Source organism: Serratia sp. N21D137, from assembly GCF_047530005.1.
GTDB lineage: Bacteria > Pseudomonadota > Gammaproteobacteria > Enterobacterales > Enterobacteriaceae > Chania > Chania fonticola_B.
Window position 1 is genome coordinate 173,014 of sequence record NZ_JBLJAJ010000005.1, and the last position, 56,938, is coordinate 229,951.

A 56,938-nucleotide genomic window follows, 5' to 3' on the forward strand; every position below is an offset into this window, starting at 1 on the left:
CATTGGCCGCTGGGAACACTTTAGTGTCAAACATCCGGTACAGCAGGTAAGCATCTAGCAGCATCGCCGCCGCTACGCCGCAAAACATCGGCAGGATCAATTGCGGTTGTCCCATGACATAAGGCACGGCAATCGGCATCAGCAGGCTATTGGCCGCCCCGAAGGTGGCTGAGGAAATTACCGTTTGGGCCAGATTCTGAGTGTGTATCGAACGATAGCGTTGGAACATGCGCAGCGGGATCCGGGCCAGCAGCATGGCGATCAACGCACCAATAATCGAAGTATTAGGCGTCACGCCCAAGGTGGTGATCAACTGTACGCCAATTATCGCCCCGACGACGGATAACAGCACCATCACCAGTAACGTACCGATATCTTTCAATGGATTACTCGTTATATCTGGTTTCATAAATCCACCCTGTGAATATCCCTGCTAAATGGCAAAAATAATATTTCGGACACAGATTGCCGATAGAGTTCCATTATTCGAAACTCTACGCGGTGAAATAAATTATTTAGTGCCTGCCTTGGCCGCATTAATGGTAGAACGACTCTCTCTACCATTAACTCATCAGCGAGATGCCCTGGTGTTGGCGCGCTAATCAAGCCGGTTTACGGTGATCTATTTGATCTGTTGCCAATAGTCATCACCGAGTTTTTCTGCCAGTTGCCGGGAAACCGTCATTAATGCCTCAAGCACCTGGGGAGAATAAGGCTGCTCCTCGGTCTGGGAGGGGAAAGAGAGACATAACCCCACCGTCTCACTACGGTGTTTATTCCTCACCGAGGTTGCTAACGAACTGATACCCGGCAGCGTTTCGTTACGGGCCAATGACCAGCCCTGCTGCCGGATGGTTGCCAGCTTTTGCAGCAACGCCTCCAGCGTTTTGGGAGAGTTTGCCGAGGAGACTTCGTAGCCGGTTGCGAAACGCTCACGCACCTGCTCATCACTTTCCCGCGCCAGTATCGCGCGCCCCACAGAGGTTTCTGCCGCTGGCGAACTGGCCCCCACCGGTGTCACCACCTGTAGGAAATGGCGGCCAGGCAGCGTACGCATCACCCAATTCTCCCGCCCCTCCAACACCGATATATAGCCGGTACAGAAGGTTAACTGATTAAGCTGCATCATCGCCGCCGTGGCACTTTCCACCAGCGGAGTGGAAAGATAATGGCTGGCCACCCCAAGCAGCAGATAGCCAATATGATACTGACGGCTTTGCGGATCCCGCTCTAACAGCCCCTGGCTTTCCATCGTTTGTAGCAGGCGTGATACGGTGCTTTTTGGCAGCCTCAACCTTTCGACGACATCAGTAAAAGAAATTCCTCCTTGGCCATGCGTTATCTGCCGTTGAGAAAACAGTTTTAATACCGCGGCAGCATTTTCCAAGGTCGTCATAATTTGCCTTGTTCCACTATATGGAACTCAGTTCCCAGTCGATATTTAGAAACCTAAAACCCACACCTCTTATCGTCAAGAAGTTTATTTTTATTACACGGTGAAATCACAGCGAATGATGCTTTAATATTGAAAATACTGCACAGATCGCCAAGTTATTTTTCGAGTGAGTTGGTTTATATCCGTCTTACAGCGTTAATATCAGCATAAGATACCAATATTCACCCAGTCATCAGTGCGGGGGATGCCGCTATTAAAAGATTGCGCAAGATATAAATCGCGAGAAGTCTCGAACAGAATGATGAGGATGGACCCAAAGGCGGGGAAAAACCGGTCATGGATAGCACAACGCTGTAGAAAAAATGAAGCCGGTTTATACCGGCCACTTGTTGTTACACCGCTGGCTATTCGCCCAGGCTTTCATCTTCGTAACGCCGCTTGGCGTCTAACGCTTCCCGTTCGGTTTCGTGCTCGCTGATCAGCGTATCAGGTTTGGGGTGATCGGCCCGTAGCTCATACCAACGAACCTGCTTGCCCACTTCGCCCTTGTCTACGACCTTGATACGCGCCGTTCTCGGGTAGGGAGGTTTACTCGGCATAGTGCTCTCCAATGTGATGACCTGCGGTTAAGTATAGACAACCACACGGAAATGCCAGTTATCGGCGCGACCCCAAATCCCGATCCTGGTGTTCACCGGCCAGCAACTGCGTCAATTCAACACAGGACTGGATCTGGCCATCACGCACGGTGAAATGAGCCAACACCCTGATCTGGCTCTGGCTGCCATCACGTTTTTCAATATTCACCCAATGATGGGTGAAGACATTTTCCCCATCAGCGGCGATGGCGAGGATCTGAAGCTGCATGCTGCAAGTGATCTGTTTAAGCAAGGCCATATGCTGGATAAACTGCGGGTAATCTAGCGTATGACCATCCACCGTCTGGTGATAGTGGCGGCTGAACAGATTGGCAATCAGCTCGGGCTGGTGTTCAGGGTTAGCTACAATTTGCTGTAAAGCCGTAAGGACAAGGGTTTGGTGGATCATGCTGTTTTCTCCGGTGTGATAACGCCCGAAGAGCATAAAGGCAATCAGCAATGGCATAATAACCGTATCAAGCTATTCAATAACGCTAATCGGCCAATCTGATGAAACTGCACAGCGAACGTTTGTTGCACACTAAAAAACACCTGACGCCCTGGCATCAGCATCAACAGGGGCAGGTCTATCTGTTAAGCCACGGCATGATGATGTTGGAAACCGCGGGGCGGCAGTGGGCAATGACCGCCGGTAACCTTGGCTGGCTGCCGCCCCACTGTCCTCATCAGGCACTGGCCTGCGGCAAAGTGATCGGCTGGATCCTCTATTTACCCAAGAGCTGCTGCAATACACTGGCGGCAACGCCACGCTTGACCGCTGCCAACGCCTTAAGCTCGGCGCTGGTTGAACGCATTGCACAGTTTTCCGCGCCGCTTGAGATGGCGCAACAGCGTTTGGTGCAGGTTCTGCTTGATGAGATGCGAAGCGAGGAGGCCGAGCCGCTGCAATTACCGCTGCCGCAAGATGCCCGGTTGCTGAAGATTGCCTATGGCTTATTGAACGATCCCGCCAATGTTCGCCAACAAAGTGAATGGGCTGCATGGGCGGGCTTAAGCCCCCGCACCCTTAGCCGACGCTTTATGCAGGAAACCGGCATGAGTTTTTCCCGCTGGCGTCAGCAAGCCAGGGTGATCCGTTCGTTGGAGGCGCTATCGGCCGGTATGCCTGTTGCTAACGTCGCCAACGAATGTGGCTATGATAACGTCAGCGCCTATATTGCCGCCTTCCGTCAGCGATTTGGCATAACGCCAGGGCTTTATTTTACTTAGCGGCATACAGTTAAGCGGGCGCAGCATGCGGCGCCCCCTACAGCACATAGCGATTTGGTTGGGGTTGGTCAGTGGGATCGTGGCACAAGGTGTGGCCTGGGTAAGTTACTTCACCGCCTCGCCTTGCAAGACCGCCAAGATTTGCTCGACTACTTGCTGGGGATTAGCGGTGCCATCCATAACATGGTGCGCGGCCTCCTGATAGAGAGCCTCACGTACCGCCAGCACTTCCAGCATTTCTTCGGCGATGGGACGGCCAGTGAGCGTTGGGCGCTGCCCCTCTTCCGGAAACTCTGCCAGCCGTTGCGCCAATACGCTGGCTGGGGCACGCAGGTAGATCACCGTGCCATGCTGGCGCATAAAACGCCGGTTCTCTTCGGCCAGGATCGCCCCGCCGCCAGTGGCAACTATGGTTGACGGTTGGGTCACCGCTTGCAGGGTCTGAGTCTCGCGCTGACGAAAACCCTGCCAACCCACCTGTGCGACCATTTCCGCTACGTTCATTTGCGTGGTTTGCTGCATAAACAGATCGGTATCGATAAACCGATAGCCCAGCGCCTGCGCCAATGCACTGCCGACCGTGGTTTTACCTGCTCCACGAGCTCCTACCATAAAAATGGCTTGTGTCATTACGGGTTGTCCCTTTTGCGGTGACTGAATGCATTAGATTGCCTGCGAACCTGCCCGCAGGTCGATCGAGCGTTGGCGTTGTAACTGCATCATACCGCCCTGAATCTGTATTTCAATCTTTACGATAGTGTAAATTCCATAGCACAGCGGCTATTGGCAGCAAACCCATGCTTTACCTCCTGCGCCAGAAGATGCTGTAGATACGCATCCAACCGTGCAACAGGAATGGTGCGAAAGCCAAGGCGCTGGTAATAAGGTGCATTCCATGCCACTTGTACGAAAGTCGTTAGCGTTAACCGTTGGATGCCTTGGTGCAAGGCCAGCCCAGCAATCTCTTCGACTAGGCGCTTGCCCACGCCTTGCCGCTGCCAATCGGCCGCGACCGAAAGCTCGGCGATATGCCAGCTGTGCGCAAAAGGCTGAACCGCGATAAAACCGGCGATCTGCTCAGTTGGACTAGCCATCACCCACTCCCGCTGCTGAGCAATAAAATCGACGTGCTGCTGCGGGCTCATCACCTCGCCTTCGGCAATAAACTGTAACTCTGGCTGCTGGCGAAACAGTTGGGCGGCGGAACGTTCAACCACGACCAACTGCGGGATATCCTGCGGTTGTGCCAAGCGTAGCTTCAGGTTCATGTCTGGCTCCTGGTTAGCGGCCGGCTATTTAAACAGATTTTGCCGCAGGCAGAAATCACCAATAGCGCCATATGATAATGACTCTCATTTAAATATTCAATCAACAGCGAAGATACGGCATCCTCTTCCCTGAACAACCTCAGCAGATAAAAAGCCAAAAGCAGTCGCCACACGGCGGCCTTGCAGGCTAAATTGGTATCTCAACACCGGGGGATAAATATGGCTCAACAGATTGTTACGCTGACAGACTACCCACACTTTGCCGATGTCTGTGCCGCTTGGGCATTCGGCCAATGGGGTTCACAACGAGGTGGCACGTTAGAACGTACCCGCCAACGCTTTGCTTTGTGCAGCAAACCCAGCGAGGACTTCCTGACGCTGCTGCTGATTGATGGCGAACGCCCACTGGGGATGGCCAGCCTGTGGCCAAGTGACGACCATCATCGCATGGATCTCTCCCCCTGGTTGGCCGGTGTCTTCGTGCACCCAGATCATCGGCGGCAGGGTATTGCCCAGCGCCTGGAGCAGGCGATCGTCAGCGCGGCGCAACAACGCGGCCATCTCGTTCTGCATCTGATCACCGATCACAGCGAGGCGTTGTACGCCGGTTGGGGCTGGCAGACTATTGAGCGCCGCCAGCAATATGGCGACGAAGTGGTGGTAATGGAAAAACGATTGTGACCGGTAATCAAGTGTCACCAGGCATCATAAAATAAAAACCAAAAAGGCTGCGATAATAATCAACCAACACAGTATTGGACAGATTATTATCCGCAGCCGTCTATACCCGTCGCCTTTCAAGCTGCAGCGTTGTTACCTGCACTTACACACCCCAGTCACTTACTAAACGTAAGCTCCTGGGGATGAGTAAGTTTGTCGCCTAGCTGCAGCTTGAAATTCATAGGGTAATTTATATTGGCCGAGCTAACTGACCACTTCACTATTTATCGTGACTTAATTAACGATAAACTTCTGCAGTACCGCGCCAAGCGCTGGAATCCCCTGGATTATCCAGGCCAATGATTCGATAGTGCGTTGCGCCGTCTTCAGTCGCTTTTTGTTTCAACGCATGGATAGCGTCATCCGGTGAGCCGCTGATACCGGAAACTGACACCACGCCGATGCTCTGCATGCTGCTGGCTTGAGCGCTATCAACCTGTTTGGCGCCCATGGTTGCGGCCATGGTGGAGAATGAAGCGGTGGCGATCAGTGCTGCTGCGATGCATGGTAATAGTTTCATGATTGACTCCGTTATTTTCATTTGAACTCGTTCTCAGTGAGGTTAATTATGAGTTAACCATTGAAAACAGACGTCATCCAATGTAAAGAAGCTCAATCATTGTGAGCAAAATAAGGAGAAAGTGAGAGTGGGTATTTCCTGATAGCGCATAACTTTATTTATAGCGCAAATTTTACGCTCTATTTGAAAAAATTAATAATTATATTTAGTCAACTGAGGTAACCCGGTTTATTTTAAAGCAATTTTCCTTCTCTCTGCCCACGCTTAACGGATAATTGGGCCAAACCTGGCCCAATGATCCGGCAGGCATTCCTCTATCGACTTGCTACGCCCGTTCAGCGCAATGGCTCTGGCAGGGTTAACACCCACAGTTCGCTCAAGGACTCTGGCTGTGCCAATGGCCGCAATTCAATCGTCGTGTTTACCGGTTTACCTGCCAAACTCAGCTTCCCTTGCTGTTCCAGCTGATAATCGCCAATCTTCTTCCCTTCAGGCTCGGCGTCGACCAGCTTGGCCTGCAAACCAAAATCATTGTCGTTAATCACCGCCAGTGTGCGGTTATCGATCAGCGCCAATCCTTCCACCTTCTCCTGCTGCCAACCCAGTTTACGCAGATCGACCACTTCACGTTTCTGAGCCAGCTTCACTCCGCGCTTGGCCAATTCGCTGGCATCAGCAAATTCTAACGCCTTACCCTGGCCGTCGAACGACGTCAGATCGCTGGCCTGGCTGAGATCAACCAGATAGATCTTGTTCATCATCTGTTTGTCTTTGTCACTGCCCTGTTCGATCAGCAGGATGTGTTGATTATCGACCGCCACGATATCGCCAATCTTGGCATCTTTGGCTTTCTGGTAACGGGTGATATCGATCGGATAACCATACATGGCCGTTTTGCCACTGGCAGGGTCAAAGCTGACCAAACGGGTAAACTGCGCCTGGTTTTTGCTCTTGCCATCGATATCCAGCGTGCTCTGCACCGCGGCCAGGATCCGCCCATCCGGCAACCGGGTTACGCCTTCAAAACCCCGGTTCGGTTGACGCCATTTAATGATGTTAGGCAGACCGCTGGCAACCGCCTGCTCACCCGCTAATGGCGTTGGGCCATATTTCGCCAGGATCTTACCCTGGCCATCGATATGGATTAGGAAGGGGCCATATTCATCACACAGCCAATAGCCTCCCTTGCCGTCTGGCGTGATCCCTTCGGTATCCAACCCGCGTTTGTCACTCGGCAGCGGCTTGAGCGTATCCGTCAATGCCACTTCATTCGTTGAGCCAATCAGGTTGCCAGGCAACGGCAAGCCGCTAATAGGGCCTTTATCATCGTGCAGAGGACGGGCTTGGGTGGCAACGGCCTTACCGCCACCAATACGGATTTCCATCAATAAGGGAACAAAAGCCGGATTGGCAAAAATCTTGGCCTCCTGTTTGCCGACTGCTGACGCATCGGCGTTCGGGCCACGATCGGTCACGGTAGTCAGCAGTAGATCCCCCCCTTCCTGGCCATTAAATACCAGCCCGGAACCAATCCCTACCGGTAGCCCATTGGGAAACTGGCTGGCAAAAGCGCCGGAATAGCCCACGCGATCGCCATCAGGAAAGCTGACGTTGTAACGAGCAACGCCAATATCGGCAGCATGGGACAACAGCGGTAATACAGAGGCCAACAACACGCCAAGCGGTTTGATTCTCATAGCATTAACTCTTTGTAAGGGAAAGTAACAGCCTGAGAGCCTAACCACCGATGGTGACACTTTTATGACGACAGAGGTTAAATTAGCAGATAACAAATAGAAATAAACAATCAGCCCTTCATTATTGAGTGATAAAAACCAATTGAAAAATAAGAATTTACCCATGCGAAAAATAAAACACGGAATTAATCCTATATAAAATAGGAAAATTACCCATAAGCAAGATAAAAAAACAGCAAAAAATATGATAATTTCTTAAAATACTCGCTTTCACATAGACAAAATAAAAAGATAGGGCTTTAATACCGGCCGTCATCGAAGGTGTGCGCGAAAATTTATGCTATAGGCCACTACAATATTAAAAAGGTGCTCTATAGTTTTAGTGCTAACGCCCGTTAGTTTTTTCCCCAGCAGGATGGAGTTTATGTCAAAGCGACTTTTTGCCGAATTTTTCGGTACTTTTTGGTTGGTGTTCGGTGGTTGTGGTAGCGCAGTGCTGGCCGCAGCGTTTCCTCAATTAGGTATTGGTTTTGCTGGTGTGGCTTTAGCGTTCGGCCTTACCGTGGTCACCATGGCCTACGCTGTCGGCCATATTTCTGGTGGGCACTTTAACCCAGCGGTCACAATGGGATTATTTGCAGGCGGCCGTTTCCCTGCCAAAGATGTTATTCCCTATGTGGTTGCTCAGGTAATTGGTGGTATTGCTGCCGCCGCAGTACTTTATTTTATTGCCAGCGGAAAAGCCGAGTTTGATGCAACTGCCAGCGGTTTAGCCTCTAATGGCTACGGTGAGCATTCACCGGGTGGCTATTCTTTACAGGCCGCCATCGTTATTGAATTAGTACTGACCGCATTCTTCCTGATCGTTATCCATGGTGCGACCGATAAACGCGCACCGGCAGGCTTTGCGCCCTTGGCCATCGGCCTGGCGTTGACGCTGATCCACCTGATCAGTATTCCTGTTACCAATACCTCAGTTAACCCGGCACGTAGTACCGCCGTGGCAATCTTCCAGGGTACCTGGGCGTTGCAACAACTGTGGGTATTCTGGCTGGTACCGCTGATCGGCGGTGTTATCGGTGGTTTGATCTACCGTTGCCTGTTAGAAGACAAGAAGTAAGCGTGGATTTTCAGGGCAGCCCACAACGGCTGCCCTGAAATTTTAACCTTTCACCGCTTCAAACATCATGATGTCACTGGTAAATGTGCCGTCGGCCTGAATCGCAAAGTGTTGGCGAACATCTTCTGCTACCCCCTGCTGTAACGCACGGATCGCCGTGACAAAATGCTCAGGCGTCCGCATCCGCGCCACCCAACTGCTGAACTCCAGATCCAAACGATCGGTCGTGACTTCCCGCACCAACAACCCAGACTCGGTCAACATGCTTAGCCACTCACCTGGTGCATAGTTGCGCACGTGTGAAGTATCCCGCAGCACTTCGACCGTTTGCAGATAGATATCCAATAACGGATGCCCCGGGGAGACCACATCCATAAAGATGGCTCGCCCGCCTGGTTTCAATACCCGTTTAACTTCACGCAGTGCCCGACCCACATCGTGCCAATGGTGTGCCGAGTAGCGGCTGATCACCACGTCAAAGCTGGCGTCATCAAAGGGTAACGACTCCGCTACGCCCTGCTGCAGCTGAATATTCTCCAATCCCTTTTCCTGCGCCGCGTTGCCAACCACCGTCAGCATCTGCGCCGACAGATCGTACGCCACCACCTGCCCGACATGGGCCGCAGCGGTAAAGCTGGCGTGCCCTGCCCCGCACCCCAGATCGAGCAAGCGGGCATCGGTACTCCCTGCCAACTGCTTGGCCAGGCGTTGCAGGTCTTTCCCTTGCGCATGTACCGCACTGGTCAGGTAGGCATTGGCCTGTTCGCCAAACTGGCGGTCGACCGCATTTTTATGGCTGTTGCTGATGCTCATAGCTGCTCCCATTATTATCTGGCTTACGCCGGTGCCGAGATGGCTGGTAATGACTATAATCAAGCAGCTATACGGGTACAATATGAGCAGTTATCCTAGTATAAACAGGTACCACCCTAATGGAATCAGACGCAATATCCAGCCAGAAAGCCCTAGGTGCCTTTTTGCGTGCGCACCGCGAGCGGATCACGCCAGAAATGCTGGGCCTGCCCACCGCAACACGCCGCCGCACCAGTGGTTTGCGCCGTGAAGAGCTGGCACAAATCAGCGGCATTAGCGCCACTTGGTATACCTGGATAGAACAGGGGCGCGAGGTGTCAATTTCCCCCTATACGCTGGCACGCATCGCCACGGCGTTACGGCTGGGCCATGCCGAGCGGCACTACCTGTTCACCCTGGCACATATCACCGATCCTGAAAAAGAACAGCCGCAGGAGACGGTTAATGCCGCCGTGCTGCAAAGCGTGCATCAAATAACCGTGCCCTGTTATCTGCTCGATCTCACCTGGAATATGGTGGCCTGGAACCCACAGGTGGAGGAGCTGTTCTGCGATTGGCTTAAGCAGGCAAAAACCCCCAACCTGCTGCACTTCATGTTTTTTCACCCTCAGGCGAAGGTGCTGGTCAGTGACTGGGAAAATCGGGCTCGACGAGTGGTGGCCGAATTTCGTGCCGAAACCAGCCATCATCAGGGAACGGAAGAGATACGCGCCTTTGTGCGCAATATGACCCACAACAGCGAAGCTTTTCACCATTGGTGGAAGCAGCAGGACGTGATGGCCCGTGAAGGTGGTGAACGTACCTTCAGCCACCCACAGCAGGGGGAGCGGCATTTTCAGCAGGTCACGTTCTACCCGGCGGAGCACAGCGGGTTGAAGTTGGTTATGTTAATGCCGTTATGCTAGCCCGCTAAAAAATTATTGCGCCTGGCAAACGGCGTTAGCGGGTTTGGTCACTGTCAATCTTCGCCAGAACCTGGCGGTAGGCTTTGACTTTCTGACGTTTTTTCAGCCAGGTAGTGGTTGAAACAACAAAAATGGCACCGGACATGGCCAATACGCCGGTAGGATGACCATAAAACGCCATCAGAGCAAAGTAAGCGGCTGAAACAATTGCCACCCATTTCGCCGAATTGCCGACGGCATTTTTTTCTAGACTCAACCGACGGAGAGCTTCTTCTTCACTGATTCCCATACGCGCTCCTTGTGAAATTAACACTCCATTATATGTGGAGATCCCGCTGAATTTTCAATCGGTTTCTCAGTAAAGATGCGTAAATTTCAATACGTTGTTCGCAGCAGGAACGTTCGCGGTCGGGAAATTTGAGTATGACGCCCGGCACGGAGAGCATTTTCTGTACCGGGACATCAATTTTACAGATTGCTGCCTGAGGTAGTCAGCGGCATCGCGCCAAACTGACCGCTGTTGAAATCACGGAAAGCCTGTTGGATCTCCGCCTCGTTATTCATCACGAAGGGGCCGTAACCGACGATGGGCTCATCGATAGGCTCACCACTCAGCACCAGCAAGCTGACGTCACCATTTGCCTCAAGGGTGATGGAGTCGCCAGCGCGATCCAGCAGCACCATTTGCGTTTCCCGCACAATCTGCTCGCCGTTAACCAGAATCGCCCCATGCAGCATAACCACGGCCAGCGTATGCCTTTCTTCCACCTGCAAGGTGGTGGTATGCCCGGCGTTCAGCTTCATATCCCACACGTTGATCGGGCTGAAGGTACGCGCTGGGCCAGCATGACCGCCGTAGTTCCCGGCAATCACCCTGACCTGCCCGGCGTTATCCGCCAGAGGCACGACAGGAATATCCTGGTTGAGCAAAGTCTGGTAACCCGGCGCCGCCATTTTGTCTTTGGCTGGCAGGTTGACCCAAAGTTGTACCATTTCTATGGTGCCCCCTTTCTGCGAAAAGTCTTTGGAATGAAACTCTTCGTGCAAGATGCCTGACGCTGCCGTCATCCACTGCACATCGCCAGGGCCGATCACCCCACCGCTGCCAGTGGAATCGCGATGCTCTACTTCGCCCTGATAGACAATGGTGACCGTTTCAAACCCGCGATGGGGATGCTGCCCCACGCCACGTCGGCCACTGTGCGAACGGAATTTGGTTGGCGCAGCGTGATCCAGCAGCAGGAACGGGCTCATCTCTGCGCCCAGCTCGTTATATGAGAACAGGGAATTCACCAGAAAACCGTTGCCGACCCAGTGAGCTTCCGGGCTGTTATAAACACCAAGGATCTTTTTCATCTTAAACTCCTGTTGCAGGCCTCGCGGCCTAACGTTGATGACAGAAGTTTAGTCCAAGGCGATTTGCCGCAGTAGTCGGCAAGATATACACTCAGTGTTCTATCAATAGAACGATAAGGGCACCGATGCAGACAGACCTGAACGATCTGTATTTCTTCGCCAGCGTGGTAGACCATCAGGGATTTGCCCCGGCAGGGCGTGCGCTGGGCATTCCCAAATCGAAGCTCAGCCGCCGCGTGGCGCAGTTGGAAGAACGGCTCGGCGTACGCCTGATCCAGCGTTCAACCCGGCGTTTCTCGGTGACCGATTTGGGGCAAAGCTATTATGTGCACTGCAAGGCGATGCTGGTTGAGGCCGAAGCGGCACAGCAGGCGATCGAACAAACCCGGGCGGAGCCTTGCGGCACGGTACGCATGTCTTGCCCGGTGGCGATGTTGCATACGCGTATCGGTAGCATGGTGGCCAGGTTTATGGCGGATTATCCACGGGTGACGGTACATCTGGAGGCGACCAACCGCCGGGTCGATGTGGTGGGTGAAGGGTTGGATCTGGCGGTTCGCGTCAGGCCACCGCCGTTAGAAGACAGCGACCTGGTATTGAAAATCCTGGCTCAGCGCAGCTGGTGCATCGCAGCCAGCCCGGCATTGGTACGCACCATCGGCGCTATCGATTCACCTGCTGGGTTACAGCACTACCCAACGCTCGATCTCGGCCCGGCGAGAACGCAGCATCAATGGCAACTCAGCGGCCCAGAGGGGCAAACGTTTCAGTGGGAGCATCAGCCCAGACTGGTCACCGACGATATGCTGATGCTGCGTACCGCGGCGATTGCTGGGGCCGGTATCGTTCAACTGCCGACCATGATGATGCACGACGAGATCCTGCGGGGCGATCTGGTGCAGCTGTTGCCCGGCTGGCAACCTCAGGGCGGCGTGATCCACATTGTCTATCCCTCACGCCGTGGCATGCTGCCAGCGGTACGGCTGCTGATAGATTTTCTGGCTCAGCAGTTTGCCACCCTGGAGGAAGCGTGATCAGGCGGTGATTTCGATCGCGTTGCCGTCTGGATCGCGAATGATGGCCTCATAAAAGCCATCACCGGTCCAGCGCGGTGCCGCCTGCAAAATCCCCTCTTGGCTGGCCCGCTGTGCCAGTTCATCCACCAACGCCTCGCTTCCGAGCGACAGTGCAATATGGGCCCAGCCAACGCGTTCCTCCCCTTTCCCCCCCGGCAACAGGCCAGGCACGCACATGATCTCCAGCGCGGGGCCATCCGCCAGTTGAACAAAACGCGAGGTAAAGCCTGGGCGATTCTTGCTCACATACTCCTCCCCTGCTACGCCATTGAAATAGCGCTGCCAGAAGCCGACCTGAGCCTCAATATCCTCTGTCCATAGGGCAACATGGGCGATTTTCATCCTCATTCTCCATCATCTGCGGAAATATACAGCACGCTACCGCCACTGAGAGTGACCTGCTGCTCGAGCTGCGCATGGCCGCCACGGGCAATCACCAGATAATCGACCTGGTTGGCAGGCATGAGCGTATAAGGCGCATAGGTATTGAACTTGTCGCGGGTACACAGCACCGCGACGTTGCCAGCGCGTGCCAGCATTTGCTTCTTGAACTGCGCCTCCTGATAACGCAGCGCGGTAAAGCCACTGTCGGGATCGTAAGCACAAACGCCGGTGAAGGCGATGTCGAAACGAAACGCGGCAATCTCGGCCAATGCCTTGGCATCGACGCTGCCGCCGATTTCTGCATCTAGCTCACCGCCTATCAAAATAGTACGTATCCCAGGGCGTTCCAGCAGGCGGCTGGCCACGCTTAGCGCATTGGTCACCACGGTGAGTTGCCGATCGCGGGGCAGCAGATCGGCCAGATAAAGATAGGTACTGCCCGCATCAAGAAAGATCACCTGCCCGGTCTGGATCAGAGGCAAGGCTGCCTGGGCCAGCCGATGTTTTTCATCGCCACTAATCTCAACCCGCTCGGCCATATAGCCACCGGCAGGCGTGAGCGCCAACGCCCCACCATAGATCCGTTTGCACAGGTTTTGCGCCGCCAGTTGGCGCAGATCGCGGCGGATGGTGGCCTCGGTGGTATGCAGTTGCGCCGCCATTTCAATCGCCAGCACTCGCCCCTGCTGTTGCAAGGTGGCGAGAATGGCTTGGTGGCGCTCATTGGGCAGCAGTTTTGACATTCTGAAGGTCCGGCAAAGTAACAACGAGCATAAATGTATACAAACGAACACAAACGTACAATCGTTTTCTATAAAAAGCGCTTTTGGCGATTTTCGCCGCCAGGATGTTGGCTATACTGGAAAAGTTACGTTAACGCAGATGTAACGCTCTGATTAATCACCCATTGAAAGGCAAGTTGCGGCTTGAAAGGAAAAACAATGCTATTGAGAGTTGCAAGCTGGCTGTTTCAACTGCCGGGAAGGCTATTGGCACCGATCTTCCGCAATCGACTGACCCTGTTGATCTTCTTTATGCTGGTTGCAGCTGGGGTTTTGCTGGCTAAACGCCACTTGAGTGAAGGGGAACAGGAGGAGAGTTTTACCCTTGCCGCCCCCCAAAATTACGTGATCCAACGGGAAGCCCCATTACGGGAGGCACGCCAACACTGCGTTGGGCCGTTGCCAGATAATCAGGGCAGCCCATGGCTCGCTTCGGCAGGTTATCTCCATGAGCCAGATTGGCAAGCAGGCAGCAAATTGCAGACGTTGACGCTGGATAATCAGCACAATGAATTTGCCGTGTTGGTCAAACTGGAGAACACCACCAAGCAACTGCTGGCCGAGGTGTTCCTCCCGGCCGCCAGCAGCTTCAATATCAAGCTGGAGCCCAACGGCCGCTATGTGATGAAGGTGAAAAACATCCACAGCGGTTGTAGCTTCCGTAAGGCCCTCTCGGTGGCAGATCGGCCCGATGGCAGACTGCCATTAACCTTTTCAGAGGAGGGGCCAAACCAATATCATCCAATCAGTGATAGGGAGTTCTAGCACGGTTATCGGGTTACTTTTTCGCTGGATGGTCGCGGCGGAACAGCTCCCAGCTGTCAATCTCTTGCCCATCAGGCAAAGTGCAGGTGGAATACTGCCCCTGAGCATTCTGTTTGGGGTTAAGCTTGCCGCCAATCTGGCTGCAATACACATCTGCCGGATTCGCCATACCAATCACCTTTGGCGGCGCAGGCGCATCATCATTGGTTTTCGCCGTACACCCCTGTAACAAAGCTACACTAGCGAAAAGAGAAAGTATCAGCATCTTGCTCATTGAGATTATCTTCACCGTGAGTTGAGTAGGAGCATCGCTGACCCCAGGGGATCAGGAAATAAAGGACATACCCTGCTTGAGCACCAGATCGCAGGCTTTCTGCTTCACCTTCTCGGTGATTTGCGAGGTGCCAAGGCTATTGAGATCCAGCGTGTTGCCCTTGCCGGTAAGCAACAGGCCACCCAGACCTTGCTGATAATCTTCACTGTTGGCATTGGCCGTGCTGGTGATGCCCAGTTTATTCAGCAGTTGGTCTTTCACCGCTTCGGTGCCGTTCGCCGATAGAACGTTATTCTGCACGCAGTACTGCAAGATCCCTGCGGCGTTGGTCATGCTGGAGGAGCTCAATGCTTTATCACCGCCGTTGAGTAATCCACTCAGCGAAGACAGCGACATGCCACCGCTGCTGGTGCTGCCACCCGATTTGCTCAGTTCTGTGGCGGCACTGCCAAGGGAGTCCATCAACCCGGCGGCCTGGGCACTGCCCGTAGCCATTACCGTGGTCAAGCTCAGGGCCAACAATAAGCGATGTTTGGTATTCATAACGGCAAGACTCCTGTTTAACTGCAAAATGATGGCGTAATTAACACCACGCTTAGCTCGGACGCCGTGCCAACCGACAAGTTCCGTTTATTCGGACTGCCGCGCATTTTTCAGAACATCGGCAAGTCATCACAACTGCCAGCGTAACCAAGCGAAGAACACGTTACCGTTGTTGTAAGTACCCGGAATATAGGTGGCCTGGAAGGTCAGTTGCTTATAGCCGATCGAGGCCAACGGCAGCGGCGCGGGGATCGGGATATATTTCCAGTTGTCACGAGCGGTCACGCTGGCGGTAAATCCCAGCCCCAGACGGAAGTCCTCCCCTTCAATCGGTCGCCAGATCTTCTCATAGGCATAACCGCCGATCGGCTCCCACTTGTTGAAGGAGTCCTTGAACGCCATCAGGTAGATCGCGTGCCAATCACCATCGGCATCAAACCGTGAGATGCCATAGCCAGCCCCCCAAGGGCGCTCGTTATACTCGTCGGTCTTTTCCTTGTCGTAGGTCCAGCGGTTGTGCCAAGTGATCGCCGGGAGATAGAGCTCCTTATTGGGCGAATTGTTCCAGGTTTCCGCCACGTTGCCGGTAAAGCGCCCCCACCAGCCTGGATCTTCTGCGTGCGCGGCATTGCTATTTTCCGCACTAACCTCGGCGTAGGAAGGCAGTGCAGGAAATATCAACGCCAACCCCCCGGCTAACAAGATCCTTTTAACCACCATTTCACAACTCCTGTAAAAATAAAACCGGGGATTCTTACCGATCGTCCTATCCTGAGCAAGCCGTATCTTACTGGTCCGATGCTTTTATCGCCCCTCGTTGAGAGAAGGTTAAGTTTGGTGCGCGATGGCGTGCTAGCGGCATACGTGCTCAAGTTATGCGCCTGGATACGCGTTGTCTGTCAGAAAACTCCGGTTATCCTGCTTGCACCTCAACGACTTATGGAGGAACCTTAGCTTTTATTTGCCGGGGGGATAAGTATGGTTATTGGTCCATTTATTAATGGTGCAGCAATATTGGCCGGTGGCATTGCAGGGGCAATGTTGGGCCATAGACTACCGGAGCGGGTGCGCCTGGCATTGCCAATGACCTTTGGTATTACCTCCATGGGGATGGGCATAGTGCTGATTGGCAAGGTAGCTCATATGCCGGTGATGGTATTGGCGCTGGTGCTGGGAGCGCTGCTTGGCGAGCTTTGCTACATCGAACGAGGCATCAGCCGCATCGCAGGCTGGGCCCGTAATCTGATGTCTCCCAAAGGCGCTGTCAGAGAGGACCAGAAAGAGTTTCTGGAGGCATATGTCGCCATTATCGTGCTGTTTTGTGCCAGCGGCACCGGCATCTTTGGCTCGATGCACGAAGGGATGACCGGGGATGCCAGCGTGCTGATTGCCAAATCTTTCCTTGATCTGTTCACCGCGCTGATTTTTGCTTCCACGCTTGGCCTGGCCGTAGCGCTGATCGCCGTCCCGCAGTTGGTCATCCAGTTAGCGCTGGCGTTTGGTGCCGTGTTCATTTTGCCGCTGACCACACCGGCAATGCAGGCCGATTTCTCTGCCGTTGGCGGATTAATGATGTTGGCCACCGGCTTGCGCATCTGCGGCATCAAGCTGTTCCCGGTAGCCAATATGCTGCCAGCATTGGTGTTGGCGATGCCGATTTCGGCAGCCTGGATTATGTTCTTCTGAGCGCCACTCTCCCACTCTAAATTATCTTCCTCCTGGCGTAGCGAAAAATTGACGCCCAGCCAGGAGAGAAGTGAAGATGGCGGAAAGTACCTATCTGGCGTTCCCCTTCTGCCCTTGCCGCGATTTTCAGCGGCCATCAATGCAAGAAAAGTACCGCCCCCTGCGAAAACCGTTCTTGCTACCCCTTTGGGGTCGTAAACTCCTTGATACAATAAGCAATCCTTCCCCAAACCCGCTCAACTTGAACAAGCCACCACTTTCACCAACTGTTAATGCTGACGCCCTACAAGCGACTCGCATTTTCAACGATTAACCGCGCGACATCGCCAGCCGTTCCCTGCTGCGCACGGTTAAATAACAATAAATTGACGTGAATGTGGAGCAATCAATGAGGATCACCATAGGTTCATTCATCCTGCAACAGCTGCGTGCCCTGAAAGTGGATCGCATCTACGGCGTGCCCGGCGATTACAACCTGGCGCTGCTGGAAACCATCGAGCATGACCAAGAGTGCGAATTCATTGGCAACTGTAACGAGCTTAACGCCGCTTACGCCGCCGATGGCTATGCCCGTATCAAAGGCGCCGGGGCGTTGATCACCACCTATGGCGTGGGCGATCTGGCGGCCCTTTCCGGCATTGCCGGAGCCTATGCGGAATCAGCTCCGGTGATTTGCATTGCAGGTACACCACCGCTGCACGCCATGCAGGGCAATGCGCTGCTGCACCACTCTCTGGCAGACGGCAATTTTGATAACGTGATGAACTGTTTCCGGCAGTTTACCGTGGCGCAGGCGCTCATCACCCCGGAAAATGCCGCAACGGAGATCCCGCGGGTCATTGCCTGCGCTTGGCAACGTAAGAAGCCGGTTTACCTGCAGCTACCTTCAGACATTTGTGAAGTGGAAATTGAGGTTGCCGATAACCCCGCCCCATATCGTTTGCCAAGCAGCGATGCCAGCCATCTTCAGCTTGCCAGCGCAGCCCTGCTCGCACGGATTAGCCGTGCTAAACGGCCAATCATCCTGATCGATCAGATGGTCGAACGATATCACCTTCAAACGCAGGTGTTAGCGTTGGCGGATAAATTCGCCATCCCGCTAACCAATATGCCCACGGCAAAATGTGCGATCTCAGAGAACACGCCGGGCTGGCAAGGCGGCTACAACGGCGATCTGTCTCGCCCCGAGTTGTTTGAGCTGATGGCCGAGTCAGATTGCATCCTCAGCTTTGGCGTACGCCTGGTGGATTCCACCACCGGTTATTTCAGCCAGCAGATCCCAGAGCAGTCAGTGGTGGATATTCAGCCTTTTTCGCTGAAGCTGGATAATCTGTCCTATCCGGCGGTAACGGCAAGCGAGCTGCTGCAAGCGCTATTGGAGAAAGTTCCTGCCACCAGCCTGCCGCCGCTGAAGCCACTATCCCGGCCGCAACAAAAACTGGCGCAGCCAAGCAGCGAACCGCTCGATCAGGACTATTTCTGGCAGCGGATACAGCGCTTTATTCAGGCGGATGACGTGCTGGTCGTTGAAAATGGCACCTCTGGGGCAGCGATCGGCGGCATGCGGATGCCAAATGGCGTTACGGTGGTCAACCAACCAATATGGGGATCGATCGGCTATACCTTACCCGCATTACTCGGCACGATGATGGCCGCGCCCCAACGGCGGCAGTTGCTGTTTATTGGTGATGGCTCCTTCCAGCTCACCGCCCAGGAACTCTCAACGCTGTTACGCCATCAGCAAAAGCCGATCGTCTTTCTGATCAATAACGACGGTTACACCATTGAGCGCTATATCCTTGGCGAAACGTCATCTTATAACGATATCGGCTCGTGGGATTACGCAAGACTCCCGGCGGTGCTAAGCCCGCAGACCCAGGCGTTTTGCGTCGCGGTAGCAACCAGCCAACAGCTGGAGATGGCGCTGGAGCAGGCTTCGCGTCAGGACCAGCTGGCGTTTATCGAGGTGAAATTGCCGAGGATGGACTCCCCACCGGCGATGAAAGAGTTCTGCCGCCGCTGCAACAGCTTTAACTTTGGGCTGCACAACCCAAGGCGCATTGGCTGATAAAACCAGGGCCTGGCGCAGGGATACCGCCAGGCCAAACTGAACGGGTATACTGTGATCCTCTCAACGGCTAGGCAAAAGGCCATTAAAGATGTATTTTATATACATCAAATATAGAGGAACACCATGATGGATCAGCAGCCCCCCCTGCCAGAAAACTACTACACCCAAAAATACTCCCTGACGGCCACCCATTCCGAAGTCCTTGAGGCAGCCAAACTGATCGCGCCCGGCAAGACGCTGGATCTGGGCTGTGGCAGCGGTCGCAATGCGCTGTATCTCAACCTGAAAGGTTTTGACGTTACCGCCTGGGACAAAAATGCTGCATCAATCGCCGCGATAAACCAGATCATAGCCACCGAGCAGCTTGCACATATCAGCGCCAGTGAGCAGGATCTCAATACTCACCGCTTTAGTGGCCAGTACGACTTTATCCTGTCTACCGTGGTGTTTATGTTCCTGGACCGCCAGCAGATCCCACACATCGTGCGCAATATGCAAGACAGCACGGTCAAAGGAGGCTACAACCTGATCGTCGCGGCCATGGATACGCCAGATTACCCTTGCACGGTGCCCTTCTCATTCACCTTCAAACCGAATGAGTTAGATGACTATTACCAGGATTGGGACATCATCAAATATAACGAGAACCCCGGCGAGCTGCACCGCGTCGATGCCGAGGGCAACCGCATCAAACTGCGTTTCGCTACCTTGCTGGCGCGTAAATAGCCCGCAAGTGTCACGCAGTACAAACCCATTGTCAGGCAGATGAAAACCGCGTTGGGCATAACGCTATAGACTGTTAAGGGTAACGAACCGTTTATTCCCTTAGGAGGGCGTATGCCTAATGTGACCATACTGGACAGCGTAGTCCGTTTCCTCGATCGTCAGCACGGCCTGTATATCAACGGCCAATGGCAAACCTCACAGGCCGAATCGCGGCTGGCGGTCTATAACCCAGCCGACGGCAAACAAATCTCCTGCACCGCCGATGCCAACGCCGCCGACGTGGAGCTGGCGGTCACCTCGGCCCATCAGGCCTTTACCACTGGCGTTTGGGCACAACGCCTGCCCACCGAACGTGAGCGCATTTTACTGCGCTTCGCCGATCTGGTTGAACAACACGCCGAGGAGTTGGCCCAGTTGGAAACCCTGGAACAGGGGAAATCCATCAACATCTCCCGCGCCTTTGAAGTGGGCTGCGCGCTGAACTGGATGCGCTATACCGCCGGGCTGACCACCAAGATCGTCGGGCAAACCCTGGATGTCTCCATTCCGATGCCGCCGGGAGCCAAATATCAGGTCTATACCCGCAAGGAGCCGATCGGCGTAGTGGCCGGGATTGTCCCCTGGAACTTCCCGCTGCTGATTGGCATGTGGAAGGTGATGCCAGCGCTGGCTGCGGGCTGTTCCATCGTCATCAAACCGTCTGAAACGACGCCTCTCACCCTGCTGCGTATAGCTGAGCTAGCCAGCGAGGCAGGAGTACCACCGGGCGTGTTTAACGTGGTGACCGGCAAAGGAGCTATCTGCGGTAAAGCGCTGACGGAACATCCGCTGATCGCCAAAGTGAGCTTTACCGGCTCCACGCCGGTGGGGAAAGGGATCGCACGCGCGGCGGCGGATCGGTTGACCCGCGTCACGCTGGAGTTAGGCGGTAAAAACCCGGCCATCGTGCTGAAAGATGCCGATATGCAGCAGGTGATCGAAGGGTTGATGGCCGGCAGTTTCCTCAACCAGGGGCAGGTCTGCGCCGCCAGCTCACGTATCTATATTGAAGCCCCGATTTACGATCGGCTGGTCGCCGGTTTTGAGCAGGCAGTGAAGTCGCTTTCTGTCGGGCCGGGGATGGATGGCAACGCCCAGATCAACCCGCTGGTGTCCAAAGAACACCGCAACAAGGTGGCCGCCTATTTGGATGACGCCCGCAACAAACACGCCGAGTTGATCACCGGAGCCGCCGGGCCTGACTTGCAAGGCTTCTATATTCCCCCGACGCTGGTGATCAATCCCGATGACAGCCTGAACCTGGCGCGGGAAGAAGTGTTTGGCCCGGTCGTCAACCTGATCCGCGTAGCGGATGCCGAAGAGGCGCTGCAGAAGGCCAACGATACCGACTATGGCCTGACGGCCAGCCTGTGGACCACCAGCCTGCAAGCGGCGATGGCTTATACGCCACGCATTCAGGCGGGCACGGTGTGGGTCAACACTCATACGTTAATTGATGCCAACATGCCGTTTGGCGGCTTCAAGCAGTCTGGCAGCGGCCGTGATTTTGGCCCGGACTGGTTGGATGCTTATACCGAGTCCAAATCGGTGTGTATTCGCTATTAGTTAGCACTGCATTGAAAGAGTCAGGGGGGCGAATCGCAGAGTTCGTCCCCCTGTGTTATTTGCCGTCACCCGATATCGCTGCTTCCCCTCACCCCAACCCTCTCCCACAGGGAGAGGGAGCTGGTACGGAGTTAGGCTCAGGTGCAGGAGTCGTTCTTTGGCATACTGCTGACAAACGCCAACAGAACCAAACCATAGGGGTGCTGCATGCTGCGCCCGTCTGGATAATCAATAGATTGCAGGAGCTCGCTGTTCCTCTACACCTTCAATCTGGCTTACTGCTGCTTTTGCCCGTTCAGATTCAGCGTTGGCGTTTCATCGAAGAAGTTCCATGGTTTCAGCAAGGCGTGCACCCACTCAGTTGGCATAATCGGCCACTCTTCCGCTCGCGCCACATGGGTGGTGCCGGTGGTGAGCCAGACCACGTCGTCGGTATTGTCTATCGGCTGGTTGTCCGCCGTGTACTTGCCCAGCCCGGTATCGTGGATCGAGCGGTTGGGGTATTTGCCTTCCGGATAGCGTTCATTCGGGTTATAGCGGGTCACCCATAGCTGCCGATCCATAAAGCTCAGGCGGTGGTAAATCCATTCGTCATTGCCAAAATTGGCTCCCTTGGCGATCGGATGCGTACCGCCCGCATACGGGATCAACTGATAGGAAACCGGGTTACCCATCTTGATCAACCGGCTCGGGTTGCTCAGCAAACGGAGGGTAGAAGGATCGAATTTCTGTGCCGCCTGCTGTTCGGTAGTCACTTTCACCTGATCGACCTGCATGGTGCTGGTGCGCGGGCCGCTCCGATCGTTAGGCTTCACATCTGGGTTCAACTCCACCAGGCTGTTATTTTCGCCATCCACATCCATATCCAGCCGGAAGTTGTAAAGGATAGCTTTCGTCGCGGGGATATAAATAATCGCAGAAACAAGAAGAGAATATGGGGGAAAAGGAAAGGTACGACACCATCCATAGTGCCGTACCTTGACTATTACTTGCGATTAAGCGCCGCAACGAGCCAGATCGGCTGGTTCACGAGTCAAAAATTCACCGAACTTGCCTTGGCAGGTGGCAACGCGACGGCAAACGGTTACCGCAGAGGTACCGGTACCTGTGGTTTGACGCTCATAGGTAATAACACAGCCAAGTACATAACCACCAATAACATTTGAAACTTCAGATGCGTTTAATTTCTTCATAAATATATCCTTATAGTAATTACCAAAATGAACTTTCAATATTTTGCTAGAAAATAACTTTAATTTAACGAGATATTATCGTCTTAAAGCGATTAAATTATAATAATAGAATAAATCCACAGTCAACATTAAAGCCTTACCTATCCCACGTTATGGATTGGTCTTGATTAAAAACAAGAATAATCCATCATTAACCCCCTAAACATACATTCATTATATGATTAATAAAAAATTATCTGATGTAAGATATTACAATGTCGGCAACAGGAATAAACCCAGCTGACCAGTTATCATCATATTGGGCTTTATTGAATAGAGTTCATTCTGGTAAGTCCCCAACAGCAGAACAAACACGAGTTGATTACGTGATCCTTATCACTGTATAAATAAACAGCGTATGTAACATAACCAATCAGGAACAACAATCAATACCACTGGAGAATACCATGAATAAAAATATCGTTAGCTGGTTTGAAATTTATGTTACTGATATGTCACGAGCAAAGAAATTCTATGAGGCAGTATTCGACACGCAGTTAGAAAAACTGGAAACCGAGGGCATGGAATACCTGATGTTCCCTTACCAGGAAGGGGGGGAAGGGTCTGGCGGCGCACTGGTTAAAATGGCTGGCGTGCCAGTTGGAACGGGCGGCACCATGGTTTATCTGTCATGTGAGGATTGCGCCGTAGAAGAAAGCCGCATTGTGCCAAACGGCGGTGAAATCCTGAAAGAAAAATTTGCCATCGGCGAACATGGTTTTATTTCCATCGCCAAAGACAGTGAAGGCAACGTGATTGGCCTGCATTCCATGAAATAATACCCCTCACCCTAACCCTCTCCCAAAGGGAGAGGGGATCAGATCGAGTTCGTTGATTGCTCTGCGTAATACCCTATCTTTCTCCTGATAGGGTTATGGAAATTCGGCGACATACTATGGATGAGGGACGATCGAGTTTTCTGAGATTATCTATTTACTTCTAAAAGAGCTGGGGCTATCAGCTCCCTCGCCCTGTGGGAGAGGGGATCAGATCGAGTTCATTGATTGCTCTGCGTAATACCCTATCTTTCTTCTTCTTACTCCCTGGTGTGGTTCTTAAAATTAGCAGACACACCATGGATGAGAGAGCATTAGAATATTCTGAGATTATCTATTTACTTCCAAAAGAGTTGGGGCTATCAGCTCCCTCTCCCTGTGGGAGAGGGTTGGGGTGAGGGGACAACCAAATAGCTACATTTATTACCCGCATCGTCCCCCCCCCTGTAGCTTATTAATAAATTTGACAAAAAGTCAGTTTTGTCATTTATTGAATGCCGCTGATCGCTCAGCCACACCCGCCGTCAAATCAGATAAAAAAACTGACTGAGGCCGATAAAAACTCTTTTTTATTTCACCAGGAAAGGAATATGCCGCTGCATTTACGCCATTTAGTCTTAATACCGCTATTAACGTTGGTGGCTTGCCATCAACCTGCTGCCACCAATCCCACTCATTCTCTTACCGCTACGGTTAAAAGTTCACCGGCGGCGGTGGTAAGCAATGCCCGGTTGGAAATCTCACAAAGCGCGCTGGAATATAACACTCACAAAATTCAGCAACTGTTGGGCGATAAAACTACCCTTTGCGCCATTCTGAAAGGCGATGCCTACGGGCACGACCTTTCGTTGGTGGCACCCGTGATGATCAAGAATCACGTGCAGTGCATTGGCGTGGCCAGTAACCAAGAGCTGCAAACCGTGCGCGAACTCGGCTTTAAAGGCCGCCTGATGCGCGTGCGCAATGCCACCGAAGCAGAGATGCGCCAGGCTACCGACTATGACACCGAAGAGCTGATCGGTAATCTGGAGATGGCGAAACGCCTGGATGCCATTGCCGCCCAACAGGGCAAAACCCTGCGCTTCCATTTGGCACTGAACTCTGGCGGTATGTCACGTAACGGCCTGGAAGTCAGCGAAGCTGCCGGATTGACTGAAGCCAAGGCTATCTCTGCATTACCCCATCTGAAAATGGTCGGCATCATGTCCCACTATCCTGAGGAAGATGCAGCGGCGGTGCGCAAGGATCTTGCCCGCTTTAAGGTGCAATCCCAGCAGGTGCTAGACATTACCGGGATCAAACGCAGCGACGTGACCTTACACGTTGCCAATACCTTTGCGACCCTCACCGTGCCGGAGTCCTGGCTTGATATGGTGCGCGTTGGCGGGGTGTTTTATGGCGATACCATTGCCAGTAACGACTATAAACGTGTGATGACCTTCAAGTCATCCATCGCGGCACTCAACCATTACCCTAAAGGCAATACCGTCGGTTACGATCGTACCTACACACTGAAGCGCGACTCGGTATTGGCGAACATCCCAGTGGGTTATGCAGACGGCTATCGCCGTGTGTTCAGCAATGCCGGTCATGTATTGATCCAGGGGCAGCAGGTGCCGGTGGTGGGTAAAACCTCGATGAATACCGTAATGGTGGATGTGACCGACGTGAAAGGCGTCACTCCTGGTGATGAGGTGGTGTTCTTCGGCAAGCAGGGTAATGCAGAGATCACCGCCACTGAAGTTGAAGACATCAGCGGTGCGCTGTTTACCGAGATGTCGATCCTTTGGGGCGCGACCAATAAGCGTGTTCTGGTGGATTAATTAACTCCCCCAGGCAAAGGCTTGCGCCGAGACCTGGGGGAAATCTATACCGTTTACTCGTCGAAGAACCAATACCCCTGATTAACCAGACCCGTTAACTCGGCAACGAACGCCGGGTTTTGCAGCGCCTCACCTAACTCTTGCTTACCGACGATAGTGTAACGGCATAGGGCATCGGCGGCTTTAGGCTCGACGGTATCCAGACGCTCGCTGTTGATAAAGAAGCTGCCGCCAACCTCCAGCACCCTTAAGCCACTCAGGCGAGTCAGGACGGCACCGTCCATCAACGCTTCGATAACCTCATCTTGCTCGTAAGGCGGTTGCGCTGGGGCAATGTCCAACTCGTGGCGCGGCGTGGTCACGAAGCGGCCAAACCACTGTTTGAAATCTTCCGGCTGATTAATCATCTCTGTCATCATGCTGCGCAGGCGATCGAGCTCATACTCTTCAACCCGGCCCGGATGTTCCCGGCAGGTTAAATCAGGATCGCTGTAATGCTCGCCCCCGAGATCGTTTTCCAGCGCATAGTCCGCAAAGCTGCTGATTAAATCCCTGCCGTTAGGGCCACGGAAGCCAACGGAGTAGTTAAGCGCGGTTTGGTGGGTAAAGCCGTCGTGCGGGAAGCCCGGTGGAATATACAAGATATCGCCCGGTGCCAGATCTTCATCGATAATCGGCTCGAAAGGTTCCACGTGCAGCAGTGCCGGATGCGGACAAAACTGCTTCAGCGGCAGTTTGTCACCCACGCGCCAGCGGCGGCTCCCCATGCCCTGGATGATAAATACGTCGTACTGATCGATATGTGGCCCTACGCCGCCGCCAGGGACCGAGAAGGAGATCATCAGATCGTCCAACCGCCAGTCCGGTAATACACGGAACGGGGTAACCAACTCCGCTGACGGAGCATGCCAGTGGTTAACCGCCTGGGCCAACAGTGACCAGCCGGTTTCCCCCAGATTATCAAAATGCTCGAACGGCCCGTGGCTCGCCTGCCATTGACCATGGGTTTGGCTGACCAGACGGCTGTCTACCTCAACCTCCATCGCCAGACCGGCCAACTCGTCCGGAGTAATCGGATCGACAAAGTTCGGGAAGGCATTTTTTAATACCACAGGTTGTTTTTGCCAGTATTTCTCTAAAAATTCGGGCCAGTTAAGATTCAGTTGATAAGCCATGGGTCCACACCAGTGAGAAGACAAACGGGCCTGATTATAAAGAGGCTGCCACTCATGCCGCCTTGTCATTGGTCAATGACTGGGCGTTAAACTGGGCAAAAAGAAGGTATTGGGGGATATTGGTGAATGGGCAGGGACGAACAGGTTCGCCCATGTCTAACATATTGAATATATTAACGGGCGCTGCATGCAGCGCCCGTTATTGCAAGTTCAGTGCACAGTGAAGAAACGATTAATGCACTTGCTTGTCATCGACAAAAATATGGTGCGCTGAGCGTGCACGCGGGTGGATAAAGAAGTGCCCTTCTGGCGCAGAATCCGTGCTTACAGGCACCAGCTTGAGGTTGGTCGCCTTCAAGCGTTTATCATGCAGCGCATAGATAATGAACGGGATAGCCACAACCACCAGGAAACACACCACCAGCATAGTCACGTACATATGGTCGGCTTCAAGCCCGGCCAAACCTGAGGGCGGGAAGAATGAGACCACAAAGGCAACCGCAGAGGTGAGTAAACCAATCGTAGCCACGGTAAGCTTGACCACATTACCCCCCGGAATATTGAAGACACGTTCGTTTTCCGGCTGTTTGCGTACCAGTTTGATGTAGCCCAGGAACAGCAGGAAATAGCTGCACAGGTAGATCACCACGGTCAACGCCAGCGCAATCAGGAAGGACATGTTATTGCCGCCCCCGGTGTTGGTCAGGACAATCAGCGCAATCGACGTAATCACCAGTTGAGAAATCACCAGTGCAACCGGCACACCATTCTTGTTCATTTTGGCAAAGCGAGCAGGCAAGATCCCTTGTTGTGCGGTAACCAACATGCCGCGAGACGGCCCAACAATCCAGGCGGCGATTTCTGCCAATACCCCTAACAACAGCAGTGCAGCAATGACGCGAACAGCCCATTCAAACTGCGGACCAAAGTGCGAGATCAACACGCTGAAGGTTTGCATTACCCCCGCAGAAAGGTTGATTTCACCATGAGGGATCACCGCTGCGATAGACAGACCGCCGACAGAGCTTAAACAAATGGCCGCCGCCATCAGTAACAGCATGGCAAGCGGGTAATCCCGGCCTGGGTTTTTCATCTCGTTGACGTGAGTCGCCGAGGCTTCAACGCCCATATAGCTCAGGATAAACGCTACGAACACCACCAGCGAGCCCATTTGGGTAAAGTCTGGGAAGAAGGTAGAGGCGTTCATTTCGATGGCCAGTGGCGCACCAGAATGCAGATAGCTGACGGCCAGGATCACCAGGACAGCCGCCGGTAATAGGATGCCGGCAAAGAAGCCAATCTTGGCAATACGCGCAGTGTTTTTGGTGCCACCGAACTGGGTGAACGCCAGCCCCCACAAGATGACCAATGCCGCGACGGTTTTAACGACTGGGTCTTCGTTCAGTTCAGGCCACTTGAGGATATAAGACAGCGCCCCCAGCACAAAATAGAGCATAGGGATAAAACCTATGGCAATTTGCAGATAGCCAAAAGAGATGGCGGCAAAGCCCCATTTCTCACCCAGCGTTTTAGACACCCAGGTGAATACCCCACCTTCCTGCCATCCTTTTACCGTCGCCATCTCGGCGGCGCATAGGCCAACGGGAATGAACCATAGGAACCCACCTAACAGCAGGAAGAAGATGAGAGAAAAACCCGAGGTTGCAAAGGTCGGATATTCATAAACCGCCATTACCATAGATGCGGTAATAGCAAAAAACCCTAACAACGTTAATTGCTTTGAAGCGGCGCTTTTTTCTGTGCTCGCCATAACGATTCTCCTGCAGGAAGAGGTTACTCTTCCCAACGAATATTGGTGGGGGAAAAAGCGGGGCTGGCATCGACGCCGCCCCGATATAATAAAGCTCTGGCCTTAGCCGTGATGGAATCCGCTACCTTGTTGCGCAGACACTGGGTTGGTGACAGGGTGATTCTCGAATTCAATCAGTGCCCTTTTGATATCGTCGATCAGCAGGCAACCGAGGTCGTAGCTCACGCCGTGACGCACCAGGATGCGTTGAATAACCAGATCTTCACGGTGTGTCGGCATCGAATAGGCCGGAACCTGCCAACCGCGAGCGCGCAGTTTTTCCGCCAGATCGTAAAGGGTATAACCACCGATCGCCGCGCCGTCTTTCAATTTCCACGCCAGCGCCGGGATGCCTTTATCGCTGTCACCATCAAACAGGATTTCAAACGGTCCTAACTTGCCAATCTCGGCCGCTAAATGCTGAGCCGTGGCGTAGCAAGCGTTGTGAATTTTGGCGTACCCTTCGCGGCCAAGGCGCAGGAAGTTGTAATACTGCGCAACGATCTGGCCACCGGGGCGTGAGAAGTTCAGTGCGAAGGTTGGCATGTTGCCACCGAGATAGTTGACGTTGAAAATCAGCTCTTCGGGCAAATCCGCCGCTTCACGCCATACCACCCAGCCAGCACCCAACGGCGCCAAACCAAATTTATGACCGGATGAATTAATGGATTTCACCCGTGGCAGGCGGAAGTCCCACTCCAGTTCTGGCGAGCAGAATGGAGCCAGGAAAGCGCCGCTGGCACCATCGATGTGCATCGGAATATCCAGGCCAGTTTCCTGTTGCAGGCGATCCAGCGCATCACTGACCTCTTTCACCGGCTCGTACTGGCAGGTGAAGGTCACGCCCAGGGTTGGCACGACACCAATGGTGTTTTCGTCAACGCGCTTGAGCACTTCTTCCGCATTCATGATCAGACGATCGCCTTCCAGCGGGATTTCACGCAGCTCTACGTCAAAGTAACGAGCAAACTTGTGCCAGCAGATCTGTACCGGGCCACAAATAAGGTTGGGTTTATCGCTAGGCAGCCCCTGCTCGGCACGCTTTTTGCGCCACTGCCATTTCAGCGCCAGCCCTCCCAACATGGCGGCTTCTGAGGAACCGATGGTTGAACAGCCAAGGGTGGTTTCCGGCGTTGGCGAATTCCACAGGTCGGCCAGCATTCTGACGCAGCGGGCTTCAATTTCGGCCGTTTGCGGATATTCATCTTTATCGATCATGTTCTTGTCGATAGACAGATCCATCAGTTCACGAATTTCGTCATCCACCCAGGTCTGGCAGAACGTCGCCAGGTTTTGGCGGGAATTACCGTCCAGCATCAGTTCATCGCGGATGGCATTAAAGACGTTACGTGGATTGCGCTCGGTAATTGGGAAGGTTGACTTAGGTAATTCACCCGCCAAATCTTGTGACGCGTAAACATCATCATTTTCATTATAAGCCGGGGTGTTATTTGCCTTGTTCATAATAATAACCTTTTAAGATAGACCTATTAATCAAGAATTAAATTCGCGATATCAGGTAGCATAAATAGCGTTATTATTTGAACGCTACGTTCGCCACAAAACTTGATAAGGATATTAAAACAGGACTCATAACGAAGATATCAGAGCGATTGGTAAATACTGTAGGCGCGGGACTACACCCGTAGGCTTGTATCAAGGGGCGCAGCATGTAGCGCCCCTTGTGAATATATCTATGGGTGGGAAAATGCCTCAATAGCTGCATTCAGCCCCTGCAGCAACTTTTCCAGCTCGCGCATGCCTTCTTCGATCACCGCCTCATGCTGTTGTGTCGCCAGCGCATTTTCCAGTTCTTCGCTAAGCAGATGTAACGACGTGGCCCCCAGCAGCTGAGCCGTACCATTAATGCGGTGTAAATGGGATTGCAGAGTCGGCCAGTCCTGAGAGTGGAGTGCCTTTCTCGCTGCCGCCAAATCTTGGTCATTTTCCAGGCGGGATTGTTCAAGCATCTGGCGCATCAGGGCGCTGTCACCCAGGCTGAGTGCCTGCAGCGTTGCCATATCGATAAACTCGCTGAGTGGATCGGCCTGCGAAGGGCCTGTCACACCTTGTAGCGCAGCTTCCAACTTCGGTAAATCTACCGGTTTAAACAGGCACAGGTTCATGCCCATCGCCAGGCAGCGCTCTTTCTCTTCGGCCTGTGCGTTGGCAGTTAACCCCCAGATAATAATGTCCCGATTGAATTCACGTACCCGGCGGGTCAACGTTATGCCATCCATATTAGGCATGTTGAGATCGGTGATGAGCAGATCGTACGGATTGGCCTCGATCAAGGCCAAAGCTGCCACACCATCAATGGCCTCATCGACCCGATAGCCAAGCGTAGCCAACTGACGACGCAACAGAAGCCGGTTGGTGGGGTGATCGTCCGCAATCACAATCCTCAGCGCTTTAGGGCCACTGACGGGCGATTTTGGTGTAAATGAAATGGCGGCAACCTTTTCCAGGTCCGTAACCGCGGTGGTGAGCGTCACCGTCATGGTGGTGCCCCTGCCCGGCTGGCTGGCCATGTCTATGGTACCAGCCATGCGTTCAACCAACTCACGGCAGATCGTCAAACCCAATCCCGATCCGGTCTGTTGTTTACCCCACTTGGTCTGACTAAAGGGCTTGAACAGATGTTGCTGTTCCTGCGGGCTAATGCCCGCCCCGCTATCTTTCACGCTCAGCGTCAGGCAAGTGCGGTCGGTGCCCTGCGCATGCGTTTGCGCTATCACTTCGATCCCACCCTCAACGGTAAATTTGATGGCGTTACTGAGGAGATTGGCCAGCACCTGTTTTACCGCCTGCGGATCGAGCCACAGCGCCTGCGTTTTTTCCAGGCGGTAATCGACCGACAGCCGCAGGTTTTTCAGCGTGGCCACCCCTTCAAAACTACTGACCGTCGTAGTTAACAACGAGGCCAGATCTACCCATTCTGGCGCCAGCTCAAAGTTACCAGACTCAATTTTTTCCATATCCAGCACATCGCCAATCAGGCCGAGTAGTGACTGAGCGGTGGAATAAGCCAGTTGAATAGATTCCTTCTCTGCTGCCGGACTTTGGCTATGGGTGGTCAGTAACTCCAGGAACCCCATGATCGCACTCACCGGCGTACGGATCTCATGGCTCATGCTGGCAAGGAAAGTGCTTTTGGCTCGATTGGCATCAATGGCCTTGTCTTTCTCCACCTGCAACGCCTCCATCAACTGCCTGGATTCAGTAATGTCCTGCCAGCCACAAATCAGCGTGGGCGGCGTGTTGGCGGGTAGTTGGCACAGCGTTAACCAGTGCAGGATCAGGCGCTCTTCCGTGCCATTATTCAACACCAGTTGATGAGGGATAACCTGGTTGATTTGCAGCCCTTGCTGGATATTGGGTTGAAGCGCTGCGAAAATATCTGCCAGAGGATGACGGCGATCGAACAATGAATGATGCATCGCGGCATGTAACTCGGGGGTGAAGAAGGCCCCGAAGGCGCTGTTGTAGCTTTCGAGCTCACCTTCCACCGAAATAACGTACACCGGCACGGGGATCGAATTGAATAAGGTCTGGCGAAAACCGAGCTGATACTCAAGCGCAGCCTGTGCCTCTTTGCTTTTACGGATGGCCCGCAGCAGATAGGCTCCCCACAGCAAGCTGCTGACAACCAGCAGCGTAGCCAGAACGATCACCAGGTAAAAAGGCCGGTTATAGAGATTCCAGGTGTCAATTTTCACTTCGGGGGTTTTTACCCACTTCCCGGCCAAATTCATCAGCTCTTTGGGGGGAATATCGTCGATGGCCTTATTTAGAATGCTTTGTAATTCTTGCGAGCCACGTGGGATGACAAAGGCGATCTGGGCGGTGCGCTCGTCGGGGATACGGAAATAGCTCAGCCGATGGGGATAGTAGTGATCGATGATGTAGCGCGAGGCGAGCTGTGTGGACACCACTGCGTCAATTTCTCTCCGATCCAGCATGCTCAGCGCCGCGCCGGTGTTCTCTACCTCAACCCATTGCACACCCGGATATTTGGCTTTTAGTTTTTCCGATAACGTATGGTAGGCCGGAATAGCGACTTTCATGCCAGGCTTCATCGTTTCGGTCTGCTTGACCGCCGCGCGGGTGACGATCACAAAAGGAGTAGCCAAAAACGGATGAGTAAAGGCCGCCTGTTCTTCCCGCTCTGGGCTGTACGTGGCCGAGGACAGGATATCCCAATTGCCACTACGTATTATGCTGGCCATCTCTTCATTGGAATTGGCAATCACCGGTTCAAAGGTCAAACCGGTTTGCAGCTGGATCAGGTTAAGAATATCGCCAACTATCCCGCGTATTTCCTGGTTTTCATCCACCATGCTAAACGGGGCGTAATAGGGATTAATCACTATGCGCAATTTGCGGTTTTTTTCCAGCCAGCGCGTTTCCTGTGGGGTAAAAGCCAGGTCCCTGGTTAAAAAGGTGAGGTTACCCATATCAATCCAGGACTGAGCAATCTGGCTAAGCTGAGGTTCGGTCAGTGAACTGATAAATCTGTCGACAATGTTGACCAATTGCCGCTGGCTATCGAGCGCAATAAGCACGTCGCCGCTTTGCGGTGCTCGCCAGAACTTCACCATTCCCAGCGTCTGGTAGAAATCGCGCGCGATAATAAAACTGGTGGTGAGGTTATTGCCGAGAAAGTAGTCACTCTGATGACTGGCAACCGAGGCCAACGCCTGATATTCATCGGCAAAAGAAATGACGCTGGCGTTAGGAAATGCCTGTTTAATAAATGATTCTGGGGGATAATCCCGGGTGATCGCTATCTTGAGCTTATCGCTATTATCGTGAAACGGCTTCATCACCTCGGCAAGCCGCGTCACCAGGGTTGGATAGCCTTGCACCAGCGGCAAGCTGGCAATAAAGGGAGCCTTTTGCGGGCTAATCCTACCGGGCGTAGTGAGAACAAGATCGACGCGGCCCGCAAGCAGTGCCGCCAATGCCTGTTGCTCATCGGCGTAGAGTTTGACGTTTACATTGATATTCAGAGCCTTTCCAAACAGCGCAAGGTAATCCGCATTCATTCCCCAATAGCGCCCGGTGACGCTATTCATCGTCAACGGTTGGGATTCAACACCATACACCGCAACGGTAATACTGTGCTTTTGCGCCAGCCAGATAAAGTCGTCGTGGCCCAGGTAGATGGCAGGAGGCGTGACCAGGTGGTTACTCGCCAGCGCTAACGTGATCGGCCCGTTGCTCACAGCCTGTGCAGGCAGCATCAGACACAGTAAAACCAGCCAAAACCCCAGAACCCGTTTTAGCATGCACTCACCCAATTTTATTACGGTTGGCGAAAGCAAACAGATCGGCCAACGAGCTACAGCCGAGCTTCTCCATTAAACGGCTTTTATAGGTGCTAACCGTTTTATTACTGATAAACATCGCCGCCGCAATCTGCATATTATCTGCACCGCCGAGGAGGGAACGCATCACCTTGATCTCCTGGCTGGAGAGCGACAGCAGCATTTCCTGTTCCGAAGAAAGACTGCCGACAAAGCCGTTCAGTGAAAAAGGAAAATAGCTGTAGCCATTCTGGGCAGCATGCACCGCGGCGATGATATTGGTCATGCCCTCTTTTTTACTGATAAAAGCATTGGCCCCGGCATCCGCGCTACGCTTGCCGTAGAACAGATCGTTTTTGGCGGAGACCACGATAATGATTTGGCTGAACTGCTGCTTTCTGAGTTTTTCAACCACCTCAATGCCGCTCATGATGGGAATATCGACGTCGACAATCACCACGTCTGGCTGCTGCTGCGCCACCTGCAGCAGCGCCTCTGCCCCGTCCGCTGCCTCGCCAATGACGCTAATACTTTCACTTTCCAGCAGGTTCTTGATCGCCATACGAGCCAGAGGGTGGTCGTCAACAATTACGGCGCGCAAAGACTTGGTTTCACTCATTGTCGTTTCCTGGTGATATAAAAAACACGGGCAGCGTTGGTCAGCGATGTTTCTTCGCTTACGAAATATCTTAAGGATTTCAAGCTATCTACGAGCTTATAGCATAACCCTGTTTATAGTTCTAATTCGCTGTTGCCCCAGCTCCTGTAGTCACGGGGTGGACTTCACGTGTAGGACGCTGCCTGCAACGATTTCCGATGTCTCTGCTGGGTTACGGCAACGCCCGCTTTTATAATCACTACGAACTTTCAGCGTTTCCTCCCATAGGCCTATGCCGCTTTAAGCTGAAGGTGATTAACCAAGCCATTCAATGATTAAATTACGCGCTGTGCTTATTGCCCACAGCAGCGTAATGGTTTGCTATTGCTCATAAAACAGACAAGCAAGGGTTTTGCCATGCCACAATTACCGCAGCCAGACAGTAACCAGGTGAAAACACCATTAGAAAAAAGAAAGCAGTGGCTGCTCATTTTTCTAATGGTGATTATTATTGCGGCCATGGCCAGTGCAACCTGGTGGTATTTCAATTCGCGCAATGTGCAAAGCACCGATGATGCCTATGTGATGGGCAATCAGGTCACTATTTCATCACAGGTTAACGGCAGCGTGGTCAGCGTCAATTACACCAATACCGATTTAGTCCAGCAAGGGGATGTCTTGGTCAATTTAGATGATACCGATGCCAACCTCAACTTTAAAAAAGTCAAAAATAAGCTGGCGGAAACGGTGAGAAAAACCAAACAGATCTATATCAACGACGCCCAATATAACGCCAATATCGCCCAGGCTAAAATCGCTTACCAGCAAGCGCAGGCCGATTATCTACGCCGCACCAAGCTGATGGGAGCGGGGGCCTTTTCAAAAGAAGACCTGCAACATGCGCGTGATGCCGTTAACAGCAGCAAAGCGGCGCTGGACGTCGCTATCGAACAATATCGCGGCAATCGTATCCTGATCCAGAACTCCACGCTTGAACAGCAGCCGGCCATCCTGTTGGCGGCAGAACAAATGCGCGAAGCCTGGCTCGCGCTACAGCGCACCAAAATTCGCAGCCCGGTGACCGGCTATGTCGCTCAACGCAATGTGCAGGTGGGTGAAACACTCAGCGCTGGCCAGGCCTTATTATCCATCGTCCCGGCCGATCAGCTGTGGATTGACGCCAACTTCAAGGAAACCCAGCTCAGCGGCGTGCGCATTGGGCAAAAGGTGAGCGTGGTGAGCGATCTGTATGGCAGCAATGTGGTATTCGACGGCGTGGTTGAAGGGATCAATATGGGAACCGGCGGTGCGTTCTCGGTGCTGCCCGCGCAGAATGCCACCGGTAACTGGATCAAAGTGGTTCAACGCCTGCCGGTGCGTATTACCCTGGATGCGGAACAGCTCAAGGCATACCCATTGCGAATTGGCTTATCCACCACGGTGACCTTGCGCGAAAACAACACCAACGGCGCTGCGCTATCTACCACCCAACGCCTGAAACCGGCTTACCAAAGCCAGGCGCTGGTGCTCGATACCTCCAGTATCGACGCGGAAATCCAAGACATCATCAAAGCCAATGCGATGTGATTTATGAGCAATAACAACACACTGCTGCCGTTAAAAGGCTGGTCGTTGATCCTGGTGACGCTGTCGCTTTCGATGGCGACCTTTATGCAGATGTTGGACTCCACCATCTCCAATGTCGCCATTCCCACCATTTCCGGGTTTCTGGGGGCCTCTACGGACGAAGGAACCTGGGTGATCACCTCGTTTGGTGTCGCCAACGCGATCTCCATCCCGATAACCGGGCGTCTGGCGCAGCGGTTCGGCGAGCGTAAGCTGTTTTTAGCTTCGGTGACGTTGTTTGCACTGGCGTCGCTGTGCTGCGGGTTCTCCACCAATCTCGATATGCTGATCTTTTTCCGCGTCATTCAGGGATTGGTCGCAGGCCCGTTGATCCCACTATCGCAAAGCCTGCTGCTGCGTAACTACCCGCCAGAGAAGCGTAATATCGCGTTGGCGCTGTGGTCGATGACGGTGATTATCGCCCCGATCTTTGGCCCGATTATTGGCGGCTATATTTGCGATAACTACGACTGGGGCTGGATATTTTTAATCAACGTTCCGTTCGGCATCATCGTCGTTGCCATTACCGCATGGAAGCTGAGAGGAAGAGAAACGCCCACCGAGCCGGTAAAAATCAACCTGTTCGCCCTGAGCCTGCTGGTGCTCGGTGTGGGTAGCCTGCAAATCATGTTGGATAAAGGCAAAGACCTCGACTGGTTTAACTCTACCACCGTGATTGTGTTGGCCGTGATCGCCGTGGTCGCGCTGATTTTGCTGATTATCTGGGAAGCCACCAACGATAACCCGATCATCGATCTGAGCCTGTTCCGCTCACGTAACTTCAGCATCGGCATCCTGTGTATCAGTTGTGCGTATCTGATTTATGCCGGGGCGATTGTGCTGATGCCGCAACTGCTACAGACGGTGTTTGATTACACCTCGGTATGGGCAGGGCTGGCCTATGCCCCCATCGGGCTGATGCCGCTGCTGATCGCGCCATTGATTGGCCGCTACGGCGATCGTATAGATATGCGGGTATTGGTGACCTTTAGCTTTATCGTGTATGCCGGTTGCTATTACTGGCGTGCGATGACGTTTAATCCGGCGATTGATTTTACTGCCGTGGTGCTGCCGCAGCTGATGCAAGGCTTTGCCGTGGCTTGCTTCTTCCTGCCGCTGACCACCATTTCATTGTCAGGGCTCGCACCAGAAAAATTCGCAGCGGCCACCAGCCTGAGCAACTTTTTCCGAACGTTATCTGGCTCGATCGGCACGTCACTTACCATGACCCTGTGGAGCCACCGGGAGTCATTTCACCATGCGCAACTGACGCAGTCAGTGACGCAATTCAACCCGGCTGCGATCAGCCTGGATCACCAACTGCAACATCTGGGGTTCAATCAGCAGCAAGCCGCGACCTATATCAACGATCAAATTACCCAGCAGAGCCTGCTGATGTCGGCCAACGATATTTTCTATCTCTCTGCCGGGGTATTCCTGATGCTGACCTTGCTGGTGTGGTTCGCCAAGCCGCCGTTTAATACGGCCAAGGCCGTGTGACTAGCTCTTGAAAGAGTTACCCTCCCGGTCCCGCTTTAGCAAATGAACTTGGGCTCAAAACCAATACAGCCGTCCGCTCGGGCGGCTTTACAATTCCCCGCAGTAAAATCTCATAATGCGGTAATATATTCACACCCCGGCAACAAATAATATTGCACCCAATAGTGTGAGCCTGTTCAAGACGAAAAACGCCCAATAATGCTATTTATTCTGCATGGTTTTCTCTAACGTGGATCTGCGTCATCATGAATCATTTAGAACTGCAGGCACTGCGTCAGCTTTTTTTCATGACGGTCGAAGAGTGTGCGACCTATATTTCACCTGACAACAATTTAGCTACATGGCAGCAATGGGAGCGTGGTGAAAGTGAAATACCGGCCGCTATTATTGATACATTCACAAAAATGATTAAAAAAAGAAAAAACCACATCAACGCCATCATCGACAAGATCAACAATCGCATTGGTAATAACACCATGCGCTTCTTCCCTGATTATGCGTCCTTTCTGGCTGTCTACGCCCAAGGTGATTATCTGGAATGGAAAATTTATCAGTCGGTCGCCGCACAACTTTATGCTTATGATCTCGAGCGGCTATGTTAACCCTGACTAATAGGACACATCGCGCTCATTAATCTGGATGGGATTTAATAAGGACGGCTTATCAACACCGCCTGCCCATAGTTTTGACTGACTATCACTCCTGACCGCAGGTTAACGCCTGTAACAATCTCGTGCCCAACCGTTTTTCCCGGCACGAATTATTTATTATTGAACGCGTTTCTGAGCAACAACCTATGAAAAACAAGTATGTACCAACGGCCTTGGGGCTGTATCTGAATTATCTGGTGCACGGTATGGGGGTGATATTAATCAGCTTGAATATGCCTTATCTGGCAGAACAATGGCACACCGATGCCGCAGGCATCTCGATCGTCATCTCTTCTTTGGGCATTGGCAGGCTCAGTGTGTTATTAATCACCGGCATGTTATCCGATCGATTTGGCCGCAGACCCTTTATTTTTCTGGGAATAGTGTGCTATCTGGGCTTCTTTTTCGGCATTCTGCTTAGCCCCACCATTATTATCGCTTATGTATTTGGTTTTTTAGCCGGCGTCGCCAACAGTTTTCTCGACTCGGGCACCTATCCCACGCTAATGGAAGCGTTCCCCAAGTCGCCAGGCACCGCCAATATCTTGATCAAAGCCTTTGTCTCCGGTGGCCAGTTTATGTTGCCGATGGTAATCAGCTTGCTGGTCTGGGCTGAGGTCTGGTTTGGCTGGTCGTTCCTGTTCGCTGCTGGCATTATGCTGCTCAATGGCCTGTTCCTGCTGCGCTGCCCATTTCCCGCACACCCAGGGCGACGAGTGGCTACCGAGCCCGATGTGGATACAGATGACAACCCTCGCTGTTCCATCGTTGATCTCATCAGCTATACCCTATATGGCTATATCGCCATGGCCACCTTTTACCTGATCAGCCAGTGGCTGGCACAGTATGGCCAGTTTGTGGCGGGTATGAGCTATACGATGTCGATCAAGCTGCTGAGCATCTACACCATCGGCTCACTGATGTGCGTGTTCATCACCGCCGGGCTGGTAAAGAAAAGGTTTAAATCAACTACCTTTCTGATGCTGTATACCTTTATCTCCTTCATTACCTTACTCACCGTTTGCCTGTATCCCAACATGTACGTCGTGATGGTTTTCGCCTTTGTTATCGGCTTCTCTGCCGCAGGCGGGGTCATGCAGTTAGGGCTGACGCTGATGGCGACCCGCCTTCCCCACGCGAAAGGCAAAGCCACCGGCATCTATTACAGCGCCGGCAGCCTGGCAACGTTCACCATTCCACTGATTACCGCCAAGATTTCCGAAACCAGTATCGCCAACATTATGTGGTTCGATACCGCTATCGCAGCCTGCGGCTTTCTGCTGGCGCTGTTTATTGGTTACCGTAGCCATAAAGAGGCCAATCGTCCCTTCAAGATGGCCCAAGTTATCAACTGATCCCACACTTTTACCTCCTCCTGAACACGCAGATAAACGGGCGCAGCATGCAGCGCCCCTACGTTATGAGCCAGTTGGAAAATGTGGCTTTATTCCTCCGTCCGGCACCACATACAATATTATTATGACCGCATGCAATATCAGACAGTATTCCGTCAGCAGCTGATCTCCAGACAAAGTAAATAGCTTGTTAATAACCATTCGCCTTCACCTCGCCCAAAAAGTAAACACCGTGCAGCAGCCTTCCATACCTGATTTAACCAGCGAAATATCGGCACAATTCGGCAACACCATCAAGCGCCACCTCAGCATCTTTCCCTGCAATAAAGTTGAAAACTAAAACGGTATATTACGTATTTATCACCTACTGCATTACCTATACTCAGCACACGTCAGGTTACCGGTGTATTGGCGGTTATCCATGACCCAAGTTATTTACCACAGTGTGACTTATCGGGATGTTTTCACCCATTACTTTCCCGCAATGATTAATTAAAAAGAAAGGCCACCAGAACAACAGGTCCCCTGGATCAAAAAACGTAAAAAATTAGCGACAAGCGGAGAACAGCATGAGCCAGAGCAAGGCCTTCAAAGCGCCATTTTTATTAGCGGTCATCAGTATCTATTTGAGTTATTTTCTCCACGGCGCCAGCGTCATTACGCTGGCACAAAACATGACGCCACTGGCCGAGAAATTCGGCACCGACAACGCGGGCATTGCCTACCTGATATCTGGCATTGGGTTAGGCCGGCTAGTCAGCATTCTGTTCTTCGGCGTGATATCGGATAAGTTTGGCCGCCGCGCCGCCATTTTGATCGGCGTCGCGCTGTATATTCTGTTCTTCTTTGGCATCCCGGCCAGCCCTAATCTGATCGTCGCCTTTGGCCTGGCGGTGTGTGTTGGCGTTGCCAATGCGGCGCTTGATACCGGCGGCTATCCTGCCCTGATGGAGAGCTATCCCAAGACGTCCGGCTCGGCGGTGATCCTGGTGAAAGCCATGGTCTCTTTCGGCCAGATGTTCTATCCGATGCTGGTCAGCTACCTGCTGGTCAGCCACATCTGGTACGGCTACGCGATGGTTATCCCAGGGATCCTGTTCGTCCTGATCACCTTGCTGCTGCTTAAAAGCAAATTCCCCAGCCAGCTGGTTGATGCCTCCGTGGCTAAAGAATTGCCGCAGATGAACAGTAAGCCGCTAGCCTGGTTGGAGGGCGTCTCCTCCGTTATCTTCGGCGTAGCCGCATTCTCTACCTTCTACGTGATCGTGGTCTGGATGCCGAAATACGCAATGGCATTTGCCGGTATGGCGGAGGCCGACGCGCTGAAAACCATCTCCTGGTATAGCCTTGGCTCGCTGATGTGCGTGTTTATCTTCGCCCTGCTGTTAAAGAGCACCGTGCGCCCGGTATGGGCCAACGTGTTTAACGCCGGTGTCTCGGTGATCGCGGCAACCATTATCTATCTGTATCCCTCACCGCTGGTTTGTAACCTTGGTGCCTTTGCGATTGGTTTCTCCGCCGCCGGGGGAATATTGCAGCTTGGCGTCTCTGTCATGTCCGAGTTCTTTCCGAAAAGCAAAGCCAAGGTCACCAGCGTTTATATGATGATGGGCGGGTTAGCCAACTTCTTGATCCCATTAATCACCGGTTACCTCTCCAACATTGGTTTGCAATACATCATCCTGCTGGATATTGCCTTTGCCCTGCTGGCCTTTGTTACCGCCATCATCGTCTTCATTCGCTATTACAAAGTATTCAAAGTCCCGCAAAGTGACCTGCGATTGGGCGAGCGCTTTTTCCAATAACCCAAAACAGCGATTACGCAGGTTTGCGCCCCACACGAACATGGTTAGACAAGGAGTTTAGAATGGATGTAACCGCAAAATATGAGCTTATCGGGCTGATGGCCTATCCGATCAGACACAGCTTATCGCCAGAGATGCAAAATAAAGCGTTGGATAAAGTCGGGCTACCTTTTACCTATATGGCTTTCGAAGTCGATACCACCACCTTCGCCAGCGCGATTGAAGGGCTGAAGGCGTTAAAAATGCGCGGCACCGGCGTCTCGATGCCTAACAAGCAGTTTGCCTGCCAGTATGTCGATGAGTTGACGCCAGCGGCCAAACTGGTTGGCGCTATCAACACCATCGTCAACGACGACGGCTATCTGCGCGGCTATAACACCGACGGTACCGGGCATATTCGGGCCATCAAGGAAACCGGTTTTGATATCAAGGGCAAAACCATGGTGCTGGTCGGTGCGGGTGGCGCTTCTACCGCTATCGGCGCACAGGCCGCCGTTGAAGGCATCAAAGAGATCAAGCTGTTTAATCGTAAGGACGAGTTCTTTGAACAGGCGCTCGACTTTGCCAAACGGGTCAACGACAACACCGACTGCAAGGTAACCGTGACCGATCTGGCAGACCAGCAAGCGTTTGCCAGTGCTATCGCCAGCGCGGATATCCTGACTAACGGCACCAAAGTCGGGATGAAGCCGCTGGAAAACGAGAGCATCGTTAGCGACATCGCCATGCTGCGCCCGCAACTGCTGGTGACGGAGTGCGTGTATAACCCGCACATGACCAAGTTGCTGCAAATGGCCCAACAGGCAGGTTGCAAAACGGTGGACGGTTACGGCATGTTGTTATGGCAAGGCGCCGAACAGTTCAAACTGTGGACTGGCAAAGATTTCCCACTGGAATACGTTAAGCAGGTGATGGGATTTGAGGCGTAGCATTCCCGTAGCGCGTGGTGATGGGCTTAAATCACCACCTTATTGATTGCGGCAAAAGAGCATGCAAAAGGTAAAAATGAAAACCATAACCGTAAAAAACATTGTGTTCGGCGAAGGCGCGCCAAAAATCATTGTCTCGCTGATGGGCAAAGATATCCCTGCCGTGGTGGCTGAGGCGCAGGATTATCGTCACGCTGATTTCGATATTCTGGAGTGGCGCGTCGATCATTTTGCGGATGTCGCCACGCTCAGCAACGTGCTAGCCGCCGCCCGTCAGATCAAAGAGATCATTGCCGACAAGCCGCTGCTGTTTACCTTCCGCAGCGCGCAGGAAGGTGGTGAGCAGGCGTTGCCCCCACAGGCCTATATCGCGCTCAATCTGGCGGCGGTGGACAGCGGCCTGGTCGATATGATCGATCTGGAGCTGTTTACCGGCGACGAACTGCTCAAAGAGGCCGTGGCCCATGCCCACGCCAAGAACGTCTTGGTCATCATGTCGAATCATGATTTCCATAAAACGCCGCCGCAGGAGGAAATCGTCAAGCGCCTGTGCAAAATGCAGGAATTGGGAGCCGATATTCCGAAAATCGCCCTGATGCCGCAAAACAAAAGTGACGTATTGACGCTGCTGGCCGCGACGCTGGAAATGCACGAAAAGCATGCCAACGGGCCGATAATCACCATGTCGATGGCCAAAACCGGCATTGTATCCCGGTTAGCGGGCGAAACCTTTGGCTCTGCGGCCACCTTTGGCGCCGTCAAGAAAGCCTCCGCGCCGGGGCAAATCTCCGTCACGGATTTACGCACCATATTAACGATACTGCATTAATTCAGTGGCGTACTGATATTACTGTCGGCGGGAATAATCGTCTTTCCGCCGAATAAAACAAGTCACTAAAAAGAGCAATCAATTTTTCATGCAGCTTAATTGCGGCATCCGCGCGCCTGCGTGCGAGTTTGGTTGCCCCGCAAAATAAAATAAATGCATCGGTCATTAACAGGAGTAATTATGGAACTGGTAAAACCGAAAAGAATCAATGGCAGAGTCCCGGTATTATCGGCACAAGAGGCGGTAAATTATATTCCTGACGAAGCCACCTTATGCGTATTAGGGGCCGGTGGCGGTATTCTGGAGGCCACCACCTTAATTACCGCGCTGGCAGAGAAATATCAAACCTCGCAAACCCCGCGTGACCTGTCATTAATCAGCCCGACAGGGTTAGGCGACCGCGCCGATCGCGGTATCAGCCCACTGGCACAGGTTGGGCTGGTGAAATGGGCACTGTGCGGGCATTGGGGACAATCCCCACGCATCTCCGATCTGGCCGAGCAGAACAAGATTGCGGCCTACAACTATCCCCAAGGCGTGTTGACCCAGACCCTACGGGCCGCAGCGGCACACCAACCGGGGATTTTAAGCGAGATCGGGATTGGTACCTTCGTCGACCCGCGCCAGCAAGGCGGCAAACTCAATGAGGTGACCAAAGAAGATCTCATCAAGCTGGTCGAGATCGATAACCAGGAATATCTCTACTACAAGGCTATTGCGCCCAACGTCGCCTTTATTCGCGCCACCACCTGCGACAGCGAAGGCTATGCCTCGTTCGAAGATGAGGTGATGTATCTGGACGCGCTGGTGATTGCCCAGGCGGTGCATAACAACGGCGGCATCGTGATGATGCAGGTGCAAAAAATGGTCAAGAAGGCGACGCTGCACCCTAAATCGGTGCGCATCCCTGGCTATCTGGTTGATATCGTAGTGGTCGATCCACAGCAGACGCAGCTGTATGGCGGCGCCCCGGTAAACCGCTTTATTTCCGGCGATTTCGTGCTCGATGACAGCACCCAAATCGCCCTGCCCCTTAACCAGCGCAAACTGGTGGCGCGACGTGCACTCTTTGAGATGCGTAAAGGAGCGGTGGGCAACGTTGGGGTGGGCATTGCCGATGGCATTGGGCTAGTCGCCCGCGAAGAGGGATGTGCCGATGATTTCGTGCTGACGGTCGAGACCGGCCCCATTGGCGGTATTACCTCGCAGGGCGTGGCCTTCGGCGCGAACGTCAACACCCGTGCCGTCCTGGATATGACCTCCCAGTTCGATTTCTACCACGGCGGTGGGCTGGATGTCTGTTACCTGAGCTTTGCCGAGGTGGATCAACAGGGCAACGTTGGCGTGCATAAATTCAACGGCAAAATCATGGGCACCGGTGGCTTTATCGATATCAGCGCGACGTCGAAAAAGATTGTGTTCTGCGGCACCCTCACCGCCGGCAGTTTAAAAACCGACATCACCGACGGCAAGCTGAATATTGTGCAGGAAGGGCGCGTCAACAAATTCATCAAGCAATTACCAGAGATCACCTTTAGCGGCAAAATCGCGCTCGAACGGGGATTAGACGTGCGCTTCATCACCGAACGCGCCGTCTTTACGCTCAAAGCCGATGGTCTGCACCTGGTTGAAATTGCCCCCGGCGTCGATCTGGAAAAAGACATTCTGGCAAAAATGGATTTCGCCCCGGTTATTTCCCCGCAGTTAAAACTGATGGACGAAAGACTGTTTATCGACGGCGTCATGGGTTTCACTTTACCTGAAGCGGTATATTAAAAGGAGTAAGGCTATGGACTTTTCTTTAACTGAAGAGCAGGAACTGCTGCTTGCCAGTATTCGGGAACTGATCGGCAATAACTTTTCGGAAGAGTATTTCCGCACCTGCGATCAGACCTCAACCTACCCTACCGAGTTTATGCGCGCGCTCGCCGATAGCGGTATTTCCCTGTTAGGTGTGCCAGAAGAATTCGGCGGTATTCCGGCGGACTATGTCACCCAGATGCTGGCGCTGATGGAAGTCTCCAAATGTGGCGCACCGGCGTTCCTGATCACCAACGGCCAGTGTATTCACAGCATGCGCCGTTTTGGCTCAGCCGAACAGCTACGCAAGACAGCAGAAAGCACGCTGGCCACTGGCGATCCGGCCTATGCGCTGGCCCTGACCGAACCGGGCGCAGGTTCGGACAATAGCGCCGCGACCACTACCTACACCCGTAAAAACGGCAAGGTATATCTGAACGGGCAAAAAACCTTTATCACCGGTGCCAAAGAATACCCGTATATGCTGGTTCTGGCGCGCGACCCCGAGCCCAAAGATCCGAAAAAGGCCTTCACCCTGTGGTGGATGGAATCCAACAAGCCGGGCATTAAGGTCAATCCGCTGCACAAGATCGGCTGGCATATGCTGAGCACCTGCGAAGTTTACCTCGATAACGTTGAGGTGGATGAGAGCGATAGGGTGGGTGAAGAAGGCATGGGCTTCCTCAATGTGATGTACAACTTTGAAATGGAGCGCCTGATCAACGCCGCACGCAGCGCCGGTTTCGCCGAGTGCGCGTTTGAAGATGCCGCCCGTTACGCCAACCAGCGTATCGCCTTCGGCAAGCCGATCGGCCATAACCAGATGATCCAGGAAAAGCTGGCGCTGATGGCGATCAAGGTCGACAACATGCGCAATATGGTGATGAAAGTGGCCTGGCAGGCGGATCAGAAACAGTCACTGCGCACCAGCGCCGCGCTGTGTAAGCTCCACTGCGCCCGTACGGCGATGGAAGTAATTGATGACGCCATCCAGATCATGGGCGGGCTGGGCTATACGGATGAGGCTCGGGTTTCCCGCTTCTGGCGTGACGTACGCTGCGAAAGGATTGGCGGTGGCACCGATGAAATCATGATTTATATTGCTGGCCGCCAGATCCTCAAAGACTACCAGAGCAAATAAGGCACTAAAACGCCAGGAGGTAGCCAAGAAGCCAACCTCCTGGCGCATTATCAATAAGCCACCAGCAGATTCAACCCGGTAAACATGCCTGTTCCACCAAGTTATTATTGAACTGCTTACGATAATCACTTGGGGAACAACCGACATGACGCATAAATAATTTGGCAAAATGGTCGACGTTTTCGTACCCAACCCGCCAGGCGATCTCATTGAGGCTATTATCGGTATTGGTCAGTGTAAACTTGGCCTCGGTGATCCGGCGTTGAATAACGTAATTAATCGGTGATATATGATATTCACGAGCAAACTCATGGCAAATATAGCTGACACTGGCGCGGAATTTTTTAGCTAGCTGTTCGAGCGTGATCTTCTCACGATAGTTATTATTCAAATAAACCAGTACATCCTTCACCAGCACATCTTTTTTAATGTACCCCAACTCTGAACGGTAAGCGTTTTTAAAGTTTTCATAAAACAGCGCGGTGAGGGCATAACCATAAGCATCATAAATCGATGAGGTTAACTCGTTTTTCTGCTGGGGCAATCTCACGCCGAGTTCATGAAGGATCGCTTTTATCACCTCCCCCCCTTGCCCAACGGAAACTACCGGGCAGGAGTGAGGCTGTAAAATCTGATTCTCTTCCCAGCACTGAAACTTGAAGCCATGGACGGCACAGGTATAGGTGGTAGCCGGAGAGGTGCAGTCTGATGCTACCGCATGGAGTCGGCCAGGCTCAATAACCACGATATCACCAGCGTGTGCCACGTAGTAAGAGGAATCGATGACCAGCCTGGCCACCCCCTGCTTAACGTAAATCAGCTCGCTCTCATCATTATGCACATGATGCCCAGACTCCCAGTTGGGATCGTCACTGATGACGAACCGCGAGAGTTTTGGCGTCATCCCCTGCGCAAAAAGGGCTTCTTTTTTATTATCGAAACAGCGCTGAAACATGGCAACCTCCACACAAAAACGTTGGCTTTGGCAAAATGATCAGTGGCTAAAATAGAGCGACAGAAAACAATATACAATATGAGCCCAGACGACTAAAACAAGATAGTTTGCCCCACGTGCAAGATGGCACGAAAATAAAATCACCACGATCGCGCCGCCGGCTTACCTTACTCATTGGCAAACCATTTTCCCGCACAACAATCCATCCGTTATTAGCCGTTTTTTTGCAAGATTGTTAGCAACAAAAACAGATTATCCAGTCGTAAATCCCCCTGCGCACTCGCAATATATTGTCATGCTTTTTGTCCTTTCCGCTGATAGAACGCTCTCTGCCGCCAGCGAGCGACCCACAGGAGATACCATGAAAATAATAACCTGCTTTAAGCTGGTCCCCGAAGAGCAAGATATTGTGGTTACCGCACAACGTACGCTCGATTTCGATCACGCCGAAGCCAAAATCAGCCAGTTCGATTTAAATGCGATCGAGGCCGCCACCCAGCTGGCAACAGAGAACGATCACATTACCGCACTCTGCGTGGGCGGCTCGCTGCTGCAAAACTCCAAGGTGCGTAAGGACGTGCTGTCGCGCGGCCCTCATGAGCTTTATCTGGTGCAGGATGCGCAACTGGAAAACGCGCTGCCGATGGATACCGCACACGCGCTGGCTGCCGCCGCAGACAAAATCGGCTTTGATCTGATGCTGTTTGGTGAAGGTTCCGGGGATTTATATGCCCAGCAGGTGGGCCTGTTGGTTGGGGAAATCTTGCAGCTCCCTACCGTTAATGCCGTCAGCCAGATCCAATTTGCCGGTGATCGTGTACTGGTTGAGCGCACGCTCGAAGAAGAGGTCGAGGTGCTTGAACTACCACTTCCAGCAGTTATCTGCGTGACCTCAGATATTAACGTTCCCCGCATTCCAACGATGAAGGCGATCCTCGGCGCCGGCAAAAAGCCGGTCAATCAGTGGCAAGCCAATGACATTGCCTGGAGCCAGACGCCGCCTTTGGCCGAGCTGGTCGAGATCACCGTACCGCCGCAGAAACAGCGCCAACGCATCATTCTGGAAAACGACTCGCCGGAAGCCATTGCCGAGCTGGCGGACCATCTGAAAAAAGCGCTGAACTAACCCACGACTGGAGAAAATCATCATGAGTAAACTGACAAACGTATGGGTGTTCAGCGACAACGTTGAGCGCTACGGCGAACTGATGGCAGGCGCACGCCAGTGGGGCGAGCATGTTTATGCCATCGTGCAGGACAGCGAACAGGTTGCCAGGCTCAAGTCTCTGGGTGCAGACGGCATCTACGTGCTGGAGAAAACCTCCGCACTGCAGCGCATTGAAAATTATGCTGAAACCCTGGCGGACATCTTGAAAGAGGTCAACGGCGAACAGACTCCGGCCCTGGTGCTGATGGCAGCCACCAAACGCGGTAAAGCACTCACCGCCCGCCTGAGTGTGTTACTGAACGCAGCGGTAGTGAACGATGTGACCGCCGTGCACGTCGACGGGGCTGATTTCATCGCCGAACACCGTATGTACGGCGGATTGGCCTTCGGTAAGGAAAAAATCAATACCACCACTGCCATCATCACCCTGGCTCCCGGCGTGATGGAGCCTGCCGCCGCCGACCCGGCTCATGACTGCCTGGTCACTCAACTCAGCTATGTTACCCCCCGCCAGGAAATCCTCTGCAAGGAGCGCCGTGCCAAAGCGCTGAGCAGCGTCGATCTCAGCAAGGCCAAACGCGTGGTTGGTGTCGGACGTGGGCTGGCAGCACAGGACGACCTGAAAATGGTCCATGAGCTGGCAGCCTTGTTGGGCGCGGAAGTTGGCTGCTCTCGTCCTATCGCCGAGGGCGAAAACTGGATGGAGCGCGAGCGCTATATCGGGGTATCTGGCGTGCAGCTGAAATCCGATCTCTACCTGATGTTGGGCATTTCCGGACAGATCCAGCATATGGTCGGCGGCAACGGTGCCAAGATCATTGTCGCGGTGAATAAGGACAAAAACGCCCCGATCTTCAACTATGCCGATTACGGCCTGGTAGGCGACATTTACAAAGTGGTCCCTGCCCTGATCGACCAATTAGGTCGTTAACCCTTTGATTCACCGTATGCATCTCGCCGCACACCCACGGCGAGATAGGGAGCATAAGCATGTCGGACGATAAATTTGATGCCATCGTGGTCGGTGCTGGCGTCGCTGGTGCCGTAGCCAGCTACGTGATGGCGCAGGCCGGGTTGGATGTGCTGGTCATCGAACGTGGCAACAGCGCTGGCAGTAAGAATATGACCGGGGGCCGCCTGTATGCCCATAGCCTGGAACGCATCATGCCTGGGTTCGCACAGGAGGCGCCAGTAGAGCGCAAGGTCACCCGCGAGAAGATCTCATTCATGACGGAGGAAAGCGCCGTCACGCTCGATTTTCACAGCGAGAAACCGGATATTGCCGCCCAGGCGTCTTATACCGTGCTGCGCAACCGGTTCGATCCCTGGTTGATGGAAAAAGCCGAACAGGCGGGAGCACAGTTTATCTCGGGCGTCCGCGTCGACGCGCTGATACGGGAAGGTAATCAGGTCACCGGCGTGCAGGCGGGCGACGATATCCTGAAGGCTGACATAGTGATCCTGGCTGACGGCGTGAATTCCATGCTCGGCCGCTCGATTAACCTGTTGCCCCCTTCTTCGCCACATCACTATGCCGTAGGCGTCAAAGAGCTTATCGGTTTATCCCCCTCGGTGATCGAAGATCGCTTTAACCTCTCTGGCAATGACGGGGCCGCCTGGCTGTTTGCCGGTTCCCCGTCCAACGGCCTGATGGGGGGAGGATTTCTCTATACCAACCGGGACTCCCTCTCTCTAGGGCTGGTATGCGGCCTGGGAGAGATTGGCCACGCGGGGAAAAGCGTGCCCCAGATGCTGGAGGACTTTAAGCAGCACCCATCCATTCGCCCGCTGATCCAGGGGGGAAAGCTGCTGGAGTACGGTGCTCACCTGGTTCCGGAAGGTGGCAAGGCGATGATACCCACGCTGGCTGACGGCGGCGTAATGATCGTCGGCGATGCGGCAGGATTCTGCCTGAACCTGGGCTTTACCATACGCGGCATGGATCTGGCCATTGCATCGGCCCAGGCGGCTGCCAATACGGCCATTGCGGCAAAGCAGCGGCAGAACTTTTCCGCCAGTAGCCTAGGAGAGTATAAGCACGCTCTGGAGCAAAACTGCGTGATGCATGAGGTGCACCACTTCCGCAAAATCCCTGCGCTGATGGAAAACCCGCGCCTGTTTACGCAGTACCCGCGCATGGTCGCGGACATCATGGGGGATATGTTCACTATCGATGGCAGCCCTACCCAGCCCGTGCGTAAGGCTCTGATGAAAAGGGTGAAACAGATTGGGCTGATGAATTTATTGAAAGACGGCATCAAGGGGGCGACAGCGCTATGAGCAGCGAAAATCCGGTCAACGTAGACGTCAAACTGGGCATCAACAAGTTCCATGTTAATGAAGGCCATCCACACATCATTCTGATAGATAACCCCAACATGGAGGAGTTCCGTAAGCTGATGCTGGCCTGCCCTGCCGGGCTGTATAAGCAAGACAGCACAGGCAATATCCATTTCGATTCTGCCGGTTGTCTGGAATGCGGAACCTGCCGCGTGCTGTGCAGCGACACCATTCTTGAGCAGTGGGAATATCCTTTGGGGACGTTTGGCGTCGAGTTTCGCTACGGCTGAGGGGCAATGTTTTACCGGACCAGAACAGTTCCCCCCAGAAATAATGAATAGAGATAAACCAATGAGTGTCACGATAAAACTCAATCTTGAGCGCCGGGCCAAATACCGGCAACAAGGTTTTTGGGGCGATGCCTCGCTTGCCGATTACTGGCATCAAACCCAGCAGGCCATGCCGGAAAAGATTGCCGTGATCGACAATCGAGGAACTTCCTATACCTATGCCGCCCTCGACCGCGCGGCAAGTAGCTTGGCAACATGGCTGATCTCCTGCGGTATTCAACCGGGTGACCGCGTCGCCTTTCAGCTTCCCGGCTGGTGTGAGTTTACCGTGATCTACCTGGCCTGCCTGAAAACGGGGGCGGTTTCCGTTCCCCTGCTTCCCTCCTGGCGAGAGGCCGAGCTGGTCTGGGTGCTGAACAAATGCCAGGCCAAGGTGCTGTTCGCGCCAACCTCGTTCAGAAATACCCGGCCAATTGAGCTCATCTTGCCGCTATGCGATCAAATACCTGGCCTGCTTGAGGTGGTGGCCGTTGATAAGCTTTCCCCCGCAACAACCGTCCCCGCACTTAGCCAGTTGCTACGGGATGTTCCACCACTGATTACACCGGTCAGCGTGCATGGCGATGAGCTGGCCGCCGTGCTGTTCACCTCCGGTACCGAAGGCAAACCCAAAGGCGTGATGCTGACGCACAATAATATTCTGGCCAGCGAGCGTGCCTACTGCGCGCGGCTTAATCTCACCTGGCTGGATACCTTCCTGATGCCCGCACCGCTGGGGCATGCGACCGGTTTCTTGCACGGCGTGACGGCCCCCTTTCTGATTGGCGCACGCAGCGTTCTGCTGGATATCTTTAATCCGCTCGATTGCCTTGCCCTGCTGCAACAAGAGCGCTGTACTTGCGTGCTCGGAGCAACGCCTTTTGTCTATGACCTGTTATGCACCCTGCAACAACAGCCGCACGACATCTCATCGTTACGCTTCTTCCTGTGCGGCGGCACCACCATCCCGAAAAAAATTGCCCAGGATTGCCTGCAAATGGGCATTAAACTACTCAGCGTCTACGGCTCGACGGAAAGTTCGCCACACGCGGTGGTCAACCTGGACGATCCCCTTTCCCGCGTGATCAACACCGACGGTTTTGCCGCACCTGGGATAGAAATCAAAGTGGTGGATAAAGAGCGTAACCCACTCTCCAACGGTGAAGAAGGTGAAGAAGCCTCGCGTGGCCCCAACGTATTTATGGGATATCTGGATGAGCCGGAGCTGACTGCCCGAGCGCTGGATGAGGATGGTTGGTACTACAGCGGCGACCTGTGCCGCATGGATGCCGACAGCTACATTAAAATTACCGGCCGCAAGAAGGATATTATCGTGCGTGGCGGGGAAAATATCAGCAGCCGCGAAGTGGAGGATATCCTGATGCAACATCCACGTATCCATGATGCCGCGATTGTCGCCATGCCGGATGAACGATTAGGGGAAAGATCCTGCGCCTACGTCGTGCTGAAGGCCGCTTACGGCTCACTCACCCTGGAGGAGGTCATCGCGTTCTTTGGCCGCAAGCGGGTCGCCAAATACAAATACCCTGAACACCTGGTGGTGGTGGACAACCTGCCGCGTAACGCCTCAGGCAAGATACAAAAATTCCTGCTACGTCAGGATATTATCCAGCGTCTTGGCAAAGAGGTTAAACAGGCAGCCATGGGAAGAAGAGACGATGTTCGCATTACGGAACAAGCAAAATGAAAGGCTCTGGCAACAGGGCTCGAACCTGTGTCCAGTCGGATGGAGAGCCGACTGCTCTACCACTGAGCTATACCAGAGTTAGGGCTATTATCTACGAGCCGTCAGCCCGGTCAAGCGGGCTAACCGCCTTTACCGGAAAAATAGCCCGCCTTGCGCAGTATCAGGGCGATCTCCGGCTTATCCACCACCACGCCATGAACCAGCTCCGGCGTTGGCACAAAAGGCACTGCCTGCCGATTGCGGCGTGGGCCGATCCACCCCTTGTTATAAGGATCGACGCCAAACTGCGCGCAGACCCGCTGCACATCGGCTTTGGTACAACTGCTGGCACCAGAAAACACTTCCCAAGGCAACGGCAGATGCGCCCATACCTGAGTATCCGGCTCCAACCCACCGCCAGTCTGATAGTGCCAGGCGGCGACGTCCCCAGCCATAAGGCGTAGCACTTTACCTAGGCACATCTGTTCGACCATCTCCTCCATGCCTAATACGACAGCCAGCGCAAGCCAACCTTGCCTGGCGCTGTTCCAGGCTCCAGCCAGGGCATTCCAGGTAGAGGAGTCATCGCCACGCTTTACTATCATGGTCTGGCGATTGAAGGTATTGCGTTGCCAGATCAATTGCAGCAATCCGGCCAGCTCGTTGAGCTGTGCCAGATAGAGAGTGAACAAGCTCAGCTTTTGCCGATCGTCGAGGTGCTTTACGATGTCACGTTCCGGCATGATATGGGCAATGGCGTACCAGCCCGCCGATGTCGGCGCCTGTTGTACCCGCGCCAGCAGCATCTCGCCAATCTGGTCAAAAGCACGATCCTGAGCCTGGTTGGTAAACACGCTGCGGCGGTTCATGCGGGCGGAAAGCCAGGCAATAAAGCAGGCAACGTTCGGCGTGGAAGCAAAATCCTCATAGCGGATCATCATTGCCAGCCCCGATTTGGCCATCCGGGTCGCCTGGTATTTTTGCGTTTCCAGTTGGTAGGTCGCCAGCTTGCTCTCAAAGCGCTGCAGAAAACGGAACAGCTTGTTATAGCGCCGTTTGGAGATATCCATGCCCGCCTGTCGCCGCTGCGCACGGCTGAAACGGTCGACGATAAAATTATTACTGCCTGGAGCTTTCTGGATCTCCACCGACAGTTGCTCAATCAGTTGGCGAACCTGTTGAATATCGCTGCAATCAACGCTGTCCAACACCGGGGCACCAGCAAATAACTCTCCTGCCTTCGCCACCTGTTTCTCTGGAGCGACCGGTTGACGAAATTCCTGCATCATCGAGGTCATCTGTACCAGGCCGGACTTCAGTGACCCAGTCGCTGCCTGCCGTAGCTGAGCCGTTTCCACTGGAGTCAGGGAATCTCCCAACTGCGTGAGGATCAGTTCAGCCACGTCTTCCGGGCGTAAGCGTTTTTGCAGGGAGGAGAACAGCTGAGCAAGGTTATCCATCAGGCTTAATCCGTTAAAAAGTTAAAATCTTGTGAGGTCAGGTGACGCTGGCTTCAGCCTGAGCATCTTCCAGATGACATATTGTTGACTATTTTGATAGAGGTCAATTGATCAACCCGTTTAGTCGTGAAATGTCCCATGCGAACAAGTTAAACTCAGCGAACCTGGCCGCTTTGTTATTCCTACCGCGTTCACCGTGGAGCACAAAATTGTTTAAATACCGGATCAATTGGCTAGCGCTGATCGCTGTCGTCGCCTTGCCCACCGCTGCCAATGCGGCCACACACGTGCAAGTGGGATTTTCGCCAGAGGGCTCGGCGCGGGCGTTGGTGCTGAATATTATCGGCCACGCACATCAGTCCATCCAAATGATCGGTTATTCTTTCCAGGCACCCGATATCACCCAGGCGCTGGTAGCGGCGCACAATCGTGGAGTGGAGGTGCGCGTGGTAGTCGATAAACGCCGGAATCAGGGCAAAGCCAGCCAGGCTGCAATTAACTACGCGGCCACTCACGGCATACAGATGCGCATCGATGGGCATTATCATATTCAGCACGACAAGACGATTATCGTCGATGGCAAGACGGTGGAAACCGGCTCGTTTAACTATGCTCCCTCAGCTGAAACGCAAAATAGCGAAAACGTGGTAGTACTGCGCTATATGCCCGACGTTACCAGGCAGTTCATCGCGCACTGGCAAAGCCGCTGGGATTTGGGCCTGCCTTACAAAGTGAGGCTTGAAGCCACGAAACTGCCATAATAAGTTCATCTGCAAGCGTTGCCACTTCGGGCAAGATACAAAAATTTCTGTTACGTCAGGATACTATTCTGCTCTGCGCCCTGGTGAAGATGTATGCTCTGAACTCACCCACTGATAGTCAAAGCGGGCGCAGCATGCAGCGCCCCTACGGTCGAATATGCGAGACCCTACCATTCAGTTAAGGCTGGCATGCCTGGACCCGATTAACGCGCCCCAAAAACGCCATATTCCACGCTCGCCAGGTAAAAACAGAAGGCCTCTCTGACCATATCGATAAAACGGGGTTTAAGCTCAATGGTCTTGCCATCTTGCCTCAAGTTCAATAAATCTAACCGCTCGGCTGCCTGAAAACATCGCTTGATATGTGAGCGGGATACCGAAAACTCCGTCGATACTTTTAAGTAATTATATTGCACCGTTAACGTTCTTTGCCTGAGACTTTCCATATACAGGTGAAACATCATCATATGCCCCCCATCCTTGGTCAAAAATGCACGGCTATCTGGCACAACGTCATACACAAACATTTCTTTCCCTATGACTTGTATATAATTTTTGAAAAAATCCGCCATGAAATCATCGTGATCAAACCTCTGTGCAAGAGCGAACTCAGGGTAGATCATCGCGTAAGCCAGCAGCAGGGTATCAATCAACTCACGAACCTCATTTACCCCTTTGGCTGTCGGTTGGTAAGTTAATTTGCGTTTATCCTGTTCATCACGCCTGATCGCCAAGCGCCCTCCTACCTGCAAGAAAGAGATGAATGAATCCAAGGCATTAGCACTTAACAATTCATGGTTAATGCAAAGCTTCTTAACCCCTTTAAAAGAAGGGTTTTTAAAGGTGTAATAACCACCTAACATGGACCAAAAAATAATATTCCGATTGGCTTTAAACATCACTTTAAAATAGAGAGGATGTGTCATATAAATTTTATGAATCGCATTATAATAAATCTCCACTGCAGCATCCAAATCCTCACTTAGACCAATCTCACGCCTCCTACCATTGATTATTGAAACGACCACACAACAAACTCCACTCTCAGTTTATTTATCGCTAAAAATACGCAAAAAATCAAAAAACACATAACCTACCGATAATACCAAATAATGTCAATGATTGTAAAAATTATTAAAAATTATAACATAAAAAACAAACTAACAGATTGAATTAAAAGGGTTTAATAAATATTGCCACTATAATTATAACTCCTCTAATTTATAATTAATAATAATTATTACATATACCAAAATTAACAACAAAAATGGACAGTGAGTAATCCAGGATACTGTGTAAGTCTGCCTATCCTCAAGGGAAGATAAGCTAAAAAGGACACCTAGCTAATGATTTACGGTGTTTAAGAGATCTCACACCTGGCAACAAGATAAGGCGCTATGTGTGAGGTCTTTTATATAAGTAACCTCAAGGAAAGGTATAGCCGATTTATACCAAAGACAGCATGTAAATATGGAGATTAAAAATGACTATCAAGAAAACCCTGCTAGCCGCTACCGTATTAGCCTCTTTAGCGCTGAGCGGTACCGTTCTGGCTGAGGTTCCCCCTGGTTCCCAAGGCAATGGCCAGATCCTGTTCAAAGGTTCGGTGTTAAAAGCCCCTTGCGGTTTAGCTCCAGGTATTGATGGCGACAACCAATCGATCAACTTGGGACAGGTTGCCGACTCCCAGTTGACCACTATCGGTTACAGCACCCCTATCGAGTTTAAAATCAAACTTATCGGCTGCACATTTGATCCCAAGGCTGCCGCCGAAACCAAAGTCAACGTCCGCTTCGATGGCATGTCTGTCGGTGGTGCCAATGGTTTCCTGGGGGTCACCGGTGATGCCAAGGGTTTGGCCATCCGTCTGTTAGATGCCGCCAACAAGCAGGTTAAGATTGCGACAAAATCCGAGCCTTATAGCTTGCGCACCGGAGACAACACCCTGCAATTCTCCGCTCAGGTCGTTGCCTTGGATGGGGAAGCGGTTATTGCCGGTCACTATGACGCATTGACCAGCTTCTCTCTGACCTATCTCTAAAACCCCCAAATCCAGTAGTAATTATCACCTAGCAGGTATGGCTTGGCCAAGCCTGCTACTTACCGACGTTCAGAAACTATTATCATGAACAATAAGAAAAATTACTCACCCGCTTCATCCCTATTGTTTTTTATCATTGTTGCACACTCAGCCTATGCAAAAAACAATGATATTGAGTTTGAGACCAGAGCCTTGGACATCCTCGATAAACAGAGTATCAGCTTGAGTAATTTTTCACGTCCTGATTATATTCCAGCGGGAAACTACCTGCTGTCGTTAAAGTTGAATAATAGAACTGTTGGCACCCTCCAGTTCCAGTTAATC

At 52.9% G+C, this 56,938-nt stretch carries 54 protein-coding genes, 1 tRNA gene and 1 pseudogene (2 of these 56 running past the window's edge); 29 read left to right on the plus strand and 27 right to left on the minus strand.

The genetic code is table 11. The features are described from left to right. The 4 genes from ACMV5H_RS06415 to ACMV5H_RS06430 form a co-directional block, all read right to left on the minus strand. Positions 1-409, minus strand: partial view of an OPT/YSL family transporter gene (locus ACMV5H_RS06415; protein ID WP_021805522.1) — the 5' end (the start) only. The gene continues 1,160 nt to the left of window position 1, outside the view; only the first 409 of its 1,569 coding nucleotides appear in the window; its start codon is at positions 407-409; its stop codon lies off the left edge, out of view. Positions 410-622: 213 nt separating this feature from the next. After that, positions 623-1,396 carry an IclR family transcriptional regulator gene (locus tag ACMV5H_RS06420; protein WP_021805523.1) on the minus strand — a complete coding sequence of 258 codons (774 nt, stop codon included), beginning with the start codon at positions 1,394-1,396 and terminating at the stop codon, positions 623-625. 404 nt (positions 1,397-1,800) lie between these two features. Further along, positions 1,801-1,995 carry a YaiA family protein gene (locus ACMV5H_RS06425; RefSeq protein WP_115158597.1) on the minus strand — a complete coding sequence of 65 codons (195 nt, stop codon included), beginning with the start codon at positions 1,993-1,995 and terminating at the stop codon, positions 1,801-1,803. Between the two features lie 58 nt (positions 1,996-2,053). Continuing rightward, a complete protein-coding gene (locus ACMV5H_RS06430; protein ID WP_037375332.1) occupies positions 2,054-2,443 on the minus strand; it encodes a nuclear transport factor 2 family protein in 390 nt (129 codons plus the stop codon). Between the two features lie 98 nt (positions 2,444-2,541). On the opposite strand from ACMV5H_RS06430, the gene ACMV5H_RS06435 reads away from it, so the two are divergent. Continuing rightward, on the plus strand, positions 2,542-3,264 hold the full coding sequence (locus tag ACMV5H_RS06435) for a helix-turn-helix domain-containing protein (RefSeq protein ID WP_115158596.1): 723 nt from the start codon (positions 2,542-2,544) through the stop codon (positions 3,262-3,264). Between the two features lie 105 nt (positions 3,265-3,369). Here ACMV5H_RS06435 and aroL read toward each other — a convergent pair whose 3' ends face one another. Continuing rightward, entirely contained in the window at positions 3,370-3,894 is a 525-nt protein-coding gene (aroL, locus tag ACMV5H_RS06440) for a shikimate kinase AroL (RefSeq protein WP_021805524.1), read from the minus strand. Between the two features lie 119 nt (positions 3,895-4,013). Continuing rightward, a complete protein-coding gene (locus tag ACMV5H_RS06445) occupies positions 4,014-4,532 on the minus strand; it encodes a GNAT family N-acetyltransferase (protein ID WP_414821606.1) in 519 nt (172 codons plus the stop codon). 219 nt (positions 4,533-4,751) lie between these two features. On the opposite strand from ACMV5H_RS06445, the gene ACMV5H_RS06450 reads away from it, so the two are divergent. Continuing rightward, positions 4,752-5,213 carry a GNAT family N-acetyltransferase gene (locus tag ACMV5H_RS06450; RefSeq protein ID WP_414821607.1) on the plus strand — a complete coding sequence of 154 codons (462 nt, stop codon included), beginning with the start codon at positions 4,752-4,754 and terminating at the stop codon, positions 5,211-5,213. Between the two features lie 277 nt (positions 5,214-5,490). On the opposite strand, the gene ACMV5H_RS06455 is transcribed toward ACMV5H_RS06450, so the two are convergent. After that, positions 5,491-5,772 (minus strand): DUF1471 domain-containing protein, encoded by a 282-nt coding sequence (locus tag ACMV5H_RS06455; RefSeq protein WP_021805527.1) that lies wholly within the window; start codon positions 5,770-5,772, stop codon positions 5,491-5,493. Positions 5,773-6,107: 335 nt separating this feature from the next. Continuing rightward, entirely contained in the window at positions 6,108-7,469 is a 1,362-nt protein-coding gene (locus ACMV5H_RS06460; RefSeq protein WP_414821608.1) for an esterase-like activity of phytase family protein, read from the minus strand. 424 nt (positions 7,470-7,893) lie between these two features. On the opposite strand from ACMV5H_RS06460, the gene aqpZ reads away from it, so the two are divergent. Next, complete coding sequence (gene aqpZ / locus ACMV5H_RS06465) at positions 7,894-8,589, plus strand: aquaporin Z (RefSeq protein ID WP_115158594.1); 696 nt, start codon at positions 7,894-7,896, stop codon at positions 8,587-8,589. Between the two features lie 42 nt (positions 8,590-8,631). Here aqpZ and ACMV5H_RS06470 read toward each other — a convergent pair whose 3' ends face one another. Beyond that, on the minus strand, positions 8,632-9,402 hold the full coding sequence (locus ACMV5H_RS06470; protein WP_021805530.1) for a class I SAM-dependent methyltransferase: 771 nt from the start codon (positions 9,400-9,402) through the stop codon (positions 8,632-8,634). A 119-nt stretch (positions 9,403-9,521) separates the two neighbouring features. Between ACMV5H_RS06470 and ACMV5H_RS06475 the strand changes: the two genes are divergently transcribed. Continuing rightward, on the plus strand, positions 9,522-10,307 hold the full coding sequence (locus ACMV5H_RS06475; protein WP_414821609.1) for a helix-turn-helix transcriptional regulator: 786 nt from the start codon (positions 9,522-9,524) through the stop codon (positions 10,305-10,307). Positions 10,308-10,341: 34 nt separating this feature from the next. Here ACMV5H_RS06475 and ACMV5H_RS06480 read toward each other — a convergent pair whose 3' ends face one another. Both ACMV5H_RS06480 and ACMV5H_RS06485 read right to left on the minus strand, forming a co-directional pair. Then, a complete protein-coding gene (locus ACMV5H_RS06480) occupies positions 10,342-10,596 on the minus strand; it encodes a hypothetical protein (RefSeq protein WP_021805531.1) in 255 nt (84 codons plus the stop codon). A 179-nt stretch (positions 10,597-10,775) separates the two neighbouring features. Further along, a complete protein-coding gene (locus tag ACMV5H_RS06485) occupies positions 10,776-11,663 on the minus strand; it encodes a pirin family protein (RefSeq protein ID WP_414821610.1) in 888 nt (295 codons plus the stop codon). A gap of 125 nt (positions 11,664-11,788) precedes the next feature. On the opposite strand from ACMV5H_RS06485, the gene ACMV5H_RS06490 reads away from it, so the two are divergent. Next, on the plus strand, positions 11,789-12,697 hold the full coding sequence (locus ACMV5H_RS06490; protein ID WP_094983233.1) for a LysR family transcriptional regulator: 909 nt from the start codon (positions 11,789-11,791) through the stop codon (positions 12,695-12,697). Here ACMV5H_RS06490 and ACMV5H_RS06495 read toward each other — a convergent pair whose 3' ends face one another. Continuing rightward, complete coding sequence (locus ACMV5H_RS06495; protein WP_021805534.1) at positions 12,698-13,081, minus strand: VOC family protein; 384 nt, start codon at positions 13,079-13,081, stop codon at positions 12,698-12,700. 2 nt (positions 13,082-13,083) lie between these two features. Continuing rightward, the gene (locus ACMV5H_RS06500) at positions 13,084-13,866 is read right to left on the minus strand and encodes a DeoR/GlpR family DNA-binding transcription regulator (RefSeq protein WP_021180241.1); all 783 of its coding nucleotides are present in this window, start codon (positions 13,864-13,866) and stop codon (positions 13,084-13,086) included. Positions 13,867-14,064: 198 nt separating this feature from the next. Here ACMV5H_RS06500 and ACMV5H_RS06505 point away from each other — a divergent pair, with 198 nt between their 5' ends. Next, positions 14,065-14,670: a hypothetical protein gene (locus tag ACMV5H_RS06505; RefSeq protein WP_414821611.1), complete on the plus strand. Its 606-nt coding sequence runs from the start codon at positions 14,065-14,067 to the stop codon at positions 14,668-14,670. 13 nt (positions 14,671-14,683) lie between these two features. Here the strand turns inward: ACMV5H_RS06505 and ACMV5H_RS06510 are convergent, their stop codons facing one another. The 3 genes from ACMV5H_RS06510 to pagP form a co-directional block, all read right to left on the minus strand. After that, the gene (locus tag ACMV5H_RS06510; RefSeq protein ID WP_037375272.1) at positions 14,684-14,944 is read right to left on the minus strand and encodes a DUF333 domain-containing protein; all 261 of its coding nucleotides are present in this window, start codon (positions 14,942-14,944) and stop codon (positions 14,684-14,686) included. A gap of 51 nt (positions 14,945-14,995) precedes the next feature. Next, entirely contained in the window at positions 14,996-15,487 is a 492-nt protein-coding gene (locus tag ACMV5H_RS06515) for a DUF2501 domain-containing protein (protein WP_115158589.1), read from the minus strand. Positions 15,488-15,616: 129 nt separating this feature from the next. Beyond that, complete coding sequence (pagP, locus tag ACMV5H_RS06520) at positions 15,617-16,207, minus strand: lipid IV(A) palmitoyltransferase PagP (protein ID WP_059199975.1); 591 nt, start codon at positions 16,205-16,207, stop codon at positions 15,617-15,619. 258 nt (positions 16,208-16,465) lie between these two features. Between pagP and ACMV5H_RS06525 the strand changes: the two genes are divergently transcribed. The 4 genes from ACMV5H_RS06525 to ACMV5H_RS06540 all read left to right on the plus strand — a co-directional run bounded on the left by ACMV5H_RS06525 (position 16,466) and on the right by ACMV5H_RS06540 (position 21,575). After that, positions 16,466-17,173: a DUF554 domain-containing protein gene (locus ACMV5H_RS06525; protein ID WP_021805540.1), complete on the plus strand. Its 708-nt coding sequence runs from the start codon at positions 16,466-16,468 to the stop codon at positions 17,171-17,173. Between the two features lie 388 nt (positions 17,174-17,561). After that, entirely contained in the window at positions 17,562-19,241 is a 1,680-nt protein-coding gene (locus ACMV5H_RS06530; RefSeq protein WP_414821612.1) for an alpha-keto acid decarboxylase family protein, read from the plus strand. A gap of 126 nt (positions 19,242-19,367) precedes the next feature. Then, positions 19,368-19,970, plus strand: coding sequence for a tellurite resistance methyltransferase TehB (gene tehB / locus ACMV5H_RS06535; protein WP_373368177.1), 603 nt, complete (start codon positions 19,368-19,370; stop codon positions 19,968-19,970). A gap of 111 nt (positions 19,971-20,081) precedes the next feature. Then, the gene (locus tag ACMV5H_RS06540; RefSeq protein ID WP_179252252.1) at positions 20,082-21,575 is read left to right on the plus strand and encodes an aldehyde dehydrogenase family protein; all 1,494 of its coding nucleotides are present in this window, start codon (positions 20,082-20,084) and stop codon (positions 21,573-21,575) included. 275 nt (positions 21,576-21,850) lie between these two features. Here the strand turns inward: ACMV5H_RS06540 and tynA are convergent. Both tynA and ACMV5H_RS06550 read right to left on the minus strand, forming a co-directional pair. Beyond that, a pseudogene (gene tynA, locus ACMV5H_RS06545) lies at positions 21,851-22,462 on the minus strand (primary-amine oxidase); the annotation flags it as partial. Positions 22,463-22,570: 108 nt separating this feature from the next. Then, complete coding sequence (locus ACMV5H_RS06550) at positions 22,571-22,768, minus strand: DUF4762 family protein (protein ID WP_021805545.1); 198 nt, start codon at positions 22,766-22,768, stop codon at positions 22,571-22,573. 446 nt (positions 22,769-23,214) lie between these two features. Between ACMV5H_RS06550 and ACMV5H_RS06555 the strand changes: the two genes are divergently transcribed. Together ACMV5H_RS06555 and alr are read left to right on the plus strand one after the other, a co-directional pair. Continuing rightward, entirely contained in the window at positions 23,215-23,586 is a 372-nt protein-coding gene (locus tag ACMV5H_RS06555) for a VOC family protein (RefSeq protein WP_179252254.1), read from the plus strand. A 587-nt stretch (positions 23,587-24,173) separates the two neighbouring features. Continuing rightward, entirely contained in the window at positions 24,174-25,406 is a 1,233-nt protein-coding gene (gene alr, locus ACMV5H_RS06560; RefSeq protein ID WP_414821613.1) for an alanine racemase, read from the plus strand. 53 nt (positions 25,407-25,459) lie between these two features. Here alr and ACMV5H_RS06565 read toward each other — a convergent pair whose 3' ends face one another. The 5 genes from ACMV5H_RS06565 to evgA all read right to left on the minus strand — a co-directional run bounded on the left by ACMV5H_RS06565 (position 25,460) and on the right by evgA (position 34,301). Next, the gene (locus ACMV5H_RS06565; RefSeq protein ID WP_071681240.1) at positions 25,460-26,581 is read right to left on the minus strand and encodes a cupin domain-containing protein; all 1,122 of its coding nucleotides are present in this window, start codon (positions 26,579-26,581) and stop codon (positions 25,460-25,462) included. Between the two features lie 232 nt (positions 26,582-26,813). Beyond that, positions 26,814-28,352 carry a glutamate:gamma-aminobutyrate antiporter gene (gene gadC, locus ACMV5H_RS06570; RefSeq protein WP_414821614.1) on the minus strand — a complete coding sequence of 513 codons (1,539 nt, stop codon included), beginning with the start codon at positions 28,350-28,352 and terminating at the stop codon, positions 26,814-26,816. Between the two features lie 102 nt (positions 28,353-28,454). Then, complete coding sequence (locus tag ACMV5H_RS06575; protein WP_059199967.1) at positions 28,455-29,855, minus strand: glutamate decarboxylase; 1,401 nt, start codon at positions 29,853-29,855, stop codon at positions 28,455-28,457. Between the two features lie 230 nt (positions 29,856-30,085). Then, on the minus strand, positions 30,086-33,682 hold the full coding sequence (locus tag ACMV5H_RS06580; RefSeq protein ID WP_414821615.1) for a response regulator: 3,597 nt from the start codon (positions 33,680-33,682) through the stop codon (positions 30,086-30,088). Between the two features lie 4 nt (positions 33,683-33,686). Next, a complete protein-coding gene (gene evgA, locus ACMV5H_RS06585) occupies positions 33,687-34,301 on the minus strand; it encodes an acid-sensing system DNA-binding response regulator EvgA (protein WP_141234379.1) in 615 nt (204 codons plus the stop codon). 414 nt (positions 34,302-34,715) lie between these two features. Between evgA and ACMV5H_RS06590 the strand changes: the two genes are divergently transcribed. The 9 genes from ACMV5H_RS06590 to ACMV5H_RS06630 all read left to right on the plus strand — a co-directional run bounded on the left by ACMV5H_RS06590 (position 34,716) and on the right by ACMV5H_RS06630 (position 45,933). Further along, on the plus strand, positions 34,716-35,885 hold the full coding sequence (locus ACMV5H_RS06590; RefSeq protein WP_414821616.1) for an EmrA/EmrK family multidrug efflux transporter periplasmic adaptor subunit: 1,170 nt from the start codon (positions 34,716-34,718) through the stop codon (positions 35,883-35,885). 3 nt (positions 35,886-35,888) lie between these two features. Then, positions 35,889-37,424, plus strand: coding sequence for a DHA2 family efflux MFS transporter permease subunit (locus ACMV5H_RS06595; RefSeq protein WP_414821617.1), 1,536 nt, complete (start codon positions 35,889-35,891; stop codon positions 37,422-37,424). A 245-nt stretch (positions 37,425-37,669) separates the two neighbouring features. Then, a complete protein-coding gene (locus tag ACMV5H_RS06600; RefSeq protein ID WP_021805556.1) occupies positions 37,670-38,026 on the plus strand; it encodes a YdiL family protein in 357 nt (118 codons plus the stop codon). 194 nt (positions 38,027-38,220) lie between these two features. Then, positions 38,221-39,429: an MFS transporter gene (locus ACMV5H_RS06605; protein ID WP_115158581.1), complete on the plus strand. Its 1,209-nt coding sequence runs from the start codon at positions 38,221-38,223 to the stop codon at positions 39,427-39,429. Between the two features lie 569 nt (positions 39,430-39,998). Continuing rightward, a complete protein-coding gene (locus ACMV5H_RS06610; protein WP_094983038.1) occupies positions 39,999-41,234 on the plus strand; it encodes an MFS transporter in 1,236 nt (411 codons plus the stop codon). Between the two features lie 62 nt (positions 41,235-41,296). Further along, positions 41,297-42,163: a quinate/shikimate dehydrogenase gene (ydiB, locus tag ACMV5H_RS06615; protein WP_059199959.1), complete on the plus strand. Its 867-nt coding sequence runs from the start codon at positions 41,297-41,299 to the stop codon at positions 42,161-42,163. Between the two features lie 76 nt (positions 42,164-42,239). Next, complete coding sequence (aroD, locus tag ACMV5H_RS06620) at positions 42,240-42,992, plus strand: type I 3-dehydroquinate dehydratase (RefSeq protein WP_115158787.1); 753 nt, start codon at positions 42,240-42,242, stop codon at positions 42,990-42,992. Between the two features lie 180 nt (positions 42,993-43,172). Then, positions 43,173-44,768 (plus strand): acyl CoA:acetate/3-ketoacid CoA transferase, encoded by a 1,596-nt coding sequence (locus tag ACMV5H_RS06625; protein ID WP_209528278.1) that lies wholly within the window; start codon positions 43,173-43,175, stop codon positions 44,766-44,768. Positions 44,769-44,781: 13 nt separating this feature from the next. Then, positions 44,782-45,933 (plus strand): acyl-CoA dehydrogenase, encoded by a 1,152-nt coding sequence (locus ACMV5H_RS06630; protein WP_021805562.1) that lies wholly within the window; start codon positions 44,782-44,784, stop codon positions 45,931-45,933. 70 nt (positions 45,934-46,003) lie between these two features. Here ACMV5H_RS06630 and ACMV5H_RS06635 read toward each other — a convergent pair whose 3' ends face one another. Beyond that, positions 46,004-46,888 (minus strand): AraC family transcriptional regulator, encoded by an 885-nt coding sequence (locus ACMV5H_RS06635; RefSeq protein ID WP_021805563.1) that lies wholly within the window; start codon positions 46,886-46,888, stop codon positions 46,004-46,006. A gap of 361 nt (positions 46,889-47,249) precedes the next feature. Here ACMV5H_RS06635 and ACMV5H_RS06640 point away from each other — a divergent pair, with 361 nt between their 5' ends. The 5 genes from ACMV5H_RS06640 to fadK all read left to right on the plus strand — a co-directional run bounded on the left by ACMV5H_RS06640 (position 47,250) and on the right by fadK (position 52,373). Then, positions 47,250-48,014 carry an electron transfer flavoprotein gene (locus tag ACMV5H_RS06640; RefSeq protein ID WP_021805564.1) on the plus strand — a complete coding sequence of 255 codons (765 nt, stop codon included), beginning with the start codon at positions 47,250-47,252 and terminating at the stop codon, positions 48,012-48,014. 22 nt (positions 48,015-48,036) lie between these two features. Beyond that, a complete protein-coding gene (locus tag ACMV5H_RS06645) occupies positions 48,037-48,987 on the plus strand; it encodes an electron transfer flavoprotein subunit alpha (RefSeq protein WP_414821618.1) in 951 nt (316 codons plus the stop codon). Between the two features lie 59 nt (positions 48,988-49,046). Then, positions 49,047-50,336, plus strand: coding sequence for an FAD-dependent oxidoreductase (locus ACMV5H_RS06650; RefSeq protein WP_059199954.1), 1,290 nt, complete (start codon positions 49,047-49,049; stop codon positions 50,334-50,336). After that, positions 50,333-50,626 (plus strand): ferredoxin family protein, encoded by a 294-nt coding sequence (locus ACMV5H_RS06655; RefSeq protein ID WP_414821619.1) that lies wholly within the window; start codon positions 50,333-50,335, stop codon positions 50,624-50,626. Before ACMV5H_RS06650 ends, ACMV5H_RS06655 begins: the two co-directional genes overlap by 4 nt. Before the next feature lie 61 nt (positions 50,627-50,687). Further along, on the plus strand, positions 50,688-52,373 hold the full coding sequence (fadK, locus tag ACMV5H_RS06660; protein ID WP_414821620.1) for a medium-chain fatty-acid--CoA ligase: 1,686 nt from the start codon (positions 50,688-50,690) through the stop codon (positions 52,371-52,373). A gap of 4 nt (positions 52,374-52,377) precedes the next feature. Here the strand turns inward: fadK and ACMV5H_RS06665 are convergent. Further along, a tRNA-Glu gene (locus ACMV5H_RS06665) sits at positions 52,378-52,450 on the minus strand. Positions 52,451-52,492: 42 nt separating this feature from the next. Then, the gene (locus tag ACMV5H_RS06670; protein WP_414821621.1) at positions 52,493-53,812 is read right to left on the minus strand and encodes a hypothetical protein; all 1,320 of its coding nucleotides are present in this window, start codon (positions 53,810-53,812) and stop codon (positions 52,493-52,495) included. Positions 53,813-54,021: 209 nt separating this feature from the next. Between ACMV5H_RS06670 and ACMV5H_RS06675 the strand changes: the two genes are divergently transcribed. Beyond that, positions 54,022-54,573, plus strand: a complete 552-nt coding sequence (locus tag ACMV5H_RS06675) for a phospholipase D family protein (RefSeq protein WP_021805570.1) — start codon at positions 54,022-54,024, stop codon at positions 54,571-54,573. Between the two features lie 203 nt (positions 54,574-54,776). Here ACMV5H_RS06675 and ACMV5H_RS06680 read toward each other — a convergent pair whose 3' ends face one another. After that, on the minus strand, positions 54,777-55,601 hold the full coding sequence (locus ACMV5H_RS06680; protein ID WP_021805571.1) for a hypothetical protein: 825 nt from the start codon (positions 55,599-55,601) through the stop codon (positions 54,777-54,779). Between the two features lie 455 nt (positions 55,602-56,056). Between ACMV5H_RS06680 and ACMV5H_RS06685 the strand changes: the two genes are divergently transcribed. Together ACMV5H_RS06685 and ACMV5H_RS06690 are read left to right on the plus strand one after the other, a co-directional pair. Further along, positions 56,057-56,614, plus strand: coding sequence for a fimbrial protein (locus tag ACMV5H_RS06685; protein WP_115158575.1), 558 nt, complete (start codon positions 56,057-56,059; stop codon positions 56,612-56,614). An 84-nt stretch (positions 56,615-56,698) separates the two neighbouring features. Further along, on the plus strand, positions 56,699-56,938 hold the 5' portion of the coding sequence (locus ACMV5H_RS06690) for a fimbria/pilus outer membrane usher protein (protein ID WP_414821622.1). The gene runs 1,146 nt beyond the window's last position; the window shows 240 of its 1,386 coding nt (coding positions 1-240); the start codon lies at positions 56,699-56,701; its stop codon lies off the right edge, out of view.

What these genes read in the sequence shown, in the direction of transcription:
- ACMV5H_RS06515 (WP_115158589.1), bottom strand. Translation starts at nt 15,487, where the DNA reads ATGAATACCAAACATCGCTTATTGTTGGCCCTGAGCTTGACCACGGTA.
- ACMV5H_RS06645 (WP_414821618.1), top strand. Translation starts at nt 48,037, where the DNA reads ATGAGTAAACTGACAAACGTATGGGTGTTCAGCGACAACGTTGAGCGC.
- ACMV5H_RS06450 (WP_414821607.1), top strand. Translation starts at nt 4,752, where the DNA reads ATGGCTCAACAGATTGTTACGCTGACAGACTACCCACACTTTGCCGAT.
- ACMV5H_RS06425 (WP_115158597.1), bottom strand. Translation starts at nt 1,995, where the DNA reads ATGCCGAGTAAACCTCCCTACCCGAGAACGGCGCGTATCAAGGTCGTA.
- ACMV5H_RS06455 (WP_021805527.1), bottom strand. Translation starts at nt 5,772, where the DNA reads ATGAAACTATTACCATGCATCGCAGCAGCACTGATCGCCACCGCTTCA.
- ACMV5H_RS06500 (WP_021180241.1), bottom strand. Translation starts at nt 13,866, where the DNA reads ATGTCAAAACTGCTGCCCAATGAGCGCCACCAAGCCATTCTCGCCACC.
- ACMV5H_RS06490 (WP_094983233.1), top strand. Translation starts at nt 11,789, where the DNA reads ATGCAGACAGACCTGAACGATCTGTATTTCTTCGCCAGCGTGGTAGAC.
- ACMV5H_RS06555 (WP_179252254.1), top strand. Translation starts at nt 23,215, where the DNA reads ATGAATAAAAATATCGTTAGCTGGTTTGAAATTTATGTTACTGATATG.
- ACMV5H_RS06610 (WP_094983038.1), top strand. Translation starts at nt 39,999, where the DNA reads ATGAGCCAGAGCAAGGCCTTCAAAGCGCCATTTTTATTAGCGGTCATC.
- pagP (WP_059199975.1), bottom strand. Translation starts at nt 16,207, where the DNA reads ATGGTGGTTAAAAGGATCTTGTTAGCCGGGGGGTTGGCGTTGATATTT.
- ACMV5H_RS06460 (WP_414821608.1), bottom strand. Translation starts at nt 7,469, where the DNA reads ATGAGAATCAAACCGCTTGGCGTGTTGTTGGCCTCTGTATTACCGCTG.
- ACMV5H_RS06640 (WP_021805564.1), top strand. Translation starts at nt 47,250, where the DNA reads ATGAAAATAATAACCTGCTTTAAGCTGGTCCCCGAAGAGCAAGATATT.
- ACMV5H_RS06540 (WP_179252252.1), top strand. Translation starts at nt 20,082, where the DNA reads ATGCCTAATGTGACCATACTGGACAGCGTAGTCCGTTTCCTCGATCGT.
- ACMV5H_RS06550 (WP_021805545.1), bottom strand. Translation starts at nt 22,768, where the DNA reads ATGAAGAAATTAAACGCATCTGAAGTTTCAAATGTTATTGGTGGTTAT.
- ACMV5H_RS06655 (WP_414821619.1), top strand. Translation starts at nt 50,333, where the DNA reads ATGAGCAGCGAAAATCCGGTCAACGTAGACGTCAAACTGGGCATCAAC.
- aroD (WP_115158787.1), top strand. Translation starts at nt 42,240, where the DNA reads ATGAAAACCATAACCGTAAAAAACATTGTGTTCGGCGAAGGCGCGCCA.
- fadK (WP_414821620.1), top strand. Translation starts at nt 50,688, where the DNA reads ATGAGTGTCACGATAAAACTCAATCTTGAGCGCCGGGCCAAATACCGG.
- ACMV5H_RS06565 (WP_071681240.1), bottom strand. Translation starts at nt 26,581, where the DNA reads ATGGCTTATCAACTGAATCTTAACTGGCCCGAATTTTTAGAGAAATAC.
- ACMV5H_RS06495 (WP_021805534.1), bottom strand. Translation starts at nt 13,081, where the DNA reads ATGAAAATCGCCCATGTTGCCCTATGGACAGAGGATATTGAGGCTCAG.
- alr (WP_414821613.1), top strand. Translation starts at nt 24,174, where the DNA reads ATGCCGCTGCATTTACGCCATTTAGTCTTAATACCGCTATTAACGTTG.
- ACMV5H_RS06605 (WP_115158581.1), top strand. Translation starts at nt 38,221, where the DNA reads ATGAAAAACAAGTATGTACCAACGGCCTTGGGGCTGTATCTGAATTAT.
- tehB (WP_373368177.1), top strand. Translation starts at nt 19,368, where the DNA reads ATGATGGATCAGCAGCCCCCCCTGCCAGAAAACTACTACACCCAAAAA.
- ACMV5H_RS06590 (WP_414821616.1), top strand. Translation starts at nt 34,716, where the DNA reads ATGCCACAATTACCGCAGCCAGACAGTAACCAGGTGAAAACACCATTA.
- gadC (WP_414821614.1), bottom strand. Translation starts at nt 28,352, where the DNA reads ATGGCGAGCACAGAAAAAAGCGCCGCTTCAAAGCAATTAACGTTGTTA.
- ydiB (WP_059199959.1), top strand. Translation starts at nt 41,297, where the DNA reads ATGGATGTAACCGCAAAATATGAGCTTATCGGGCTGATGGCCTATCCG.
- ACMV5H_RS06505 (WP_414821611.1), top strand. Translation starts at nt 14,065, where the DNA reads ATGCTATTGAGAGTTGCAAGCTGGCTGTTTCAACTGCCGGGAAGGCTA.
- ACMV5H_RS06430 (WP_037375332.1), bottom strand. Translation starts at nt 2,443, where the DNA reads ATGATCCACCAAACCCTTGTCCTTACGGCTTTACAGCAAATTGTAGCT.
- ACMV5H_RS06650 (WP_059199954.1), top strand. Translation starts at nt 49,047, where the DNA reads ATGTCGGACGATAAATTTGATGCCATCGTGGTCGGTGCTGGCGTCGCT.
- aqpZ (WP_115158594.1), top strand. Translation starts at nt 7,894, where the DNA reads ATGTCAAAGCGACTTTTTGCCGAATTTTTCGGTACTTTTTGGTTGGTG.
- ACMV5H_RS06475 (WP_414821609.1), top strand. Translation starts at nt 9,522, where the DNA reads ATGGAATCAGACGCAATATCCAGCCAGAAAGCCCTAGGTGCCTTTTTG.
- ACMV5H_RS06445 (WP_414821606.1), bottom strand. Translation starts at nt 4,532, where the DNA reads ATGAACCTGAAGCTACGCTTGGCACAACCGCAGGATATCCCGCAGTTG.
- ACMV5H_RS06575 (WP_059199967.1), bottom strand. Translation starts at nt 29,855, where the DNA reads ATGAACAAGGCAAATAACACCCCGGCTTATAATGAAAATGATGATGTT.
- ACMV5H_RS06485 (WP_414821610.1), bottom strand. Translation starts at nt 11,663, where the DNA reads ATGAAAAAGATCCTTGGTGTTTATAACAGCCCGGAAGCTCACTGGGTC.
- ACMV5H_RS06635 (WP_021805563.1), bottom strand. Translation starts at nt 46,888, where the DNA reads ATGTTTCAGCGCTGTTTCGATAATAAAAAAGAAGCCCTTTTTGCGCAG.
- ACMV5H_RS06480 (WP_021805531.1), bottom strand. Translation starts at nt 10,596, where the DNA reads ATGGGAATCAGTGAAGAAGAAGCTCTCCGTCGGTTGAGTCTAGAAAAA.
- ACMV5H_RS06525 (WP_021805540.1), top strand. Translation starts at nt 16,466, where the DNA reads ATGGTTATTGGTCCATTTATTAATGGTGCAGCAATATTGGCCGGTGGC.
- aroL (WP_021805524.1), bottom strand. Translation starts at nt 3,894, where the DNA reads ATGACACAAGCCATTTTTATGGTAGGAGCTCGTGGAGCAGGTAAAACC.
- ACMV5H_RS06510 (WP_037375272.1), bottom strand. Translation starts at nt 14,944, where the DNA reads ATGAGCAAGATGCTGATACTTTCTCTTTTCGCTAGTGTAGCTTTGTTA.
- ACMV5H_RS06630 (WP_021805562.1), top strand. Translation starts at nt 44,782, where the DNA reads ATGGACTTTTCTTTAACTGAAGAGCAGGAACTGCTGCTTGCCAGTATT.
- ACMV5H_RS06580 (WP_414821615.1), bottom strand. Translation starts at nt 33,682, where the DNA reads ATGCTAAAACGGGTTCTGGGGTTTTGGCTGGTTTTACTGTGTCTGATG.
- ACMV5H_RS06595 (WP_414821617.1), top strand. Translation starts at nt 35,889, where the DNA reads ATGAGCAATAACAACACACTGCTGCCGTTAAAAGGCTGGTCGTTGATC.
- ACMV5H_RS06670 (WP_414821621.1), bottom strand. Translation starts at nt 53,812, where the DNA reads ATGGATAACCTTGCTCAGCTGTTCTCCTCCCTGCAAAAACGCTTACGC.
- ACMV5H_RS06420 (WP_021805523.1), bottom strand. Translation starts at nt 1,396, where the DNA reads ATGACGACCTTGGAAAATGCTGCCGCGGTATTAAAACTGTTTTCTCAA.
- ACMV5H_RS06685 (WP_115158575.1), top strand. Translation starts at nt 56,057, where the DNA reads ATGACTATCAAGAAAACCCTGCTAGCCGCTACCGTATTAGCCTCTTTA.
- ACMV5H_RS06600 (WP_021805556.1), top strand. Translation starts at nt 37,670, where the DNA reads ATGAATCATTTAGAACTGCAGGCACTGCGTCAGCTTTTTTTCATGACG.
- ACMV5H_RS06530 (WP_414821612.1), top strand. Translation starts at nt 17,562, where the DNA reads ATGAGGATCACCATAGGTTCATTCATCCTGCAACAGCTGCGTGCCCTG.
- ACMV5H_RS06470 (WP_021805530.1), bottom strand. Translation starts at nt 9,402, where the DNA reads ATGAGCATCAGCAACAGCCATAAAAATGCGGTCGACCGCCAGTTTGGC.
- ACMV5H_RS06625 (WP_209528278.1), top strand. Translation starts at nt 43,173, where the DNA reads ATGGAACTGGTAAAACCGAAAAGAATCAATGGCAGAGTCCCGGTATTA.